General features: G+C 70.0%; 55 protein-coding genes (1 of these 55 only partly in view). 38 read left to right on the forward strand and 17 right to left on the reverse strand.

The window, feature by feature from the left end; translation table 11 throughout:
* Positions 1-40 precede the first annotated feature (40 nt).
* The gene (locus tag B2W79_RS10805) at positions 41-718 is read right to left on the reverse strand and encodes a hypothetical protein (RefSeq protein ID WP_292789470.1); all 678 of its coding nucleotides are present in this window, start codon (positions 716-718) and stop codon (positions 41-43) included.
* A gap of 28 nt (positions 719-746) precedes the next feature.
* Here B2W79_RS10805 and ftsY point away from each other — a divergent pair, with 28 nt between their 5' ends.
* On the forward strand, positions 747-1,619 hold the full coding sequence (ftsY, locus tag B2W79_RS10810; RefSeq protein ID WP_071328516.1) for a signal recognition particle-docking protein FtsY: 873 nt from the start codon (positions 747-749) through the stop codon (positions 1,617-1,619).
* A gap of 43 nt (positions 1,620-1,662) precedes the next feature.
* Positions 1,663-2,163: a DUF2004 domain-containing protein gene (locus tag B2W79_RS10815; protein ID WP_071328517.1), complete on the forward strand. Its 501-nt coding sequence runs from the start codon at positions 1,663-1,665 to the stop codon at positions 2,161-2,163.
* Between the two features lie 10 nt (positions 2,164-2,173).
* On the opposite strand, the gene lipA is transcribed toward B2W79_RS10815, so the two are convergent.
* Together lipA and lipB are read right to left on the reverse strand one after the other, a co-directional pair.
* Positions 2,174-3,163: a lipoyl synthase gene (gene lipA, locus B2W79_RS10820; protein WP_025103330.1), complete on the reverse strand. Its 990-nt coding sequence runs from the start codon at positions 3,161-3,163 to the stop codon at positions 2,174-2,176.
* Complete coding sequence (gene lipB, locus B2W79_RS10825) at positions 3,160-3,810, reverse strand: lipoyl(octanoyl) transferase LipB (protein WP_025103331.1); 651 nt, start codon at positions 3,808-3,810, stop codon at positions 3,160-3,162. The genes lipA and lipB overlap by 4 nt, the downstream gene beginning before the upstream one ends.
* Before the next feature lie 87 nt (positions 3,811-3,897).
* Here lipB and B2W79_RS10830 point away from each other — a divergent pair, with 87 nt between their 5' ends.
* Complete coding sequence (locus tag B2W79_RS10830; RefSeq protein ID WP_292789475.1) at positions 3,898-4,485, forward strand: TetR/AcrR family transcriptional regulator; 588 nt, start codon at positions 3,898-3,900, stop codon at positions 4,483-4,485.
* Between the two features lie 148 nt (positions 4,486-4,633).
* Positions 4,634-6,196, forward strand: a complete 1,563-nt coding sequence (ffh, locus tag B2W79_RS10835; RefSeq protein ID WP_292789477.1) for a signal recognition particle protein — start codon at positions 4,634-4,636, stop codon at positions 6,194-6,196.
* 12 nt (positions 6,197-6,208) lie between these two features.
* Here ffh and B2W79_RS10840 read toward each other — a convergent pair whose 3' ends face one another.
* Positions 6,209-7,117 (reverse strand): EamA family transporter, encoded by a 909-nt coding sequence (locus B2W79_RS10840; RefSeq protein WP_292789479.1) that lies wholly within the window; start codon positions 7,115-7,117, stop codon positions 6,209-6,211.
* Positions 7,118-7,195: 78 nt separating this feature from the next.
* Here B2W79_RS10840 and B2W79_RS10845 point away from each other — a divergent pair, with 78 nt between their 5' ends.
* Positions 7,196-8,071: a LysR family transcriptional regulator gene (locus B2W79_RS10845; RefSeq protein WP_292789481.1), complete on the forward strand. Its 876-nt coding sequence runs from the start codon at positions 7,196-7,198 to the stop codon at positions 8,069-8,071.
* A 161-nt stretch (positions 8,072-8,232) separates the two neighbouring features.
* Here B2W79_RS10845 and glpK read toward each other — a convergent pair whose 3' ends face one another.
* The 3 genes from glpK to B2W79_RS10860 all read right to left on the reverse strand — a co-directional run bounded on the left by glpK (position 8,233) and on the right by B2W79_RS10860 (position 12,341).
* A complete protein-coding gene (gene glpK / locus B2W79_RS10850; protein WP_292789483.1) occupies positions 8,233-9,747 on the reverse strand; it encodes a glycerol kinase GlpK in 1,515 nt (504 codons plus the stop codon).
* Positions 9,748-9,783: 36 nt separating this feature from the next.
* Complete coding sequence (locus tag B2W79_RS10855; RefSeq protein ID WP_071328522.1) at positions 9,784-10,539, reverse strand: MIP/aquaporin family protein; 756 nt, start codon at positions 10,537-10,539, stop codon at positions 9,784-9,786.
* A gap of 92 nt (positions 10,540-10,631) precedes the next feature.
* The gene (locus B2W79_RS10860; protein ID WP_292789485.1) at positions 10,632-12,341 is read right to left on the reverse strand and encodes a glycerol-3-phosphate dehydrogenase/oxidase; all 1,710 of its coding nucleotides are present in this window, start codon (positions 12,339-12,341) and stop codon (positions 10,632-10,634) included.
* Positions 12,342-12,443: 102 nt separating this feature from the next.
* Between B2W79_RS10860 and B2W79_RS10865 the strand changes: the two genes are divergently transcribed.
* Positions 12,444-13,415 carry a sugar-binding transcriptional regulator gene (locus tag B2W79_RS10865; protein WP_071328524.1) on the forward strand — a complete coding sequence of 324 codons (972 nt, stop codon included), beginning with the start codon at positions 12,444-12,446 and terminating at the stop codon, positions 13,413-13,415.
* Between the two features lie 12 nt (positions 13,416-13,427).
* Here B2W79_RS10865 and B2W79_RS10870 read toward each other — a convergent pair whose 3' ends face one another.
* Entirely contained in the window at positions 13,428-14,579 is a 1,152-nt protein-coding gene (locus tag B2W79_RS10870; protein ID WP_292789487.1) for a glutamate--cysteine ligase, read from the reverse strand.
* A gap of 207 nt (positions 14,580-14,786) precedes the next feature.
* Here B2W79_RS10870 and rpsP point away from each other — a divergent pair, with 207 nt between their 5' ends.
* From rpsP to B2W79_RS10900, 6 genes are read left to right on the forward strand one after another with little or no spacing between them, the layout of a single operon-like run.
* Positions 14,787-15,224 carry a 30S ribosomal protein S16 gene (gene rpsP, locus B2W79_RS10875; protein WP_071328526.1) on the forward strand — a complete coding sequence of 146 codons (438 nt, stop codon included), beginning with the start codon at positions 14,787-14,789 and terminating at the stop codon, positions 15,222-15,224.
* A 6-nt stretch (positions 15,225-15,230) separates the two neighbouring features.
* Positions 15,231-15,461 (forward strand): RNA-binding protein, encoded by a 231-nt coding sequence (locus B2W79_RS10880; protein WP_025103341.1) that lies wholly within the window; start codon positions 15,231-15,233, stop codon positions 15,459-15,461.
* Positions 15,445-16,062, forward strand: a complete 618-nt coding sequence (gene rimM, locus B2W79_RS10885) for a ribosome maturation factor RimM (protein WP_071328527.1) — start codon at positions 15,445-15,447, stop codon at positions 16,060-16,062. The genes B2W79_RS10880 and rimM overlap by 17 nt, the downstream gene beginning before the upstream one ends.
* 19 nt (positions 16,063-16,081) lie before the next feature.
* A complete protein-coding gene (trmD, locus tag B2W79_RS10890) occupies positions 16,082-16,786 on the forward strand; it encodes a tRNA (guanosine(37)-N1)-methyltransferase TrmD (protein ID WP_292789490.1) in 705 nt (234 codons plus the stop codon).
* 46 nt (positions 16,787-16,832) lie between these two features.
* On the forward strand, positions 16,833-17,567 hold the full coding sequence (locus B2W79_RS10895; RefSeq protein WP_292789492.1) for a class I SAM-dependent methyltransferase: 735 nt from the start codon (positions 16,833-16,835) through the stop codon (positions 17,565-17,567).
* Entirely contained in the window at positions 17,564-18,046 is a 483-nt protein-coding gene (locus B2W79_RS10900; RefSeq protein ID WP_292789494.1) for a pyrimidine dimer DNA glycosylase/endonuclease V, read from the forward strand. The genes B2W79_RS10895 and B2W79_RS10900 overlap by 4 nt, the downstream gene beginning before the upstream one ends.
* Here B2W79_RS10900 and map read toward each other — a convergent pair.
* Positions 18,009-18,791 (reverse strand): type I methionyl aminopeptidase, encoded by a 783-nt coding sequence (gene map / locus B2W79_RS10905; RefSeq protein ID WP_071328753.1) that lies wholly within the window; start codon positions 18,789-18,791, stop codon positions 18,009-18,011. The genes B2W79_RS10900 and map overlap by 38 nt on opposite strands.
* Positions 18,792-18,900: 109 nt before the next feature.
* Here map and B2W79_RS10910 point away from each other — a divergent pair, with 109 nt between their 5' ends.
* The 9 genes from B2W79_RS10910 to B2W79_RS10950 all read left to right on the forward strand — a co-directional run bounded on the left by B2W79_RS10910 (position 18,901) and on the right by B2W79_RS10950 (position 25,939).
* On the forward strand, positions 18,901-19,389 hold the full coding sequence (locus B2W79_RS10910; RefSeq protein WP_292789496.1) for an MFS transporter permease: 489 nt from the start codon (positions 18,901-18,903) through the stop codon (positions 19,387-19,389).
* A 169-nt stretch (positions 19,390-19,558) separates the two neighbouring features.
* Positions 19,559-19,909, forward strand: coding sequence for a 50S ribosomal protein L19 (gene rplS, locus B2W79_RS10915; protein WP_025103348.1), 351 nt, complete (start codon positions 19,559-19,561; stop codon positions 19,907-19,909).
* Between the two features lie 119 nt (positions 19,910-20,028).
* Positions 20,029-20,754: a signal peptidase I gene (lepB, locus tag B2W79_RS10920; RefSeq protein ID WP_071328532.1), complete on the forward strand. Its 726-nt coding sequence runs from the start codon at positions 20,029-20,031 to the stop codon at positions 20,752-20,754.
* Complete coding sequence (locus B2W79_RS10925) at positions 20,751-21,410, forward strand: ribonuclease HII (protein WP_292789499.1); 660 nt, start codon at positions 20,751-20,753, stop codon at positions 21,408-21,410. The genes lepB and B2W79_RS10925 overlap by 4 nt, the downstream gene beginning before the upstream one ends.
* A 56-nt stretch (positions 21,411-21,466) precedes the next feature.
* Positions 21,467-21,793, forward strand: a complete 327-nt coding sequence (locus B2W79_RS10930; protein ID WP_017204525.1) for a DUF2469 family protein — start codon at positions 21,467-21,469, stop codon at positions 21,791-21,793.
* Positions 21,794-21,904: 111 nt separating this feature from the next.
* On the forward strand, positions 21,905-22,267 hold the full coding sequence (locus B2W79_RS10935; RefSeq protein WP_071328534.1) for a YraN family protein: 363 nt from the start codon (positions 21,905-21,907) through the stop codon (positions 22,265-22,267).
* A complete protein-coding gene (locus B2W79_RS10940; RefSeq protein ID WP_292789506.1) occupies positions 22,264-23,793 on the forward strand; it encodes a YifB family Mg chelatase-like AAA ATPase in 1,530 nt (509 codons plus the stop codon). Before B2W79_RS10935 ends, B2W79_RS10940 begins: the two co-directional genes overlap by 4 nt.
* Entirely contained in the window at positions 23,790-24,980 is a 1,191-nt protein-coding gene (gene dprA / locus B2W79_RS10945) for a DNA-processing protein DprA (protein WP_292789508.1), read from the forward strand. Before B2W79_RS10940 ends, dprA begins: the two co-directional genes overlap by 4 nt.
* Positions 24,981-25,036: 56 nt before the next feature.
* Complete coding sequence (locus B2W79_RS10950; RefSeq protein ID WP_292789510.1) at positions 25,037-25,939, forward strand: tyrosine-type recombinase/integrase; 903 nt, start codon at positions 25,037-25,039, stop codon at positions 25,937-25,939.
* Positions 25,940-25,960: 21 nt separating this feature from the next.
* Here the strand turns inward: B2W79_RS10950 and B2W79_RS10955 are convergent, their stop codons facing one another.
* Entirely contained in the window at positions 25,961-26,506 is a 546-nt protein-coding gene (locus tag B2W79_RS10955; protein ID WP_071328754.1) for a peptidoglycan DD-metalloendopeptidase family protein, read from the reverse strand.
* A gap of 365 nt (positions 26,507-26,871) precedes the next feature.
* Between B2W79_RS10955 and rpsB the strand changes: the two genes are divergently transcribed.
* The 9 genes from rpsB (at position 26,872) to B2W79_RS11000 (ending at position 33,637) form a co-directional block, all read left to right on the forward strand.
* Positions 26,872-27,813, forward strand: coding sequence for a 30S ribosomal protein S2 (gene rpsB / locus B2W79_RS10960; protein WP_025103356.1), 942 nt, complete (start codon positions 26,872-26,874; stop codon positions 27,811-27,813).
* A gap of 41 nt (positions 27,814-27,854) precedes the next feature.
* Positions 27,855-28,682 carry a translation elongation factor Ts gene (gene tsf, locus B2W79_RS10965; protein ID WP_060922803.1) on the forward strand — a complete coding sequence of 276 codons (828 nt, stop codon included), beginning with the start codon at positions 27,855-27,857 and terminating at the stop codon, positions 28,680-28,682.
* A 90-nt stretch (positions 28,683-28,772) separates the two neighbouring features.
* Positions 28,773-29,489 carry a UMP kinase gene (gene pyrH, locus B2W79_RS10970; protein WP_060922802.1) on the forward strand — a complete coding sequence of 239 codons (717 nt, stop codon included), beginning with the start codon at positions 28,773-28,775 and terminating at the stop codon, positions 29,487-29,489.
* A gap of 67 nt (positions 29,490-29,556) precedes the next feature.
* Complete coding sequence (frr, locus tag B2W79_RS10975) at positions 29,557-30,111, forward strand: ribosome recycling factor (RefSeq protein ID WP_071328538.1); 555 nt, start codon at positions 29,557-29,559, stop codon at positions 30,109-30,111.
* A 5-nt stretch (positions 30,112-30,116) separates the two neighbouring features.
* Positions 30,117-31,262, forward strand: a complete 1,146-nt coding sequence (locus tag B2W79_RS10980; RefSeq protein ID WP_292789515.1) for a phosphatidate cytidylyltransferase — start codon at positions 30,117-30,119, stop codon at positions 31,260-31,262.
* A gap of 20 nt (positions 31,263-31,282) precedes the next feature.
* The gene (locus tag B2W79_RS10985; protein ID WP_071328540.1) at positions 31,283-31,864 is read left to right on the forward strand and encodes a DivIVA domain-containing protein; all 582 of its coding nucleotides are present in this window, start codon (positions 31,283-31,285) and stop codon (positions 31,862-31,864) included.
* Positions 31,865-31,913: 49 nt separating this feature from the next.
* Entirely contained in the window at positions 31,914-32,621 is a 708-nt protein-coding gene (locus B2W79_RS10990) for a transglycosylase SLT domain-containing protein (RefSeq protein WP_256209412.1), read from the forward strand.
* 9 nt (positions 32,622-32,630) lie between these two features.
* Complete coding sequence (locus tag B2W79_RS10995; protein ID WP_082750107.1) at positions 32,631-32,918, forward strand: hypothetical protein; 288 nt, start codon at positions 32,631-32,633, stop codon at positions 32,916-32,918.
* Positions 32,919-32,920: 2 nt separating this feature from the next.
* Positions 32,921-33,637, forward strand: coding sequence for an alpha/beta hydrolase (locus tag B2W79_RS11000; RefSeq protein WP_071328756.1), 717 nt, complete (start codon positions 32,921-32,923; stop codon positions 33,635-33,637).
* Between the two features lie 18 nt (positions 33,638-33,655).
* On the opposite strand, the gene B2W79_RS11005 is transcribed toward B2W79_RS11000, so the two are convergent.
* The gene (locus B2W79_RS11005) at positions 33,656-34,717 is read right to left on the reverse strand and encodes an AI-2E family transporter (protein ID WP_060922797.1); all 1,062 of its coding nucleotides are present in this window, start codon (positions 34,715-34,717) and stop codon (positions 33,656-33,658) included.
* 178 nt (positions 34,718-34,895) lie between these two features.
* Here B2W79_RS11005 and B2W79_RS11010 point away from each other — a divergent pair, with 178 nt between their 5' ends.
* Positions 34,896-36,839, forward strand: a complete 1,944-nt coding sequence (locus B2W79_RS11010; protein ID WP_143049260.1) for a glycosyl transferase — start codon at positions 34,896-34,898, stop codon at positions 36,837-36,839.
* 5 nt (positions 36,840-36,844) lie between these two features.
* Positions 36,845-37,771 carry a tetratricopeptide repeat protein gene (locus B2W79_RS11015; RefSeq protein WP_396654744.1) on the forward strand — a complete coding sequence of 309 codons (927 nt, stop codon included), beginning with the start codon at positions 36,845-36,847 and terminating at the stop codon, positions 37,769-37,771.
* Positions 37,772-37,819: 48 nt separating this feature from the next.
* Here B2W79_RS11015 and glgB read toward each other — a convergent pair whose 3' ends face one another.
* From glgB to glgX, 3 genes are all read right to left on the reverse strand, one after another.
* A complete protein-coding gene (gene glgB / locus B2W79_RS11020; RefSeq protein WP_292789521.1) occupies positions 37,820-40,021 on the reverse strand; it encodes a 1,4-alpha-glucan branching protein GlgB in 2,202 nt (733 codons plus the stop codon).
* On the reverse strand, positions 40,018-42,087 hold the full coding sequence (locus tag B2W79_RS11025; protein WP_292789523.1) for an alpha-1,4-glucan--maltose-1-phosphate maltosyltransferase: 2,070 nt from the start codon (positions 42,085-42,087) through the stop codon (positions 40,018-40,020). The genes glgB and B2W79_RS11025 overlap by 4 nt, the downstream gene beginning before the upstream one ends.
* A 64-nt stretch (positions 42,088-42,151) precedes the next feature.
* Positions 42,152-44,224, reverse strand: a complete 2,073-nt coding sequence (glgX, locus tag B2W79_RS11030; RefSeq protein ID WP_292789525.1) for a glycogen debranching protein GlgX — start codon at positions 44,222-44,224, stop codon at positions 42,152-42,154.
* Between the two features lie 101 nt (positions 44,225-44,325).
* Between glgX and B2W79_RS11035 the strand changes: the two genes are divergently transcribed.
* The 3 genes from B2W79_RS11035 to ligA are packed head-to-tail and all read left to right on the forward strand — an operon-like array spanning position 44,326 to position 48,962.
* The gene (locus B2W79_RS11035) at positions 44,326-45,501 is read left to right on the forward strand and encodes a cysteine desulfurase family protein (protein ID WP_292789527.1); all 1,176 of its coding nucleotides are present in this window, start codon (positions 44,326-44,328) and stop codon (positions 45,499-45,501) included.
* Positions 45,502-45,510: 9 nt separating this feature from the next.
* Entirely contained in the window at positions 45,511-46,608 is a 1,098-nt protein-coding gene (gene mnmA / locus B2W79_RS11040) for a tRNA 2-thiouridine(34) synthase MnmA (protein ID WP_083391694.1), read from the forward strand.
* A 38-nt stretch (positions 46,609-46,646) separates the two neighbouring features.
* A complete protein-coding gene (ligA, locus tag B2W79_RS11045; protein ID WP_071328548.1) occupies positions 46,647-48,962 on the forward strand; it encodes an NAD-dependent DNA ligase LigA in 2,316 nt (771 codons plus the stop codon).
* A gap of 3 nt (positions 48,963-48,965) precedes the next feature.
* Here the strand turns inward: ligA and B2W79_RS11050 are convergent, their stop codons facing one another.
* From B2W79_RS11050 to B2W79_RS11060, 3 genes are read right to left on the reverse strand one after another with little or no spacing between them, the layout of a single operon-like run.
* Positions 48,966-49,445 carry a GNAT family N-acetyltransferase gene (locus tag B2W79_RS11050; RefSeq protein WP_292789531.1) on the reverse strand — a complete coding sequence of 160 codons (480 nt, stop codon included), beginning with the start codon at positions 49,443-49,445 and terminating at the stop codon, positions 48,966-48,968.
* Between the two features lie 11 nt (positions 49,446-49,456).
* A complete protein-coding gene (locus tag B2W79_RS11055) occupies positions 49,457-51,304 on the reverse strand; it encodes a DEAD/DEAH box helicase (RefSeq protein WP_396654741.1) in 1,848 nt (615 codons plus the stop codon).
* 46 nt (positions 51,305-51,350) lie between these two features.
* A complete protein-coding gene (locus tag B2W79_RS11060) occupies positions 51,351-53,051 on the reverse strand; it encodes a long-chain-fatty-acid--CoA ligase (protein WP_292789533.1) in 1,701 nt (566 codons plus the stop codon).
* 64 nt (positions 53,052-53,115) lie between these two features.
* Between B2W79_RS11060 and gatC the strand changes: the two genes are divergently transcribed.
* The 3 genes in view from gatC to gatB are tightly spaced (each overlapping or abutting the next) and all read left to right on the forward strand, a layout consistent with a single transcriptional unit that may run on beyond the window.
* Positions 53,116-53,415: an Asp-tRNA(Asn)/Glu-tRNA(Gln) amidotransferase subunit GatC gene (gatC, locus tag B2W79_RS11065; protein WP_025103377.1), complete on the forward strand. Its 300-nt coding sequence runs from the start codon at positions 53,116-53,118 to the stop codon at positions 53,413-53,415.
* The gene (gene gatA / locus B2W79_RS11070; RefSeq protein ID WP_071328552.1) at positions 53,412-54,929 is read left to right on the forward strand and encodes an Asp-tRNA(Asn)/Glu-tRNA(Gln) amidotransferase subunit GatA; all 1,518 of its coding nucleotides are present in this window, start codon (positions 53,412-53,414) and stop codon (positions 54,927-54,929) included. The genes gatC and gatA overlap by 4 nt, the downstream gene beginning before the upstream one ends.
* Positions 54,929-55,829, forward strand: the 5' portion of a protein-coding gene (gatB, locus tag B2W79_RS11075; protein WP_071328553.1) for an Asp-tRNA(Asn)/Glu-tRNA(Gln) amidotransferase subunit GatB. Its footprint extends 614 nt past the window's final position; the window shows 901 of its 1,515 coding nt (coding positions 1-901); its start codon is at positions 54,929-54,931; the stop codon falls past the right edge of the window. Before gatA ends, gatB begins: the two co-directional genes overlap by 1 nt.

Here is a 55,829-nt window from a genome sequence, read left to right on the forward strand (position 1 = left end):
CTGCGGTCTCCGAAGCTGTGCTCGGACGGACCAGGGCGGGTCACATCAGGAGGGACTGTTCGAATGCAGTGACGGCGGCGGGGAAGTCGGGGTGGTCCTGGGGACGGTGAGTGAAACCGGAGAGGACGATCTGCTCGGCCCCGACATCGACGAGTCGTCGGGCGATGAGCTCGTACTCCTCGTTCCAGCCGCCGGTGACCACGAGGGCCGGCACGCCAGCGAGGGAATGCTCCCGGATGCCGTGTCCCCACGGGAGATTCGCGGTCGCCCAGTGCTCCGCGACCGCGCGCTCGTCCGGCCAGGACGCGCGGTCCAGCGGGCCGCCGAACATGAGCGGACGGAACAGCGCCCAGAAGCCGTAGAGGTCGTCCTCGGCCGCGCGTGCTCGCGCCTCCGTGACCACGGCGATATGTCGCTCGATCGGCGCGTCACCGCGGGCGACGTCGTACAGGGCGGGCTCGACGAGGACGAGTCCGGACACCCGCAGACCGTCGGCGACGGCGCGGACGGCGGCGACCGCCCCGATGGAGTGGGCGAACAGGAGCGGCGTCCGGTCACGTTCTCCGGCGACGAGAGCGCCCGCCTGCGCTTCGACGGACGACCCCGGCGGGAAGCTGAGGAAGGTCCCCGACTCCGGAGCCTGGGAGGGCCACGCAGCTGTGCCGCGTCTCCCGGCGCCGTGGAGGAACACCCGGTGCGGGAGCGGCGCGCGGTGCATCCCTGGATGCTACCCGTAGGCTGGACACATGGCAGAGAAGTCCTGGTCTCTCGGTCGCGCGCTGCGCGGCATGTTCGTGAAGCCCACCATCGACGAGACGACGTGGGAAGACCTGGAGACGGCGCTGATCACGGCGGACTTCGGCCCCGACATCAGCGAGCGCATCGTCGACGAGCTGCGCGACAAGGTCGCGAAGTACCGCACCACCGACCCCAAGGATCTCCAGCGCATGCTGCGGGAGACCCTGGAGGAGCACTTCGCGAAGTTCGACACCACTCTGAAGCTCACCGAGCGGCCCGCCGTGGTCCTCGTCGTCGGCGTGAACGGCGTGGGAAAGACGACGACGATCGGCAAGTTCACGAAGTTCCTCCGCGGTTACCAGCGGAGTGTGGTCGTGGGAGCCGCCGACACCTTCCGTGCCGCGGCCGTGGACCAGCTCGCCACCTGGGCGCAGCGCGGGGGAGCGGCCATCGTCCGACCGCAGCAGGAGGGCCAGGACCCGGCATCTGTCGCCTTCCAGACCGTGGAGTACGCGAAGCGCGAGGGCATCGAGATCGCGATCATCGACACGGCGGGACGGCTGCACACCAAGGGCGGTCTCATGGACGAGCTCGGCAAGATCCGCCGCGTCGTCGAGAAGCAGGCCCCGATCAGCGAGGTGCTCCTCGTCCTCGACGCCACGACGGGGCAGAACGGCGTCATGCAGGCGGAGACCTTCCTGCAGCACGCCGGCGTCACAGGTCTCGTGCTCACCAAGCTCGACGGCTCGGCCAAGGGCGGCTTCGTGCTCGCGGTGCAGGAGCGCACGGGCATCCCGGTGAAGCTCCTCGGGCAGGGCGAGGGCATCGATGATCTGACCGGTTTCACGCCGCACGTCTTCGTGCAGGCGCTGGTCGGCTGACACAGGGCTTCCGCCCCGAGCACCAGGCTGGTTTCATAGCGTTATGGCGATCGAACACGACTACTTCGGACTGCTGTCATCGGGCCCCGACGGCTCGATCTTCTGGTCGGAGACGGTCGAGCTCGGCGACCAGAGCGTGACCGTGGACCTGACGGCCCCGGACCAGGACGACGTCTCCGCCGACGCCCTCGACATCGCCGCCGGGCTCATCGCCGGCCTGGAGAACGTGGACGCGACCGCACGGCGCGGGATGCTCGCCGAGGTGGACGACCGCACGAGCGAGGTGACCGAGTACATCCTGCAGCAGCAGGAGGTGTTCGGCGACGACCTCCCCGACATCCTCATCGACGTGTCCGGAGACGCGGCCGTGGACATCATCCGATCGCTGCGCTTGATGAGCATGACGATCCTCGCGGACGAGCACGGCGGCTCCGAGCCGTTCGCGGTGCTGGAGTACGCGCTCGACGACAGCGCCACCGACGACGTGCTGCTCGTGAACCTGGGCTCCGACGGCAGCGTGCAGTCGGTCATGAGCGCCGACTGACCGCCGCTCGTCAGACCGCCTGTGCGAAGCCGAGGTCGGCGCTCTCCGCGATGTGCGCGAGGTGCGCGGGGATCTCCCGTCCCTTCGAGGTCATGGACTGCGCCCAGAGCCGCCCGGCGCGGTACGAGGAGCGCACCAGCGGACCGGCGAGCACCCCGAGGAAGCCGATCCGCTCCGCCTCCTCCTTGAACTCGACGAACTCGGCCGGCTTCACCCACCGCGAGACGGGAAGATGCCGTGGCGTCGGGCGGAGGTACTGAGTGATGGTGATGATGTCGCAGCCGGCGTCGTGGAGGTCCTGCAGCGCCTGGACGACCTCCTCCGGCTCCTCGCCCATGCCGAGGATGAGGTTCGACTTCGTGATAAGTCCGGCGTCGCGAGCCTGCGTGAGCACGTTCAGCGAGCGCTCGTAGCGGAACGCGGGGCGGATGCGCTTGAAGATGCGGGGCACGGTCTCCACGTTGTGCGCGAACACCTCGGGGCGCGCGTCGAAGATCTGGCCGAGGAAGGCCGGGTCGGCGTTGTGCTCGTTGGCCAGCAGCTCCACGCCGGTGTTCGGGTTGAGCTCGTGGATCTTGCGCACCGTCTCGGCGTTCAGCCAGGCCCCCGTATCGGGCAGGTCGTCGCGGGCCACACTCGTCACGGTCGCGTAGCGGAGATTCATCCGCTGCACGCTCTCGGCGACGCGTCGCGGCTCGTCGGTGTCGTAGTCGGCGGGCTTGCCGGTGTCGATCTGGCAGAAGTCGCAGCGACGCGTGCACTGCGATCCCCCGATGAGGAACGTCGCCTCGCGGTCCTCCCAGCATTCGTAGATGTTCGGGCAGCCGGCCTCCTGGCACACCGTGTGCAGATCCTCGCTCTTCACGAGCGAGTGCAACGCGGAGTACTCCGGCCCCATCTTGGCCTTGGTCTTGATCCACTCGGGCTTGCGCTCGATCGGGGTCTCGGCGTTGCGGATCTCGAGGCGGAGGAGCTTGCGCCCCTCGGGTGCGGCAGTCATGCCGGGACTCCTGTCAGGTCGGGTGCGTGCGCGGTGCGGAAGGCGTCCTGCACGGCGTCGACGAGGTCGAGCGGGCCGACCACGCGGCCGGACACCTCGCTCACCGTGGTCACGCCGGCGTCGGTGATGCCGCAGGGGATGATGTCGCGGAAGGGGGCGAGACTGTTGTCGCAGTTGATGGCGAAGCCGTGCATGGTCACGCCCTGCTGCACCCGCACGCCGATCGCGGCCACCTTGTCCTCCGAGAGCGGTCGGCGCACCCACACACCGCTGCGCCCCTCGACCTGGTGCCCGTCGACCCCGAACGGACGCAGCACCTCGATGAGGATCCGCTCCAGACGCCGGACGTGTGCGACCACGTCCATCGGCTCCGGCAGCCGGAAGATCGGATAGCCGACGAGCTGTCCCGGCCCGTGCCAGGTGATCTTCCCGCCGCGGTCGACGTCGATGACCGGGGTCCCGTCCTGGGGGCGTTCGTGGTCCTCCGTGCGCTTGCCCGCGGTGTAGACGGCCGCGTGCTCGAGCAGGATGAGCGTGTCAGGGCGGGCACCGGACACGACGTCCGCGTGCACGCGCCGCTGCAGGGCCCAGCCGTCGGGATAGGGGACAGGGGTCGGCATGAAGCCGGGGGTGAGGATGTCGAGCATGCGTCGTCGCTTCCCTCTAATACATGGATTGCGTCTAACAATACATCCCCGTCCGGAGTGTGGCGCGGCGCGCGGTACCGTGAAGTCATGAACCGGACTGGTCGCGCCGGCCGCCCGAAGGCCTCCTCGCGCGAGACCCTCGCCGAGGCCGCCTGCGAGCTCTTCCTGGAGCGCGGGTACGAGGCCACCTCCATCGCCGACATCACGCAGCGGGCGGGGGTCAGCCGTTCCAGCTTCTTCAACTACTTCACGTCCAAGAGCGATGTGCTGTGGTCCGGGATCGACGAGCGCATCGGCGTCGCGATCGCGGCGCTCGGCGATCTCGGCCGGGATGCCACGGGGGAGCGGGTGCGGCTGATCCTCCACGGCATCGTCCAGGACTTCGCGCCGGATCCCCTGGCTCTGGCCCTGCGGAATGCGGCGGCCATGGCGCTCGAGGATGAGCTGGTGCGCGAGAGGGGGTTGCGGCTCGCCCGCCTGTCCGCCGCCGTCTCGCGCGCCGCCTGCGCCGCGGGGATCGACGTCATGCGCGCCGACGTGCTCGGGGCCGCGCAGGCCGCCGCTGTCATGTCGGCGCTCCGGGTGTGGGCGGAGGAGGGCGCGGGCCGCGGCACTCCGGACTCCGTGCTGCACGAGGCGCTCGCCCGCGTCCACGATCTCCCCTGGGGGGACTGACCGGCCTCGCGAGACCCCGGTTTCGCGCCGAGGCCCCGGTGTGCAGGCGCGCGCCGGGCGGGGTCTCGACAGCGAGGCGGGGTTTCGGCGAGTCGCCTTCGTGCCGCGCTGAGCGTGGAGGCTCCGCTCGCGTAGAATCGTACGCACCATGGCTACCTTTGGCACGCTCTCCGATCGGCTCACCGACACCTTCCGCAACCTGCGCACGAAGGGAAAGCTCACCCCCGCCGACGTCGACGGCACGGTGCGCGAGATCCGTCGTGCGCTGCTCGACGCCGACGTCGCGCTCGCGGTCGTCAAGGACTTCACCGCCAAGGTGCGCGAGCGCGCGCTCGGCGACGAGGTCAACAAGGCGCTGAACCCCGCGCAGCAGGTGGTGCAGATCGTCAACGAGGAACTCGTCCAGATCCTCGGCGGTGAGCAGCGGCGCCTGCAGTTCGCCAAGACGGCGCCGACCGTGATCATGCTCGCCGGCCTCCAGGGTTCGGGGAAGACGACGTTCGCCGGAAAGCTCGCCAAGCAGCTCGAGAGCGAGGGCCACACGCCGCTCCTCGTGGCCGCCGACCTCCAGCGCCCGAACGCGGTGAACCAGCTCCAGGTCGTCGCCGAGCAGGCCGGTGCCACGGTGTACGCGCCCGAGCCCGGCAACGGCGTCGGCGATCCGGTCAGGGTCTCGCGCGACGGCGTCGAGCACGCCCGCCGGCAGCAGCACGACGTGGTCATCATCGACACCGCCGGCCGCCTCGGCGTCGACGCCGAGCTCATGAAGCAGGCCGCCGACATCCGCAAGGCGGTCAACCCGGACGAGGTGCTCTTCGTCATCGATGCGATGATCGGTCAGGACGCCGTCAACACCGCCAAGGCCTTCCAGGAGGGCGTGGACTTCACCGGCGTCGTGCTCTCCAAGCTCGACGGTGACGCGCGAGGCGGAGCAGCTCTGTCGGTCGCCTCGGTCACCGGTCGTCCGATCATCTTCGCCTCGACGGGCGAGCGGCTGGAAGACCTCGAGCCGTTCCACCCCGACCGGATGGCGAGCCGCATCCTCGACCTCGGCGACATCCTGACCCTCATCGAGCAGGCCCAGCAGGCCTTCGACGAGGAGGAGGCGCGAAAGGTCGCGGAGAAGCTCGCGAACGAGGCCTTCACCCTGGAGGACTTCCTCGAGCAGCTCCAGCAGATGAAGAAGATGGGCTCGATGAAGAAGATGCTCGGGATGCTCCCGGGCATGGGTCAGATGAAGCAGCAGCTCGAGGACTTCGACGAGCGCGAGATCGACCGCACCGAAGCCATCATCCGGTCCATGACGCCGGTAGAGCGTCGCAACCCCAAGATTCTCAACGGCTCGCGCCGCCTGCGCATCGCGCGCGGCTCCGGCATGACTGTCACGGACGTGAACCAGCTCGTTCAGCGCTTCGAGCAGGCCGCGAAGATGATGAAGACGGTCGCCCGTGGCGGCACGCCGAACATCCCCGGCATGGGTCCGGTGCCCGGCATGGGCAAGCCCGGCGCCTCGTCGAAGCGCGGCAAGAAGGGCAAGGGCGGCGGCGGCAACCGCTCCCGCTCCGGCAACCCGGCGAAGCGCGCGGCCGAGAACGCCGGCCTCGCGGCTTCCACGGCACCCACCGGCTCGGGCTTCGGCCTCGGCGGGGGAAGCGCAGCGCCCTCGGAGGCAGACCTCGCCGAGATCCAGAAGCTGTTCGGCAAGGGCTGAGCGGCCGGGAACTCAGCGCACGGCCACCGGCGCGGCGGAAGGATCGACCGTGGCCGCCGGCGTGCCTCGCGGTCGTGCCGCGAACTGCCCGCCGACGAGGGCGGCGAGCGTGATCACGATGCCCAGAAGCTGAACGAGGGTGAAGCTCTCGCCGGCGATGAGCACTCCGAGCACCGTCGCGACGATCGGCGAGAGCAGTGCGAGCAGGCCGGGCACGATCACGGGCAGCCGCTGGATACCGCGGAACCAGAGCGTGTAGGCGATGATCCCTCCCGCTGTCGCGAGCCAGAGGTAACCGAGGAGCGCCCCCGCGTCGAGGGCAGGAGGCGGGCCCTCGACCGTGAAGGTGAGGGGGAGGAGCAGCAGTCCGCCCGCACTCAGCTGCCAGCCCGCGTAGGCCACGGGGCCGACGCCGGCGGGGCGTCCCCAGCGCTTGGTGAGGATCATCCCGAGACCGGTGGCGGTCACGCCGCCCAGAGCCGCGATGAGGCCCCACAGGTCCAGCGCGGCGGCAGGGCCGAGGACGACGAGGGCGACGCCCCCTGCCCCGAGCACGGCGGCGGCGCCGGACACCGGGCGGATACGCTCCCCGAGCACGAGCGCTCCGATTCCCAGGACGATGAGCGGCTGCGCTCCGGCGACGGCCGCGGCGACCCCGCCGGGGAGGCGTTCGGCCGCGAGGAACAGTAGCGGGAAGAAGGCGCCGATGTTGAGGGCGCCGAGCACGAGGACCTTTCCCCACCAGGCGCCGTGCGGCAGGCGCCGGGCCAGCAGCACCGCGAGGAGACCCGCAGGAAGCGAGCGGAGGAGGCCGGCGAGGAGCGGATGCCCGGCGGGGAGCAGCTCCGTCGTGACCAGGTAGGTCGTACCCCACGCCGCGGGGGCGAGCGCCGTGACGAGGGTGAGGGTGAAGCGGTTCATGCTCCCAGCCTGCGCGCGACATCGCGATGAGTCCAACGCATTGTTGTCACACCATCCATGAAGGGCGATCATGGATACATGGAACTCCAGCACCTGCGATATGTCGTCGCCGTGGCGGATACCGGGTCCTTCACCCGCGCGGCGGACCGCTGTCACGTGACGCAGTCGGCGCTCAGTCATCAGGTCGCGTCACTCGAACGCGAGCTGGGGGTGCGGCTGTTCGCGCGCACCAGTCGCAGCGTCCGTGCGACCGAGTCCGGAGAGGCGTTCCTCCGCTCCGCGCGTCTCGCGGTGCGCGCCGCGGATCAGGCGCGGGAGGATGCCGCGGCCGCTGCGGGCGAAGTCGTCGGAACGCTCCGGCTCGGGATCATCCCCACGGTGACCGCCGTCGACGTCCCCGCGCTCCTCGTGGCCTATCGCACCGCGCATCCGGCCGCCCGCGTGGAACTCCGCGAGGGGAACAGTGACGGCCTCATGGCCGCGATCCGTCAGGGCGACCTCGACGTCTCCTTCCTCGGGCTTCGGGAGGGAGCGGAACCAGGAGGGGTGGCCTCCCGCCCGTTGTCCCACGAGCCGCTGGTAGCGGTACTGCCTCGCGGGCACCACCTCGCCGCGAAGCGGAGGGTACGGCTGAGCGATCTCGCGGACTCCGCGTTCGCCGACTTCCCCGCCGGAACATCGGGGCGCGCGCAGAGTGATGCGGCGTTCCTGGCCGCGCGGGTCGGGCGGGACGTGGCCTTCGAATCCGACACGGCCGCGGGGCTGATCGGCCTGGTCGCTGCGGGCCTCGCCGTCACGCTGCTCGCGCCCGGGGTGGTGCGAGGGTATCGGGACGTCGTCGACACGGTCGAGGTCCAGGACGGGCCGGTCCGTGTCGAGCACCTGGCCTGGGACGCCGCGGCACCGCGCAGCGCCGCGCGCGCCTTCCTCGACATCGTCGCGGCAGCCTCCTGAGACCCTGCTCCGGCTGCACGACCCGGGAGCAGATGCACGACGGAATCCTCGGAACGGGCGGGCCACCGTATCCGGATCGTGCAGGCGACTCCGCAGAAGCTCGAGCTGGAGACGACGAAGCGGGCCCGGGAAGAACCCGGACCCGCCTCGTCGTGTGGCGATCAGCGCACGTCGTCGTCGACCCAGTCCATCGACTTCGTGACGGCCTTGCGCCACAGGCGCAGCTGGCGGTCGCGCTCGGCCTCGTCGAGCGAGGGCTCCCAGCGGCGGTCCTCCTGCCAGTTCGCGGACAGGTCGTCGAGGCCGCTCCAGAAGCCGACCGCGAGGCCCGCGGCGTAGGCCGCACCGAGCGCGGTGGTCTCCGCCACGACCGGCCGCACGACCGGGACGCCGAGGATGTCGGCCTGGAACTGCATGAGCGCGTCGTTGGCGACCATGCCGCCGTCGACCTTGAGCTCGCTGAGGTCCACTCCGGCGTCCGCGTTGACCGCGTCGAGCACGTCGCGGGTCTGGAAGGCCACGGCCTCCAGCGCAGCGCGCGCGATGTGGTTCTTGTTCGCGTAGCGGGTGAGGCCGACGATCGCGCCACGGGCGTCCGGACGCCAGTAGGGGGCGAAGAGACCCGAGAACGCGGGGACGATGTACACGCCGCCGTTGTCCTCGACCTTCTCGGCCAGCTCCTCGACCTCGGGAGCGGAGGAGATGATGCCGAGCTGGTCGCGCAGCCACTGGATGAGCGATCCGGTGACGGCGATCGACCCCTCCAGCGCGTAGTGCGTGGGCTGGTCGCCGAGCTTGTAGCCGACGGTGGTGAGCAGCCCGTTCTTCGAGCGGACGATCTCCTCGCCCGTGTTGAAGATGAGGAAGCATCCCGTGCCGTAGGTGTTCTTGCTCTCGCCCTTCTGGAACGCGGCCTGTCCGAACGTCGCCGCCTGCTGGTCGCCGAGGATGCCGGCGATCGGCGTCTCGCGGAGCAGCGACGAGCTCTCGGCCGCGCCGTAGACCTCGGAGGAGGAGCGGATCTCCGGCATCATCGAGCGCGGCACGCCGAACGCCTCGAGGATGTCGTCGCGCCACTCCAGCGTCTCGAGGTCCATGAACATCGTGCGCGAGGCGTTGGTGACGTCTGTCGCGTGCACGCCGCCGTCGACGCCGCCCGTGAGGTTCCACAGGACCCAGGAGTCGGTCGTGCCGAAGAGCAGGTCTCCGGCCTCGGCCTTCTCGCGGGCACCTTCGACGTTCTCCAGGATCCAGGTGATCTTGGTGCCGGAGAAGTAGGTCGCCAGCGGGAGGCCGACGATCGACTTGAACCGGTCGACGCCTTCGTCGCCCGCGAGGCGGTTGACGATCTCCTGCGTACGGGTGTCCTGCCAGACGATGGCGTTGTAGACCGGCTTGCCCGTGGTCTTGTCCCACACGACGGCGGTCTCGCGCTGGTTCGTGATGCCCACGGCGGCGATGTCGTGGCGGGTGAGATCGGCGCGCCCGAGGGCCAGACCGATCACCTCCTGGACGTTGCGCCAGATCTCGGCGGCGTCGTGCTCCACCCAGCCGGCCTTGGGAAGGATCTGCTCGTGCTCCTTCTGGCCGGTGGCGACGATGCTGCCCTTCTTGTCGAAGATGATCGCGCGGCTCGACGTCGTTCCCTGGTCGATCGCGATGATGTAGTCAGCCATGTGTTCTCCTTTGAATTCCCGAGGGGTTGAGGGGGATCAGCCGGCGAGGCTGAGCAGGCCGGGGGCGGCGAGGGCGGCGATGACACCACCGATGAGCGGACCGACGACGGGCACCCACGAGTAGGACCAGTCGCTGGAACCCTTGCCCTGGATGGGGAGGATCGCGTGGGCGATGCGCGGACCGAGGTCACGAGCCGGGTTGATCGCGTAGCCGGTGGGGCCACCGAGCGACGCACCGATCGCGACCACCAGGAGGGCCACCGGAAGGGCGGTGAGCGGGCCGAGGCCACCGGGCGTGCCGACCTCGATGTCGCCGTAGTCCGCGAACGCGAAGATGACGAACACGAGGACGAACGTGCCGATGATCTCGGTGACGAGGTTCCAGCCGTACGAGCGGATGGCGGGGCCGGTGGAGAAGACGCCGAGCTTGTTGGCGGCCTCCGGCTCCTGGTCGAAGTGCTGCTTGTAGGCGAGCCAGACCACGATCGCACCGATGATCGCGCCGAGGAGCTCCGCGGCGGTCGCAGTGAGGAACATCGCGAAGGTGATCTTGCCGGCGACCAGTAGGCCGATGCCCACGGCCGGGTTCAGGATGGCACCGGAGTACGCCGAGACGAGCACACCCGCGAACACCGCGAGACCCCATCCCCAGTTGACCATCAGGAAGCCGCCGCCGAAGCCCTTGTTCTTCGCCAGGGCGACGTTCGCGACCACACCACAACCGAGCAGGACCAGCATGGCGGTGCCGACGAGCTCGGAGAGGAAGTAGAGACCGAGATTGACGTCAGTCATGTCTTCGTTGACCTTTCTTGCGGGTCGGGGCCCCTCTGCCCCGACCCCTTATGGGGTAGCACCGCGAGGAGGGCGCGGTGGTCGGCGTCCCGTCAGCCGCGGGCGCGGGACGGGATGTGGAGTCCGTGTCGCTCGTTGAGCAGCACCCGCGTCTGCTCCACCTCGGCGTCGTGACGCTCGCGGTCCCAGCCGAGGAGCGGAGCCAGGGCGTCGGCGATCTCGTCGAGCACCTCCGCTCGGGCGCCGCCGGTGAAGGCGATGCTCGTGCGGCGGAGGATGACGTCCTCGAGACGGGTGACCATCTCCTCGTTCACCATCCACTCCAGCTCGCGGGTCGAGAGGTCGCCGCCGGCGAGGGGCGCGTCGTCCCCCTGCTCGACGAAGGCCCACACGGCCGCTGCCCGGGTGCCGTAGCGCGCGAGGAGCTGGTCGGCGCGAGTGCCGGCGCCGGGGAGGTTCTCCTGGATCCAGATCCGCTTCGCCTTCTCGGTACGCGGGAACTCACGTCCGCCGCCGATCGCACGCCCCGCCGTGGACACCGTGCGCGTGCGGCCGAGGAGGCCGAGGACAGTGTCGGAGAGGGATTCGCCGAGCGCGCGGAACGTGGTCCACTTGCCGCCCACGAGGCTCACCAGCGGAACGGCGCCCTGGCGGTCGACCTCGACGCGGTAGTCGCGGGAGACGAAGCCGGGAGCGGTGTCCTCGTGGCGGGGGAGCGGACGGATGCCGGAGAAGTTGTAGACGATCTGCTCACGGGTCACCGAGATCGACGGGAACACGTGGTGGATGAGGTCGAAGAAGTAGTCGATCTCCTCCTCCGTGCACACCGGCACCTCGCGCGGGTCGGCGTCGATGTCCGTCGTGCCTACGAGGACGCGCCCCTTGAGCGGGTAGATCAGCACGATGCGACCGTCGGAGTGCTCGAAGAAGATCTCGCGTCCCCGCGTGGCCTCCAGCAGCTCGGGGTGGTCGAGCACGATGTGCGAGCCCTTGGTGCCGCCCATGAAGCGGGTGTCGGTGCCGAGGGCGTCGTTCGTGAGGTCGGTCCACGGGCCGGAGGCGTTCACGACGACATCCGCGGTCACGGTGAACTCGGTGCCGCTCTCCCGGTCGCGGAGGATGATCTGCTCGCCGTCGCGGCCGATCGCCTCGACGTAGTTCAGTGCGACGGCACCGGGGTGGCTCGCGCGGCCGTCCTGCAGCACATCGAGCGCGAGGCGCTCGGGGTCGTGCATCGACGCGTCGTAGTACGTCGCGGTGTACTTGATCTTCGGGTCCATCGACGGCAGTTCGGCCAGCGACTTCTTGCGGCCGAGGAAGCGGTGCCGGGGCACGGTGCCGCCGTCGCGCGAGAACGTGTCGTAGATGGTAAGGCCGACCTTGATGAGGAAGGCGCCGCGCTCCTTCGGCTTCCCGCTCTTGTGCGTGAGGAAGCGCAGGGGAGCGGAGAGGATGCCCGAGAACGTCGAGTAGATCGGGATCGTGGTCTGCAGCGGCTTGACGTAGTGCGGAGCGATCTTGAGCAGCCCGTTGCGCTCCTCCACCGACTCTCGGACGAGACGGAACTCGCCGTTCTCCAGGTAGCGGATGCCGCCGTGGATCATGTGGCTCGACGCCGCGGAGGCACCGGAGGCGAAGTCGCCGCGCTCGACGAGGACGACGTCGACGCCCTGCAGGGCCAGGTCGCGGAACGTGGAGATGCCATTGATGCCGCCGCCGATGACGAGGACACTGGTGCGCCCGGATTCGCGGAGCGCGCGGACCGCGTCCCGCTCCGGGGACGTGTGGGTGGAATCGATCATCGTCGACCCTCTCTTCCTTGCTTGCCACCAGCATCGACCTCTGTGACGCCGCGCGCAAGCTGGCTGCACATATGTGCAAGGATCGAGGGAGAGGAGGTCATCATGGCGGAATCCGGAGCGCCTTCGCGCGACGGGAAGCTGATCGCCGCGCTCACGGCTGCGCAGCTCTACTACATGCAGGACAAGACCATGGAGGTCATCGCGCAGGAGCTCGGAACCTCGCGATCGTCCGTGTCGCGGCTGCTCAGCTTCGCGCGCGAGAGTGGCCTCGTCGACATCCGGATCAACTCGCCGCTGGAACGCCTCGGGATGCTCGAGCAGCGCATCAGGGATCGCCACCGCGTCGTTGCGCACGTGGTTCCGATGGCCGAGATCGTGAGCGAGGTCGAGCGCCTGGAGCGGGTGGCGCTGACCGCCGGGCGACTGCTGTCCCAGTTCGTGGACTCGAACATGATCGTCGGCGTCGCCTGGGGGTCGACGATCAGCGCGGTCAGCCGCGGGCTCACCCAGAAGGAGACGCACAACACGACATTCGTGCAGCTCAACGGCGCCGGGAACACCCAGACCAGCGGTGTGGAGTACTCCAGTGACATCCTGCAGCGCTTCGGCAGTGCGTTCGGGGCGCAGGTGCAGCAGTTCCCGGTCCCGGCGTTCTTCGACGACCCCGCCACCCGCGAGGCGATGTGGCGCGAGCGCAGCACCCGGCGCGTCCTGGACCTGCAGGCGAAGATGGACATCGCCGTGTTCAGTCTCGGCTCTCCGGCGGCAGAGGTGCCCAGCCGGGTCTACGTCGGCGGCTATCTCGGTCGGGAGGACTACCGCAGTCTGCGGGAGGACCACGCGATCGGCGACGTGGCGACGGTCTTCTTCCGCGCCGACGGCTCCTGGCGCGACATCCGGCTCAATGCACGGGCGACCGGCCCTGGACTCGACCGGCTGCGCCGCGTTCCCCGACGCGTGTGCGTCGTCTCCGGCGTGCCCAAGCTCGCGAGCCTGCGTGCGGCGATCGCCGCCGAGCTCATCACCGACGTCGTGCTGGACGAGGGACTCGCACGCCGCCTCGTCGAGGACTGAGCGGCGCGGGGATCACTCGCCTTCGATGGACGACTGCGGCCCCGTCCGGAACTCGCGGATGAGGTGCTGGACGACAGCGCGGAGATCGCCGTCCGTGGCGTCGGCGACCGCGAGCTGACGGGCGTAGCTCGCGCCGCCGTCGAGGATCGTCCCGATGCTGCCGAACTCACGGACGCATCCGAGCTCGACCGCGACCGGGGTGAGTTCCTCGATCTTCTCGGCGAGATGCTCGCGCACGGGGCGCTGCGTGCCGATCGTGTCGACGATGACCCGGGCGTCCAGGCCGTATCGGGCCGCGCGCCACTTGTTCTCGCGGTGGAACCACGCGGGGAGGTCGGGGAGGGCGGCCCCTTCGTCCAGGAGCCGGGAGAAGTGCTCGACGAGGACCTGCACGAGCGCGGCCACCGCGGCCATCTCGGAGAGGGTGGACAGGCCGTCGCACGCCCGGACCTCGATCGTGCCCCAGCGCGGAGCGGGACGGATGTCCCACCGCACCTCCGTGGCGTCGGCCATGACTCCGGTACGGACCATGTCGTCCAGGTAGCGCTCGAACTCCGACCAGTCGCGCAGCGGCCAGGGAAGGCCGGCCGTGGGCAGCTGCTGGAAGACGAGAGCGCGGTTGGAGGCGTACCCCGTGCGTTCCCCGGCCCAGAACGGGCTGGACGCCGACAGCGCCTGCAGGTGGGGGAGATAGGCCGACAGTGCGTTGATGATGGGGAAGACCTTGCGCTGCTCGTCGACGCCCACGTGCACGTGGATGCCCCAGATCATCATGTTGCGCCCCCACCACTGGGTGCGCTCGATCAGGCTGTGGTACCGCGTCTTGTCGGTCACCGACTGGTCGTACCACTGGGCGAACGGGTGGCTTCCGGCGGAGAGCAGCTCGATCCCTGCCGGGTCGGTGGCCGACCGCACCGCCGCGATCGCGTTCGCGATGTCGTCGACGGCGTGGGCCACGGAGTCGCCGATCCCGCTGGTCACCTCGATGGTGTTGGTGAGGAGCTCGCCGGTGACGGTGTGGCGTTCGTCTTCGCTCTCCGCCTCCAGCGCGGCGAGGAGCTCCGGCGCGCGACCGACGAGATCACCGGTCTCGGGATCGGCGAGCATGATCTCCCACTCGAGACCGACGGTGGAGCGGGCCGAAGCGGCGAAGTCGAGCTGCACGGGGACAGTCTGACACGGGGCCGGGCCTGCTCCGCAACGCCGTGTCGCCGGGTTCGCACCCGGCGCGCGCATCTGGCAGAATAGAGGGTCGGACGACGTGCTCGACCCTCTATCCAGCGCTCGTCCTCCTCATTTGAGCTTCCGCCGGGTGTGCACCCCACGCTCCAGGCGACCGGTTCGTTTCCTTCCACACCATTCAGGAGAATCGTGGCTGTCAAGATTCGTCTCAAGCGCATGGGCAAGATCCGCGCGCCGTACTACCGCATCGTCGTCGCCGACTCGCGCACCAAGCGCGACGGTCGTGTGATCGAGGAGATCGGCAAGTACCACCCCACCGAGGAGCCCTCGTTCATCGAGGTCGACTCCGAGCGTGCGCAGTACTGGCTCTCTGTCGGCGCGCAGCCGACCGAGCAGGTCACCGCGATCCTCAAGATCACGGGCGACTGGGGCACCTTCAAGGGCGACAAGGACGCCAAGTCCACCCTCAAGGTCGCCGGCGAGAAGGTCGCATTCGAGGCCGACGCCTCGAAGAAGTCGGTCATCAAGCCCAAGGCGGAGAAGAAGGAGGAGGCCCCCGCTGCGGAGGCCCCCGCCGCCGACGCCGACGCGGAGGCCTCCGAGGCTTCCGCCGCCGACGCCGAGTAATCCATCGTGCTCGCCGCCGCGCTCGAACACATCGTCAAGGGGATCGTCGATCACCCCGAAGACGTGCGCATCCACGAATCGTCGTCGCCGCGAGGCGACCTGCTCGAGGTGCGTGTGCACCCGGACGACCGTGGTCGCGTGATCGGGCGCGGCGGCCGCACGGCCAAGGCCCTCCGTACCCTCGTCAGCGCTCTCGCCGACGGGCGTCGTGTCCGCGTCGATGTCGCGGACGACTGACGTGGTGTCGCAGGACCGCACCCAGGGCCGTAATCAGCTGCGCGTCGGGCGCCTGGTCAAGGCCCACGGGCTCAAGGGCGCCCTGAAGCTCGAGCTCTACACCGACAACCCGGAGCGGCGCTTCGTCCCCGGGGCCGCGTTCACGTTGCAGGTGCCCGAGGCATCTCCGTGGCACGGCAAGGAGATCGTCGTCCGCGAGTACCGCGTGATGAACGGGAACCCCGTCGTCTTCTTCGAGGACGTGGACGACCGGAATGCCGCCGAGAGCCTCGTCCGCGCCATCCTCTGGATGGATCAGGACGAGGACGAGACCGAGGACAACGCCTGGTTCGACCACCAGCTCGTCGGTCTCGACGTCGTCCGCGACGAGGTGGTCATCGGCCGCGTGGTCCGGGTCGAGCACCTGCCCGCGCAGGACCTCCTGATCGTCAAGCCCACGTCGACCGGCAGCACGGACGAGGTGATGGTCCCGTTCGTCGAGGCCATCGTCCCCGCCGTCGAGGTCGCCGCCGGGCGCATCATCGTCACCCCGCCGGCCGGGCTCTTCGAGGAGCTTCCCGAGTCGGAGGATGAGACCACTCCCTCCGACACCGCCGAGTGACCGCTGATACGGTTCCCCCGTGCGCATCGACGTCGTCTCCATCTTCCCGTCGTACTTCGACGGACTGACGCTCTCCCTGCTCGGCAAGGCCCGGGGCTCGGGCCTGCTCGACCTCCGGGTGCACGATCTCCGCGACTGGACCCACGACCGGCATCGCACCGTCGACGACACCCCCTACGGCGGGGGAGCGGGCATGGTCATGAAGCCGGAGCCGTGGGGTCTCGCGCTCGATGAGCTCACGGCGGATGCCACCCCCGCGCCGACCATCATCTTCCCGTCGCCGGCCGGGGAGGTCTTCACCCAGGCGACCGCGCGCGAGCTCGCGGGGCGCGACCATCTCGTGTTTGGCTGCGGCCGCTACGAGGGCATCGACGAGCGCGTCTTCGAGTACGCCGCCGAGCGTGGCGAGGTGCGACTGCTGAGCCTCGGCGACTACGTCCTCAACGGCGGGGAGGTGGCGACGATGGCGATGATCGAGGCCATCGGCCGTCTGATCCCGGGTGTCGTCGGCAATCCGGAGAGCCTGGTCGAGGAGTCGCACGAGGACGGCCTCCTCGAGTACCCGTCGTACACGAAGCCGTCGGTGTGGCGGGAGCGCGCGGTCCCCGATGTCCTCCTCAGCGGCAACCACGGTGCGATCGCGGCATGGCGTCGCGAGCAGCAGTTCGTCCGCACCCGCCTGCGACGGCCTGACCTGCTTCCGGACGCGCCGACCGACGACTGACCCGGCCGCACCCATCCGCCGCGACGACTGCTGTTAGCGTCGAGGCATGGTGGATGTGACACGCGCGCGATCGTTCGAGGGCATCGGTGAGGAGTATGACCGCTACCGACCGGGGTTCCCGGAGCGTGCGGCCGACATCATCGTTCCGGACCGGGTGGCCACGGCGCTCGACCTCGGTGCCGGCACCGGGAAGTTCACGGGCTTGCTCGTCGCGCGCGCGGCGCGGGTGATCGCGGTCGAGCCCTCCGCGCCGATGCTCGCCGTGCTCGCGCGGACGTTGCCGACGGTCGATGCGCGGCCGGGGACCGCGGAGAGCATCCCCGTGCCGGACGGCTGCGTCGATGCCGTCAGCGTCGCGCAGGCGTTCCACTGGTTCGATCGGGACGCGGCGGCGGCCGAGATCGCCCGCACGCTCGTCCCTCACGGCACGCTCGGGCTGCTGTGGAATCGTGCCGACCCCGCCTGTGCCTGGGATCTCGCGTGTCACCGGGTGGCCCATCCTGCGGTCGGCGCAGACGACGACACCTCCGCGTCGGCCGCGGATCTCCCCGGTTTCGTCCTGGATGTCCACGAGGAGGTGCGCTGGACGGAGCGGATCTCCCGCGAGGACTACCTCCGACGGTGGGGCACGGTGAGCAGCTTCCTCGTGGCGGACGATGCGGAGCGTGCGGCGATGGTGGCAGACCTGGAGGCGGTGCTGGACGGCGCGGACGAGACGCGGGGAGAGGCGGAGTTCGATCTGCCCCACCTCACCGACGTGTTCCGCTACCGCCGGGCATGAGGATCTGGTCGCTGCATCCGGAGTACCTCGACCGTCAGGGGCTCGTCGCCTGTTGGCGGGAGACCCTCCTCGCCCAGGCGGTGCTCGCCGACGCCACGAAGGGGTATCAGCGGCATCCGCAGCTCGAGCGCTTCCGGGCGACGGCCGATCCCGTGGCCGCGGTGGGCGCGTACCTGGCAGGTATCGCCGACGAGGCGGACGTCCGCGGCTATCGTTTCGACCGCGCGCGGATCCGGCGGGCGGAGTCGGCGGTGTCGACGCTCCCGGTCACCACTGGTCAGCTCGAGCGGGAGTGGGAGCATCTGCGGGCGAAGCTCGCCGAGCGCAGTCCGGAGGTGCTCACCCGACACGGGGCTGCGGAGCTCCCGAGAGCGCACCCGCTGTTCGTCGTCGTGCCCGGGCCGGTCGCGTCCTGGGAGCGCGCCGACCCCGTGACCGGAGTCAGTCGACGCCGAGGAACGAGCGATCCGTCAGGATGATCGGACCGTCCTCGGTGATGGCGATGGTGTGCTCGGAGTGCGCGCCGCGGGAGCCGTCCGCGCTGCGCAGCGTCCACCCGTCGGGGTCGGTGATCAGCTCGTCCGTCGTCGCGAGGAACCACGGCTCCAGGGCGAGCACGAGGCCGGCTCGGAGCGGGAAACCGCGTCCTGCGCGGCCGTCGTTCGCCACATGAGGGTCGCCGTGCATCGTGCGGCCCACGCCGTGCCCGCCGAAGTCGGTGTTGATGGAGTACCCCTCGCCGTGGGCGACGTCCGCGATCGCGGCGGAGATGTCGCCGATGCGGTTGCCGACCACCGAGGTCTCGATCGCGGCGGCCAGCGCGCGCTCCGTGGTGTCGATGAGGCGCAGGTCCTCCTCCTTCGGCGTGCCGACCACGAAGGAGACGGCGGAGTCCGCGACCCAGCCATCGACCGAGACGGCGAAGTCGAGGGTGACGAGGTCGCCGTCCCGGAGCGTGTAGTCGTGCGGGAGGCCGTGCAGCACGGCGTCGTTCACCGAGGTGCAGATGACCTTGCCGAAGGGGCTCGCCCCGAAGGAGGGGTGGTAGTCGATGTAGCAGGACTCGGCGCCGGCCTTGCGGATCATGTCGTGGGCCCGGCGGTCGATCGCCAGGAGGTTGGTGCCGACCTTCGTCTCGTCGCGCAGGGTCGCCAGCGTCTCGGCGACGAACCGGCCTGCCGCGCGCATCTCATCGATCTCGGCAGGGGTGCGCAGTTCGATCATCAGTGTCCTCTCGTCGTCCTCCATTCTCCCTGATCGCACAGGTGCCAGGCGCCTGCCGCTCTCAGCGAACACCCGTGACGCGCCGCCGCGGTCGCCGTAGCATCGGAGCATGTGGATCCGACAGGCCTTCTTCCGCTGGCTGCTGCCGTCGGCGTTCCTCCTGCCGCTGTGGCTTCTCATCGGCTGGGCCGTCTTCCAGGGCGGCTGGTCGATCCTCTGGGTACTGCTCATCGCGATGCCCTCGGTGTTCGTAGGACAGCTCCTGCTCACGCTGCTGACGCGCTCCCGCCCGTCCGTCCGCGCCGAGCGCGCCGTGTCGTGGTGGGACGTCGCCGGGTTCGGGCTCTGGCACGCGCTCACGATCGCGGTCGGCTTCTTCATCGACGGGGCTTTCGGCTGGCTGCTCGCGGCCGCCATCGTCGTGGGCATCGCTCTGGTCTGGCTGCAGCTGTGGCAGCTCTGGAACGAGGTGCGGGGGAGCGGGTCGCGGATCCGCGAGACCATCTCCTGGTCGACGATGACGCCGCCGCGCGCCGAGAGCCCGCAGACGAGCGTGCATGAGGTCATCGTGGTGCGGGAGACCGACGATCGGCTCTGACCTGACGTTTTGGCTGGGCCTGCCATCCGTGGCAGAATGGTTGTTTGTGCCGTGACCGGCTCTGCCCCAGGGGAGCCCGCGGACGCGTCAGCGCCGTTCGGCACACTCCCATTCTTGTTCCTTCCTAATCCGTGCATCCGACCTGAGGCGAGTGCAGAGAGAGACGATCATGCAGATCCTCGACGCCGTCGACGCGGCTTCGCTCCGTTCCGACATCCCCGAGTTCTTCCCCGGTGACACCGTCAAGGTGCACGTCAACATCACCGAGGGCAACCGCTCCCGTATCCAGGTCTTCCAGGGCGTCGTCATCGGCCGCCAGGGTGACAGCGTCCGCGAGACCTTCACCGTCCGGAAGATCAGCTTCCAGGTGGGTGTCGAGCGTACCTTCCCCGTGCACTCCCCGGTGATCGACCACATCGAGGTCGTCACCCGCGGTGACGTGCGTCGCGCCAAGCTCTACTACCTGCGTGAGCTCCGCGGCAAGAAGGCGAAGATCAAGGAGAAGCGCGTCAACAACTGACGCGAAGCTTCTTCACAGCACCCCGGGACACGATGTCCCGGGGTGCTTTCGTTCCGCCCCCGGTGTGCGAACCTTGTTACTGCCGTGCGCTCGCGGTGCACTCTTCGAGAAGGAACCAGATGACTGACTCTCCGTCCGCACGCCCGACACGACGGCGGCGCGGGTTCCTGGTCTTCCTCCGCGACGTTCTGGTCATCGTGGTCATCGCCGCGCTGGTGTCCTTCGTCATCAAGACGTTCGTCGTGCGCTCGTTCTACATCCCGTCGGCCTCCATGGAGCGGACGCTGCTGATCGACGACCGCATCCTCGTCGACGAGCTGACGCCGCGCTGGACCGGCTACGAGCGCGGCGACATCGTCGTCTTCAAGGACCCGGGGGGCTGGCTCGACCCGATGCCGCAGACCCCGGCACAGCCGCCGCTGGTCCAGGCCGTCGACTGGGTGCTCACTTTCGTGGGCATCTCGGCCACCGACACGCAGGACCATCTCGTCAAGCGGGTGATCGGGGTCGAAGGCGATCACGTGGTGTGCTGCAACGCGTTGGGGCAGATCACCATCAACGGGGCGCCGATCGACGAGTTGAGTTACCTGAATCTCCCCGAGGGCGACACCGCGGCCTCGAACGAGCCGTTCGATGTCGTCGTCCCCGAGGACTCCGTGTGGCTGCTGGGTGACAACCGCGACCGGTCCCGTGACGCGCGCGCACATCAGGAGTTGCCCAGCGGCGGATTCGTCCCCGTGTCGAACATCGTGGGCAAGGCGTTCCTGACGACGTGGCCGCTCGACCGATTCGGACCGATCGACGGCCATCACGAGATCTTCAACGGGGTCCCGGATCCCGAATGACCGTCATCACGCCCCGACTGACCCTGGAGCGGAAGCTCCTGGGGGAGTGCGACCTGATCATCGCCCTCGATGAGGTCGGCCGCGGCGCATTGGCGGGACCGGTGGCCGTCGGGGCAGCCGTGATGGACGCCAAAGGCGCCCGCCGTCGGGTTCCGGAGGGCCTGCGCGACTCGAAGCTGGTCCCCGAGCGTCGGCGCCCCGACGTCGCCGCCCGGGCGGCCTCCTGGGTGCAGGCCTCGGCCGTCGGCTGGGCGACCGCGGCGGAGGTCGACGAGGTCGGGATCATGCGGGCCCTGGGCCTTGCCGCCTCGCGGGCCGTGGAGGCGGTCGTCGCGCAGGGGGCGACGGTCGAGAACGCCCTGGTCCTGCTCGACGGCAACCACGACTACGTCTCGCGGGTGCATCCGGTGCCGCTGCGGGTGCGCCCCGTCATCAAGGCCGACCGCGACTGCGCCTCGGTGTCCGCGGCCTCGGTGATCGCGAAGGTCGCGAGAGACGGTCTCATGGCGGAGCTGCACGAGGACCATCGCGACTATCAGTGGGACCGCAACAAGGGGTACGCGAGTCCCGAGCACCGGGAGGCGATCCGCTCGTTCGGCCTCTCGCCGTTCCACCGGTCCTCCTGGGCGATCGCCGACGCACCGACGCTCTTCTGAGCGGTCGCGGCCGGGATGCCGCGCCCAGCGTCCGGCGACCATAGGATGGACTCATCATGGATGAGGAAGCCTTCGACGACTACGACCGCGAGCTCGAGCTCGCGCTGTTCCGCGAGTACCGCGACGTCGTCTCTCAGTTCCAGTACGTCGTGGAGACCGAGCGTCGCTTCTACCTGGCCAACGAGGTCAACGTCGTGCGACGGGACACCGAGCACGACTTCTACTTCGAAATCTCCATGAGCGACGTGTGGGTGTGGGACATCTACCGGGCCGACCGCTTCGTCAAGGCCGTCCGGGTGCTCACGTTCAAGGACGTGAACGTCGAGGAGCTGCAGCGCCGCGAGTTCGAACTGCCGCAGGAGCTCTCCCTCGACGGAGAGTGACGCGGCACGCTGTTCCTGCACAGCGGCGGCATTTTTCGTCGTTTCCACAACCTCTGAACTGTTCGCGTGGGACCACGACGGTGACGGAGTGCTGACGTCCATCCTGTCGGGATGGCAGCGAAAGACGACCTCGGGCGAGCCGGGGAGCAGCAGGCAGCGGATTATCTGACGAAGCGCGGGTATCGGATCGTCGACCGCAACTGGCGGTGTCCCCAGGGGGAGCTGGACATCGTCGCGATCATCGGCCCCCATGTCGCGGTGGTCGAGGTCAAGACGCGGCGGTCAGCGGCGTTCGGGCACCCGTTCGATGCAATCGACGACCGCAAGCGGCGCCGGCTGTGGCGACTCGCCTATGCCTGGCGTGCGGCACACCCCGAGCTGGCGCGCGGACGGACCCTCCGGGTGGAAGCGGTCGGCATCATCGGCGCGTCCTCGGCGACGGCCTCGATCGAGCACCTCGAGGACATCGCATGAGCACGGCGCGAACCTGGTCCGTGGCGCTCACCGGGGCCGAGGGGCATGTCGTCGAGGTCGAGGCCGACCTCTCCGCGCAGACGCCGGAGTTCCGGATCATCGGCCTCCCGGACAAGTCCCTCGGCGAGGCCGTGCAACGCGTGCACAACGCCTGCGAGAACTCCGGCCTCCCGCTGCCGCGGCGACGGCTGACCGTCAACCTCTCGCCGGCGAGTCTGCCGAAGCACGGGGCCGCCTTCGACCTGGCGATCGCGGTGGCCTGCCTCGCCGCTGGCGACGCGATCGCCCATCGCGCGGTCCGGCAGACCGTGCATCTGGGAGAACTCGGGCTGGACGGGAGGCTGCGTCCCGTGCCGGGCGTGCTGCCGGCCGTCTTCGCCGCCGCTCGCGCTGGCTTCCACCGCGTGATCGTGCCGCACGGCAATGCGGCCGAGGCGATTCTCGTCGCCGGCGTGGAGGTGCGTGCCGCCGCGTCGCTCGCGGAGGTCGCCGCCTGGCACGGCGCGGACGTCGAGGTGCCCGATGTCGAGCCGGTTCCGGGGCCACAGCCGCCGGAGGAGAAGGCGGACGAGCGCGACCTGAGTGACGTCCTCGGGCAGGAGGAAGCCGTCGAGGCGCTCATCGTCGCTGCCGCCGGTGGCCACAACATGCTCCTGAGCGGTCCGCCGGGAGCAGGGAAGACCATGCTCGCGGGGCGCCTGCCCGGCATCATGCCGCCGCTGACCGAGGAGGAGGCGATCGAGGTGGCCTCGGTCCGCTCCCTCTGCGGCGAGGCCGTGACCGGACTCGACCACCAGCCCCCGCTGGTCGCTCCGCACCACAGCGCCTCGGTGGCGGCGATGGTGGGAGGCGGATCGCGGACGGCACGTCCCGGCGCGGTCGCCCGGGCGCATCGGGGCGTCCTCTTCCTGGACGAGGCGGCGGAGTTCCCGCGGGTGGCCCTGGACGCGCTCCGTCAGCCCCTCGAGACGGGGTTCGTCGATGTGCATCGCTCCGGCTTCGTCGTGCGATTTCCGGCGCGTTTCCAGCTGCTCCTGGCGATGAATCCGTGTCCCTGCGGCAACCGGGGCGTCCGTGATGGCGACTGCATCTGCCCGCCTCAGGCGCTACGACGGTATGCCACGCGGCTCTCCGGACCGTTGCGCGATCGGCTCGACATCGACCTTCCGGTCACCCGCGTCGCGGCTTCGCGCTCGGTGACAGAGGAGCGGTCCGGTGTGACGACGGTCGAGGCCCGGAACCGCGTCGGCACGGCGCGCGCACGGGCGGAGCATCGATGGCGCGGCACGCCGTGGCGTCGGAATGCGGAGATCCCCGGCACTGTGCTCCGGCATGGCGGCTACCGTCTCCCGTCGGACGTGCGGGCCGGGCTCGATCGGGCCTTGGAACGCGGGGCGTTGACACTGCGTGGTTACGACCGCGTCCTCCGGGTGGCATGGACCATGGCTGATCTGGCCGGACGCGACCGCCCCGGCACGGACGAGGTCGGGCGGGCGCTGCTCCTGCGGACGGGGGTGGCACGATGATTGACGGACTCCTCTCCCAAAAGGACGCTCTCGACGCGGCGCGAGGCGTGCGCGGAGCAGAGGAGGTGACGGAGGCGCTGGCGCGAGTCGCCTGGTCCGTCATCGCTGACCCCGGGGACGCCGTCGCCGCGACGCTCGTGCGAGAGTTCGGACCGGCCGACGGGCTGCGCTTCGCGCTGGACGGGGCGGGACGGCCGTGGCCGGTGGTCCGGGCCGTGGGGGCACGACGGGCCCTCGACGACGCGCGCGCTCGGTGGCGGCAGCGCGCCGATCCGGCGGCGGTGATCGGCGCCCTCCGTGGCGCGCGGAAGACGGGTGCGAAGCTGCTGCTCCCCGGAGACGCCGACTGGCCGCTGTCTGTCGACGATCTCGATGCGGAGGCGCCGATGGTGCTGTGGGTGCGCGGGCGCAGCGACCTCCTGACGAGCGCTGCGCGCGTTGCGATCGTAGGGGCCAGGGCGGCCACCGCCTACGGGGAACGTGTTGCCGCCGACATTGCCGGAGACCTGGCTGTCGGGGAGACGGCGGTGGTGTCCGGCGGCGCGTACGGCATCGACGGCGCAGCACATCGCGCCGCGTTGACCGTCGGCGGAGGCACGATCGCGGTGCTCGCCGGGGGAGTCGATCGTCCGTACCCCGCCGGTCATCGGAACCTTCTGTCGCGCATCGCCGTCGACGGGGTCGTCGTCAGCGAGGTGCCGTGCGGGACGGCCCCGACGCGCTGGCGCTTCCTCGCGCGCAACCGGCTGATCGCGGCGCTGGGGCAGGCAACCGTCGTCGTCGAGGCGGGATGGCGCAGCGGCTCCCTCAACACGGCGGGGCATGCGGCGACGCTCGGCAGGCCGCTCGGCGCGGTGCCCGGTCCCGTCACCTCCGCCTCGTCGGCCGGCTGTCACCGGCTGCTGCGCGAATACGACGCGGTGTGCGTCACCTCCGCGGCGGAGGTGGCCGAGATGCTCCCGGCCGGCGCGCGGTCGCAACGGGGACACGATGCGACGGACGACGCGCGGGTCGTGCTCCTCCGTGCGCTCAGCACCCGAGCCACTCGCACGGAGGCGGAGCTCGCCCAGCGCGCGGATCTCACCGTCGAGCGGACGAGGGCCCTGCTCGGACTGCTCGACCTCGACGGACTCGCGCGGCGCGACGGGGACGGCTGGCGCGGCGTGGGCGCGGCACGCACGTCGTAGACAGGCTCTCGGCGGGGCGCGTCGCTCTGCAGGCGGGGGAGCGGCAGGCTGGGGATATGGACTTCGCGGTCGCTGTCGAGGCGTTCGCCGACCACCTCGAGAAGGTGTGCCGGCTCTCGTCGGCGACCGTGAAGGCGTACCGCTCCGATCTGCGAGACCTCGGGGCGAGCGTGGGGGGCGGCCCGGTCGACCGGATCGACCTGGAGATGCTGCGCGAATGGCTGTGGCAGGCCACCCAGCGCGGCGACGCCCGTGCGACGCTGGCCCGACGCGCGGCCACGGCGCGAGCGTTCTTCGGGTGGGCGCGCGAGCAGGAACTCATCCCTGTCGACCCCAGCCTGCGGCTCGTGGCGCCGAAGCGCGCGAAGACGCTGCCGACGGTGGCGTCGAAGGACGCGATGTCGGAGCTGTTGGAACGACATCGGCAGGCGGCGGTCTCGGGTGACCCCACCGCCCTTCGGGACCACGCGGTGCTGGAGCTCCTCTACGGAGCCGCGGTCCGCGTGTCCGAGCTCTGCGGCCTCGACATCGACGACCTGGATCTCGATCGGGGGACGGCCCTCGTGCGGGGCAAGGGCGACAAAGAGCGCGTCGTCCCGTTCGGCGCGCCGGCGCGGGATGCGCTCACCGCCTATCTGCGTCGCGCTCGACCGGCTCTGCTCGCGCGGTCCGGCGCCGCTTCGCCCGCCGTCTTCCTCGGCAGTCGCGGGGGACGTGTCGGTCCGCGGACGGTCTACGAGGTGGTCGCCCGTGCGCTCGCGCCCGTCGTCGGCGCCGAGACCGTCGGGCCGCACGCCCTCCGCCACACCGCCGCGACCCACTTGCTGGACGGCGGTGCCGACCTCCGCGCGGTGCAGGAGATCCTCGGTCACGCGAGCCTGGGGACCACGCAGATCTACACGCACGTGTCGGCGGAGCGACTGACGGCGACGTATCGCCTGGCGCACCCCCGGGCCTGAACGCGGAGCCCGCCCGTCGGATCATCCGTCGCAGCAGGGCAGGAGGCGCGCCCGCAGGAGACCGCCGAACAGGAGCATCGGGTTGATGTACTCGCCGTCCCGTCGCACGCCGACGTGCACCGAGTCGGGGGGAGTGTGGCCGCCCATGGCGATCCGGCCGATGTCCTGGCCTCGGTGGACCGCATCCCCCGGGCGCAGGGGCGACTCCACGGGTTCGACCGTGCTCACGAGGCCATCCGCGTGGCGGATCGTGAGCAGCGGACGATCAACGACGACGCCCTGGAACGCGACGACTCCCTCCGCCGGGGCGACGACGGTGCCGCCCGCAGCCGCGGCGACATCCATCCCGCGGTGGCCGGGGCCATAGGCATGCGCCGGCGCACGGTAGGCGACGCTCACGCGGCGCGTCCCGTCGACGGGCCACTGCCACGGAACGTCGGAGACGAACTCCTCGGGCACGAGCGCGGGGCCGTGTGCCGCCGACGCCGCTCGCGCGACGGGAGACGGCGCGAACGGAGCGCCGCCGCACAGCAGGACCACTGCGGCGAGCACGGCGGTGATCGTCACCCGGAAGGCGGGAGCGGAGTGCCGACGAGAGCGAGGCCGAGAAGGAGGGGACGGAGGTGTCATCACGCGAGTGTGCGCCAGGGTGGCGGCGGGGTGCAGTATCCGCCCGCCGCGCCCCGGTGCCAGGGGAGAAGGTCGAGGATCGCGCGGCTGTGGAGGACGAGCTGGCGCCGCATGATCCTGTATGCTGGACGAGCACCTCGATCTCGGGGTGACTACGCGTGCCCAGAGCGACTCCGTCGTGGCTTCCACTCCCGCAGGTCCCGTTTCCGAACGGGTGGGTGTGAGCCGGGCACCAGGATGTCCGACCGTCCGGTCGGCACGACAACCTCAACGGCGCCCCGCGCCAGAATCAGGAGACGACCATGGCTGTGGTCACCATCCGCCAGCTGCTCGACAGCGGCGTGCACTTCGGACACCAGACCCGTCGGTGGAACCCGAAGGTGAAGCGCTTCATCCTCACGGAGCGCAGCGGCATCCACATCATCGACCTCCAGCAGTCGCTTGGCTACATCGACAAGGCGTACGACTTCGTCAAGGAGACCGTCGCCCACGGCGGCACCATCCTCTTCGTCGGCACGAAGAAGCAGGCGCAGGAGATCCTCGCGGAGCAGGCCACGCGCGTCGGCCAGCCCTACGTGAACCAGCGCTGGCTCGGCGGCCTCCTCACCAACTTCTCCACCATCGCGAAGCGTCTCGCCCGCATGAAGGAGCTCGAGGAGCTCGACTACGAGAACCCGTCCGCCTCCGGCTTCACGAAGAAGGAGCTGCTGCTCAAGAAGCGCGAGCTGGACAAGCTCCACAAGTCGCTCGGTGGTATTCGCAACCTCACCAAGACGCCGTCCGCCCTCTGGGTCGTCGACGCCAAGCGCGAGCACCTCGCCATCGACGAGGCCAAGAAGCTCGGCATCCCGGTGATCGGCATCCTCGACACCAACGCCGACCCGGACGACTTCCAGTACCCGATCCCCGGCAACGACGACGCCATCCGTTCGGTGTCGCTGCTGACGCGCATCATCGCCGACGCCGCCGCCGAGGGCCTGCAGCAGAAGCACAACCCGGAGTCGGGCGACGCGGAGCCGCTGGCCGAGTGGGAGAAGGAGCTTCTCGAGGCTCCCGTGCAGGAGTCCGCTGACGCTGCCGAGGTCGTGACCGCGGACGACGAGGCCGCTGTCGTCGAGACCCCGGCCGCCGACGCCACCGCCGCCGACGAGGCCGGTGCCCAGGCGCACGACGAGGCGATCGCCGCCGCTTCCGGTGAGGAGACCGCCGAGGTCGCCGCCGCCGAGGCCGCAGACGCCAAGTAATCCCTCGTACACCCACACAACGAAGCAAGGAGCCACCACACATGGCCAACTTCACCATCGCCGACCTGAAGGCGCTGCGTGAGCAGCTCGGCACGGGAATGGTCGACACCAAGAAGGCGCTCGAGGAGGCTGACGGCGACGTCGAGAAGGCCACCGAGATCCTGCGTCTGAAGGGTGCGAAGGGCAACGCCAAGCGCGCCGACCGTTCGACCAGCGAGGGCCTCGTCGTCGCTCGCGAGCAGGACGGCGCCGTGACGCTCGTCGAGCTCGCCTGCGAGACCGACTTCGTCGCGAAGAACGAGCGCTTCATCGCGCTGGCCGACAAGGTCGCCGACGCCGTCGCCGCCGTGAAGGCCGACTCGGTCGAGGCCGCCCTCGCCGCTCCGGCGGGCGACAAGACCGTCGAGCAGCTCATCTCGGAAGAGGCCGCCATCATCGGTGAGAAGGTCGAGCTCCGTCGCGTGCGCACCGTCTCCGGTGACAGCGTCGAGGTCTACCTCCACCGCACGAGCAAGGACCTGCCGCCGCAGATCGGTGTCGTCGTCGCCTACACGGGTGACGACGCCGAGACCGCGCGCAGCATCGCCCAGCACATCTCGTTCGCGAACCCGTCGTACCTGTCCCGCGAGGACGTGCCGGCGGATGCGGTCGAGAAGGAGCGCGAGATCGTCACCGAGATCTCCCGCAACGAGGGCAAGCCCGAGGCCGCCCTGCCGAAGATCGTCGAAGGCCGCGTCTCCGCGTTCATCAAGCAGGTCGCCCTGCTGGAGCAGGACTACGCCAAGGACAACAAGCTCTCTGTCGCCCAGGTGGCGAAGGACGCCGGTATCACCGTGACGGACTTCGCGCGCTTCAAGGTCGGCGCGTAGCACTGTCGAAGGGGTTCGGATCGCTCGATCCGAACCCCTTCTTCATGCCCACCAGGCACTATCTTGAATCGGGACGAGAGGACATCCCCCATGACTGAACGCACCGGACGCCGTCGCGTCCTCCTCAAGCTCTCCGGAGAGGCGTTCGGCGCCGGTCAGCTCGGCGTCAACCCCGACGTGGTCAGCCAGATGGCGCGGGAGATCGCCGCCGCGGTCGACCGGGTCGAAGTGGCGGTCGTCGTCGGCGGCGGCAACTTCTTCCGCGGCGCAGAGCTCAGCCAGCGGGGTATGGACCGCGGGCGCGCCGACTACATGGGCATGCTCGGCACCGTGATGAACGCCCTGGCCCTGCAGGACTTCCTCGAGCAGGCGGGTGCCGCGACGCGTGTGCAGTCCGCGATCTCGATGACCCAGGTCGCCGAGCCCTACATCCCGCGTCGGGCGGAGCGGCACATGGAGAAGGGCCGCGTCGTCATCTTCGGCGCCGGCGCAGGCCTGCCGTACTTCTCCACCGACACGGTCGCCGCGCAGCGCGCACTGGAGATCGGCGCGCAGGAGGTCCTCGTGGCCAAGAACGGCGTCGACGCGATCTACACCGCGGACCCGAACAAGCACGCCGACGCGGAGCGCATCGACCGCGTGACCTATCGCGATGCGCTGCAGCAGGGGCTCAAGGTCGTCGACTCGACGGCGTTCAGCCTGTGCATGGACAACAACATGGACATGCGCGTCTTCGGCATGGAGCCGGCGGGCAACGTCACCCGGGCGCTCCTGGGCGAGCCCATCGGCACGCTCGTCACCGCCTGAGCGCCTGCACGGGACGGGAGCCCGCTCCCGATAGAATTTCCAGAACACCCCGACGATAGGAGCCACCGTGATCGCGGACGTCCTCGCTGAAACCACCACCCGCATGTCCCGGGCCGTCGAGGCTGCCAAGGAGGACTTCTCCACGGTGCGCACCGGTCGTGCGAACCCGCAGCTGTTCCAGAAGGTGCTGGTCGACTACTACGGCACGCCGACGCCGCTCGCGCAGCTCGCCTCGCTGGCGAACCAGGAAGCGCGCACGCTCATCATCACGCCGTACGACAAGTCCGCGCTCAAGGCGATCGAGCAGGCCATCCGCGACATGCCGAACCTCGGGGCGAACCCCACGAACGACGGCAACCTCGTGCGCGTCACGATGCCGGAGCTCACGGCGGAGCGCCGCAAAGAGTACGTGAAGCTCGTGAAGTCGAAGGGCGAGGACGCGAAGGTCCACGTCCGCGGCATCCGCCGGAAGGCGAAGGACGAGCTGGACGGCCTGAAGAGCGAGCTCGGCGAGGACGAGATCGCCCGCGGCGAGAAGGAGCTCGACGCGCTGACCCGTCAGCACGTCGATCTCATCGACGACGCGCTCAAGCGCAAAGAGGCCGAACTCCTCGAGGTGTAGCTCGTATGTCCGATGAATCGCGCGGCGCTGAGGAGGGCACTCCGGTGACGCGCCGGGAGGAGCGGCCGGAGGCTGCTCCCGACGGCGGCGTGCCGCTCGGCGACGCCGCCTTCCCGGCGTTCGACGCGGATCGGGTGCCACCGCGGCCACCGCTCCCGGCGCCGCCGGGGGCAGCTCCCGTCACCGCAGACCGCCTCGACACCGCCGACCACAACGCGATCCGCGAGCAGTGGCGTCAGGCGCGCCATGAGTTCGGCACGCATGTCTCTCATGCGCGCGATCAGCTCGATCAGGCGAACGAGCGCATCAAGCAGCGCACCGGTCGCGATCTGATCCTCGCGATCCTCATCGGACTCGCTTTCGGCGCGGCACTGCTTGGTTCGCTGCTGTTCATCAAGGCGCTGTTCGTGCCGTTCGCGTTGGCTGCGGCACTCCTCGGCGTGTACGAGCTCTCCCGCGCCCTGCGAGCGGCCGGACGTCGGGTCGACGTCGTCCCGCAGCTGATCGCCGCGACGTTCCTGGTCCTGTCCGCGTACTTCGCCGAGCCGTGGCTGAGCTGGGTCATGCTGTTCGTCTCCGTGGCCTTCGTCATCGTTTGGCGCCTGCTCGCCCAGATGGTCGCCAAGGATGGCCGAACGTACGGAGATGTGCTCACCGACGCCGTGATCGGCGGGTTCGTCCAGGTGTACGTCCCGTTCCTCGCCGGCGTGGCCCTCATCCTGCTCGAGCAGGAGGGCGGGCAATGGTGGGTGCTCAGCTTCATCGCGATCGCCGTCGCCGCGGACACCGGTGCGTATGCGGCCGGACTCGCCTTCGGGCGGCACCCGATGGCACCGCGGATCAGTCCCAAGAAGACCTGGGAGGGCTTCGCCGGCGCCGTGGTCGCGTCGCTCGTGGCGGGCGTGCTGCTCGCGATCTTCCTGCTCGACCTGCCCTGGTGGGGCGGCGTGATCTTCGGGGCCGCGATCCTGCTGTCCGCGACGCTCGGGGACCTCGGCGAGTCGATGTTGAAGCGCGACCTCGGGATCAAGGACATGAGCTCGTGGCTCCCGGGGCACGGAGGGCTCCTCGACCGGCTGGACAGCATCCTGCCGTCGACGATCCCCGCCCTCTGCCTGTACTTCCTCCTCTCTCCCTGGTTGGTGCTGTGATGAACGACAGTGGTGCTGTGATGGATGACGACCGCCGCGAGGCTACCGTGCAGAACACGGCCAAGCCGGCGTTCGCGCTCACGACCGGGCGCGCGAAGGGGTATCACCGCGCCGCGGTGGACGAGTTCCTCGCGTCGGCGCGACAGGCGTTCGAGAGCGGTGCGGACGACCTCACGGCCGAGGACGTGCGCACCGTCTCCTTCCCGCTCGTCAAGGAGGGCTACATGGTGGCAGACGTCGACGCGGCCCTCGGACGCGTCGAGGATGCCTTCGCCGCGCGCGAGAGGGAGCGCGCCGTGCGCGCCCTCGGAGCGGGCGCATGGGTGGAGCAGGCGAGGGCTGACGCGCAGGTGATCCTGGACCACCTGGCGCGTCCGCGTCGCCACCGGTTCGCCCGCACCGGATTCCTCACCTTCGGCTATCGCGTCGACGAGGTCGATCACGTCACCTCCCGCATCGTCCGCTACCTGCGGGACGGCGATGCGCTGTCGGCCGAGCAGTTGCGGTCCGCCGCGTTCCGCATGCAGCGCGGCGGCTACCGCGAAGAGCAGGTCGACGCGCTCCTGGACGCCACCATCGACGTGATCCTGGCGGTCCGCTGAGCACGTCTGATGGCCTCTTCAGGCAGGTATGCGTAAACTGTCCTCCATCGTGAACTCCCGAAACGACATGATGCCCGAACGTAACGACGCCCCGCTGGTACCCGCAGCGACGTCCGCGTCGGCCTCCCGCGGTACCCGCCGCTGGTCTCGCCGTCGCGGTGTCGTCGGAGTCTTCAGCTCTCTCGCGGTCGTCGGATTCGCCGCCGCGATGGTCGCGCCCACCGGGGTCGCCCTGGCGCAGCCCATGGCCACGGAGGCGCCGGACTCCGTGTATGCGGTGGCACTGGCGGACACGCAGAACCTCACCGTCACGGTGGAAGGGGCGGCGATCACCCCGGTCGAGCGCGGGTCGTTCGACATCTACGTCAAGCCCAAGCCCAAGCCGAAGCCCAAGCCGGCCCCGGCGACCACGTCCTCGTCGTCCGACGACTCGCAGGGCGGATCCTCCGGTGGCGGTGGGCTCCCGCCGTACAGCGGCGGCGGCGCTCCCGCGGAGTGGATGGCTGCCGCCGGGATCGCGCAGGGCGACTGGCAGTACGTCGACTACATCGTCTCGCGGGAGAGTGGCTGGAACCCCAACGCGACCAACTCGTCCTCCGGCGCCTGCGGCCTCGTCCAAGCGCTGCCCTGCAGCAAGGTGCCGGGCAACGGCTACAACCCGGTGGACAATCTCCGTTGGGCCACCGGATACGCCACCGGTCGCTACGGCAGCTGGGCAGGCGCGTACAACTTCTGGGTCACGAACCACTGGTGGTGAGGCGGCACCATGCCCCGCTCACGCCGACGTCCTTCCGCGCGCCCTGAGGGCGATGACTCGTTCGAGCGCCTCCTCGCCGGCTGGAAGCGCACTGAGGTCCGCCGAGGCGTGGAGTGGACGGTGCAGCCCGTCTCCGCGCTCCAGGCGCAGAAAGCGTATGTCTGCCCGGGCTGCGGACGGTCCGTCGAACCCGGGACCGCCCACCTCGTCGCCTGGCGCGCGGACGGTGTTCTCGGCGACGCCGCAGCTCTCGCCGACCGCAGGCACTGGCACAACCACTGTTGGAGGATCGCATGACCATGGAGATCCGGGGACCGCTGGAGCTTCCGGCGCGTCGCGAGGACATCGAGCTGCACACCGCGGACGGACTGACGCTCGTCGGCGAGCTCGCAATGCCGGAGGCCGCCGCCCCGGTCGCGACCCTGGTCACGCTGCACCCGCTGCCGACTGCCGGCGGCTTCATGGACTCGCACATCATCCGGAAGGCATCCGCGCGGCTGCCGGCACTGGCCGACCTCGCGGTACTGCGGTTCAACACCCGTGGCACCACATCGCCGCGCGGCACCAGCGAGGGAACGTTCGACGGCGGCGCGGCGGAGCAGTTCGATGTCGCGGCCGCCATGGGCTTCGTCCGTGACCGCGCGTTGCCGCGTCCGTGGCTCGTCGGGTGGTCGTTCGGGACGGAACTCGCCCTCAAGTACGGTGCCGACCACGACATCGAGGGCATCATCCTCCTCTCGCCGCCGTTGCATCGCACGACGGCGGAGGAGGTCGCCGCCTGGGGGAAGACGGGCCACCGCGTGGTCATCCTGGTACCCGAGTTCGACGACTACCTGCGCCCAGCGGAAGCACGGGAGCGCTTCGCGACGATCCCGCAGGCGCAGCTGATCGCCGTCGAAGGAGGCAAGCATCTGTGGGTGGGGGAGACGCAGACGCGCCGGGTGCTCACAGAGATCGTCGCCGCGGTCAATCCGTCGGCCTTGCCGCTGCCGACCCACTGGTCGACCGAGGACTGACGCCGCGGGCGGCCCTGGTCATCGTTCGTTCATACGCGGGATGAGCACCTGGCGGTAGAGGATCAGGATGCTGGCGGCCACCGGGATCGCGATGAGCGCCCCGAGCAGGCCCAGCAGGCTGCCTCCCGCGAGGGCAGCCACCACCACGACGGCGCCGGGCACGGAGACCGCGCGGCTCATGATGCGCGGAGAGATCACGTACGCCTCGATCTGCATGTAGATCAGGTAGTAGATCGCCGCCGCGAGGGCCGTGCCGGGGGAGCCGAGGCCGGGGATGAGGCAGACGAGGACGATGATCGTCGAGCCGGTCAGGGTGCCCACCAGCGGGATGAGCGAGAAGAAGAACGCGACGACCGCGAGAACGGCGGGGAACGGCGCGTCGATGATCGTCAGGTAGATCGCGCTGAGGACGCCGTTGATCACGCCCTGGCTGACCTGGCCCATGACGTAGTACCCGACCGAGTCGGTGATCTGCTCCGAGAGATCGATGAAGCGATCCCGCTTGGACGCCGGGACGAGCTGGTACACCGCGCGCTTGAGCGAGGGCGTCGAGGCCGTGAGATAGATGGTCAGGATGAGGACGATGAACGCGCCGAACACACCGCTGAGCACGGCGCCGCTGGCGATCAGCACGCCCTGACCGATCGACCCGCCGATCTCTGCGAGGTTGGTCGTCAGCCAGTCCTCCACGTACGCGAAGACGTCGTCGACGAGGAGGTTGGGGAACGTCTCCTGGATCCAGCTCCGCAGGTCCTCGATGGCCGTTCCGCGCTGCACGATCGCCGTGATCTGGGCGATGAGCTGCGAGATCTGGTCGACCAGCACCGGCAGCACGATGAGGATGATCCCGACGAAGACGGCCAGCACGGCGACGATCGTCACGAGGACCGCGAGCCAACGGGGCAGGCGTCGACGCTCGAGGAACGTGACCAGGGGATCGAGTCCGAGGCTGAGGAAGAGCGCGGTGCCGATGTACAGCAGCACGGTCGACAGCGTCTGCACGCTGCTGATCAGGACGATCCCGAGGCCCACGCCCAGTGTCGCCACGAGGGCGGTGCGGAACGGGTTGTGGATCTTCATGCGGGCTCCTCGGTACGGCTGCAGCAAGGCTACCCATGCCGCGGCTCCACGCGCCGCCGACGTGCCGCGCGACGGAGGAGGGAGAGCCCTCGTGGTCAACACACAGGTGACTTCGCTAGTCTGAAATGTCGAGTATGGCGTCGCGGGCGGGAAGCCGCGATGCGTGAGGAGACTATTCGTGCGTTTCGTATGGGCCGTGGTGGCCTTCGTGCTGGCTGCCGTGCTGATCGGTGCGGGGATCGCCCAACGCACCATCTTCGTCGGCCCTTCGTCTGAGGAAGCCCGCGTCGACATCGAGGAGCCTGCGCCCTTCGTGCTCCTGGACGGCGATGTCCTGCGGATCAACGCCGGCGCGCAGAAGCTGCTCATCCGCGGCGAGGGCGAGATCTTCACCAGCTACGGACGCACGGCCGACATGGAGGCCTGGCTCTCCGACTCGGAGTACAACCATGTGACCGTCGGGGACGACGACGAACTCGTCGTCGACCACGTCGCCCCCGCGGACGACGAGGGGTCGACCGAGACACCGGCGCCCGAGGCCACGGCGACTGCGTCGCCGGAAGCCGACGCCGATGCACCCGCGGGTCGCAACCCCGCCGGCTCCGATCTGTGGCTCGACTCCTTCACCGATGAGAACTTCCTTTCCACCGACAACATGCAGCTCCCGGAAGGGACCAGCGTGCTGATCGCCTACGACGGCACCAAGGACGCGCCGGACGACATCGTCGTCTCCTGGCCGCTGGACACCCGGACGCCGTTGGCGGGACCGCTCATGGCGGCCGGCGGCCTCGTGCTCCTCGTGGGGCTTGTCCTCTACGTGCTCGCGATCCGCCACCAGCGCCGTGGTCGGGGTCCGCGCCGGAAGGGTCCGGGACCGCTTCCCTCGACGCAGCCGATCGACGTGGCGGCCCTTCCGCCGTCCGAACGGGATGCCCTGGAGGCAGCGGACGAGGCGCAGTCGCCGACACCGGCGGGGAAGGACGACGTGGAGGACGCGGAGATCGTCGACGAGAAGGAGCAGGACGGGAAGAGCACGATGCGAGCCGAGCGCCCGAGGCGTCGTCGGCGCCTGCTCGCCCTCCCCGCCATCGGTCTGACCGCGCTGCTGGCCTCGGGCTGCACAGCCGACTCCTGGCCGGAGTTCGGGGACGCCTCCGCATCGCCGTCTCCGACGCCGACCGTGATCGCCCCCGAGAACCAGAAGCCGCCGGCGGTCACCGAGACACAGGCCGAGCGGATCCTCCGCGAGGTCTCCGAGACTCTGGTGCAGGCCGACGAGGCGAAGGACCTCGACCTCGCGGCGACCCGTCTCGACGGCGCTCCGCTGACGACGAGGACCACCGACTACGCCCTGCGCGCCAAGCTCCCGGATCGTGCCGCGCCCGCCGCGATCCCCACCGACGACGTCGAAGTTGTGCTCCCCGAGGCGACGGACCGCTGGCCGCGCACCGTCCTCATGCTCTCGAAGAGCACGGGTGACGACACCGTGCCGCCGGTGGTGCTCACCATGACGCAGGCCGACCCCTGGTCCAACTACAAGGTGACCACCATGGCGGAGATGTCGGCGGATGCGGTGTTCCCTGAGGTGGCCGCGAGCTGGCTCGGGACCTCGCTGGTCCCGGCAGACTCGGCCTTCCTGTCCGTGCCGCCGAACGAGGTCGCGGCGGCGTTCGCCGATGTCGTCGACAAGGGCGAGAAGAGTGCCTCGTACGGGCAGTTCGACGACTTGGCGCTCAATCTTGCCACGTCGATCAGGGACAGCAGGCAGAACCTGGTGCAGGGACTCGCTGATGCCGGCGCCGCGAAAACGTCCAAGGCGGCGTTCGACATGAAGCCGACGACGGCGGAACCGGTCTCGATGACGACGCTGGACAGCGGCGCCATCGTCGCGGTCTCCGTCCTCGACGTCGAGACGATCACCCCCACGTCCTCCGACGTCGTCATCCGTTTCGGTGACAACAAGGAGGCCAAGGCGCTCACCGGGGCCAATGAGTCCGCGAAGGGCGCCCAGACCACCTATGAGTTCCAGCTGTTCTTCGCCGTCCCGTCCCAGGGGTCGAGCGAACCGATCCGTCTCCTGGCCTCTCGTCAGGATCTCGTGTCCGTGAAGGTGATCAAGTGAGTGAGATGTCTCCCGCGGCCCTGCGTGGTGCCGTCGATCTGTCCAGCCTGCGCAACCGTCCGTCCGCGCCGGCGAGCGGTACGGCTGCCCCCTCGAGTTCCCCGGTGGCCGATGTCGTGATGGATGCGACAGACGAGAACTTCGGCCAGGTGCTCGAGCTGTCCCGCACCGTCCCCGTGGTCGTCGATCTCTGGGCCGAGTGGTGCGGGCCGTGCAAGCAGCTGAGCCCGATCATCGAGAAGGTGACCAGGGAGCTCGGCGGTCGTGTGCTCCTGGCCAAGGTCGACGTCGATGCGAATCCGCAGCTCGCGCAGAGCTTCCGCGCGCAGTCGATCCCGATGGTCGTCGCCCTCATCGCAGGCCAGCCGGTGCCGATGTTCACGGGCGCCGTCCCCGAGCAGCAGGTGCGTGAGGTCTTCGCGCAGCTGCTGCAGGTGGCCGCGCAGAACGGCGTCGCGGGGATGCTCCCGGTCGGCGACGCCGAGGCAGGGGAGGCTGAACCTCCCGCCGAGCCCGAGCTGCCGCCGCTGCACGCGGAGGCGTTCTCCGCTATCGAGCGCGGTGACTACCGCGCGGCCATCTCCGCCTATGAGAAGGCGCTCGCGGAGAACCCGCGTGACGAAGACGCCATCGCCGGCCTGGGCCAGGTCCGCCTGCTGGACCGTGTGCAGGGACTCGACCTGCAGACGGCTCGGGCCGCGGCCGCAGCGGCTCCGCTGGACGTGCAGGCCCAGTTCGACGTCGCGGACCTCGACCTCGCCGGCGGGCATGTGGACGACGCCTTCGGCCGGCTCCTGGACCTGTTCGCGCAGCTGCCGTCCGACCAGCGCACTCCCGTGCGTGAGCGTATCGTCGAGCTCTTCGGCCTCATCGGCGCGAGCGATCCGCGCGTGATCGCGGCTCGCAACCGACTCTCCTCGCTGCTGTTCTGATCGATCTGCGCGGACTCACGCGCGCAGATCGATCGTTCCGGTCGCTCGTCAGCCGTTGTTCACGGTGGGGACGTGCGGCTCCGGCTGATGACGGAGCCAGAGCGTGGACAGCGCGGGCAGCGTGATCGAGGCCGTCGGAGCGCCTCCGTCCCCGGGCTCCGCGATCACCATCCCGAGGTTGCCGGAACCGCGTCCGCCGTAGACGGCGGCGTCGGAGTTAAGGATCTCCTGCCAGACGCCTTCGCGCGGGAGCCCGAGACGGTACTCGGTGCGCTCCACGCCGGCGAAGTTGCTGACGACGACGAGACGGCCGCCGTGCGCGTCCCGCCGTTCGAAGGCGATCACGGACGGGTCCCAGCTGGGAGCCCCGAGGCGCGTGAACCCCGAGCCGTCGCTGTCGCGCTCCCAGAGCGGCGCCTGCGCCCGGTACACCCCGTTCATCGCGGCGACGAAGTCCTGCAGCTGGGCGTGGGAGGGCTGCTCGCGGAGCCACCAGTCCAGTTCACGCCCTTCGGACCACTCCGCAAGCTGTCCGAACTCCTGTCCCATGAACAGCAGCTTCTTGCCCGGGTGTCCCCACATGTAGGCGAGGTAGGCGCGGACGTTCGCGAGCTTGTGCCAGTGGTCGCCCGGCATCTTCGACAGCAAGCTGCCCTTGCCGTGCACGACCTCGTCGTGGCTGATCGGCAGCACGTAGTTCTCGCCGAATGCGTAGACGAACGAGAACGTCATCTCGCCCTCGTGGTGCGCTCGGTACATCGGGTCTCTGCCGATGTACTGCAGCGAGTCGTTCATCCACCCCATGTTCCACTTGAACCCGAACCCGAGTCCGGCATGATCCGTCGGCGCTGTGACGCCGGGGAAGCTCGTGGACTCCTCGGCGATCATGAGGATCCCGGGGTGGAGCCGGTAGGCCGTGGCGTTGACCTCTTGAAGGAAGCGGATCGCCTCCAGATTCTCGCGTCCGCCGTGGATGTTCGGCTCCCACTCGCCCTCGCGGCGCGAGTAGTCGAGGTAGAGCATCGACGCCACGGCATCGACCCGGAGGCCGTCGACGTGGAACTCCTCGAGCCAGTACAGTGCGTTCGCGACGAGGAAGCCGCGGACCTCGGGCCGGCCGTAGTCGAAGATGAGCGTGCCCCAGTCCTGATGCTCGCCACGGCGAGGGTCGGGGTGCTCGTACAGAGGCTGGCCGTCGAAGCGCGCCAGGGCGAAGGCGTCCTTGGGAAAGTGCCCGGGGACCCAGTCCATGATCACGCCGATGCCGGCCTGGTGCAGGCGGTCGATGAGGTACCGCAGGTCGTCGGGGGAGCCGTACCGGCTCGTCGGCGCGTAGTAGCCGCTGACCTGATAGCCCCACGATCCGCCGAACGGATGCTCGGCGAGCGGCATGAACTCGACGTGCGTGAAGCCCGTCTCCTGCACGTGCGCGATCAGCGGATCGGCCAGCTCACGGTACCCCAGGCCCCCGCGCCAGGAGCCGACGTGCACCTCGTACACGGACAGCGGCTGCGCGACGGCATGGGTCGCGGCACGTCGGGTCATCCACGCGCCGTCCGCCCAGACGTAGGACGACGCGGTGACGACAGACGCGGTCTCCGGGGGTACCTGTGCCGCCAGAGCCATCGGGTCCGCTTTGAGGATCCAGGCGCCGCTCCGCGTACGGATCTGGTACTTGTACCGGGTGCCGACGGGGAGGTCAGGGATGAAGAGCTCCCAGACGCCGCTGGCCCCGAGCGAGCGCATGGCGTGGCTCTCGCCGTTCCAACCGTTGTGGTCGCCCACGACCCGGACGGCCGATGCATCGGGAGCCCATACCGCGAAGGAGACGCCGTGCTCGTCGCCCTGGGTGCGGGGATGGGCACCCAGCGCCTCCCAGAGCCGCTCGTGCCGGCCCTCGGCGATGAGGTGCAGGTCGAGATCGCCCAGCGTCGGGGCATGCCGGTACGGGTCACCGGAGACCGTCTCCTCCTCGCCGCGGTAGCGCGTCGCGATGCGATACGGGAGGGGCGGTCCGGGGTGCGTGCCCTCCCAGACGCCGTGCGCGACGTGGGACAGGGCGAGCCTGCTCCCGTCGCCGAACACGGCCTCGACGGTCTCGGCGAGCGGCCGGCGGGCGCGGACGGCGGTGACCGTACGGCCGGCAGCGTCCTTGGCGGGGTGCGCCCCGAGCACGGAGTGCGGGTCGTGATGCTGAGCGGCAGCGACCGCGTCCCACTCGGCGTCGGCGGTGTCCTCGATGCGGCTCATGCGCGCTCCCTCACCTTCAGGATGTGGACGGGCTCGTCGAAGGCGTCGAGCCGGACGTAGTTGTGGTCGCTCCAGGTCCAGACACTGCCGGTCAGGAGATCCTCCACCTCGAAGGTCTCGCCGAGCGGGATGCCCCAACGCGTGGTGTCGAGGTGGACGGTGGTCTCGCGCACCGAGTGCGGGTCGACGTTCGCCACGACGATGAGGGTGTCCGGCCTGCCGGTGCCGGTGAAGGCAGCGTCGAGGTGCTTGCTGAACACGAGGACGGCGTCGTCGTCGCTCCAGTGCAGTTCGAGGTTGCGGAGCTGCCGCAGCGCCGGATGTGCCGCACGGATCTCGTTCAGTCGCCGGAGCAGCGGAGCCAGGGACTCCCCGCGTTCCTCGGCCCCCGCCCAGTCCCGGAACTTGTACTCGTACTTCTCGTTGTCGATGTTCTCCTCGGAACCAGGGCGGGCCACGTTCTCGATGAGCTCGTAGCCGGCGTACACGCCGTACACGGGCCCGGCCATCGCGGCGATGCAGGCACGGATGCGATACGCCGCGCGACCGCCGAACTGGAGGTACTCGGTGAGGATGTCGTGCGTGTTCACGAAGAGGTTCGGACGCATGTAGTCGGCCGTCTCGTGGGAGATCGAGGTGAGGAACTCCTCCAGCTCGGGCTTGGTGTTGCGCCAGGTGAAGTAGCTGTAGCTCTGCTGGAAGCCCACCGCGGCCAACGCACGCATCACGGCGGGTCGGGTGAACGCCTCGGCGAGGAAGATGACGTCAGGATCCGTCTCATTGACCGTCGCGATCAGCCACTCCCAGAACTGCAGCGGCTTGGTGTGCGGGTTGTCCACGCGGAAGATCCGGACGCCCTCGCCCACCCAGTGCCGGACGATCCGGAGCATCTCGGCCGCGATGCCTTCCGGATCGTTGTCGAAGTTCAGCGGGTAGATGTCCTGGTACTTCTTGGGCGGGTTCTCCGCGTAGGCGATGCTCCCGTCCGGCAGGGTCGTGAACCACTCCGGGTGGTCGCGGACCCACGGGTGGTCGGGGGAGGCCTGCAGGGCGAGATCGAGGGCGACTTCCAGCCCTTCCTTCCGGGCGGCGCGCACGAAGGCGCGGAAGTCCTGCGGGGTTCCGAGGTCGGGATGGATCGCGTCGTGTCCGCCCTCCGCCGCTCCGATCGCGTATGGCGAGCCCGGATCGCCCGGTTCGGCGACGAGGGTGTTGTTGCGACCCTTGCGGTTGGTGGTGCCGATGGGGTGGACCGGGACGAGGTAGATCACCTCGAATCCCATCCGGGCGACCTCGGGCAGGCGCTTCGCGGCGGTGCGGAACGTGCCGCTGCGCACCGTGCCGTCCGTGAGGCGACGGGCACCCTCGGAGCGGGGGAAGAACTCATACCAGGAGCCGACGCCCGCGCGGGTGCGCTCGACGCGGAGGACCTGCTCCGTGGAGGCGGAGCGCAGGGTCGTGACGGGACGGTCGCGGAAGATCGCCGCGAGTTCGGGGTCGACCGCCGACGCAGCGGTCGTGGCGGCGTCACCTCTCCGGAGCTCCTCGGCTCGGGCGCGCAGCCGCGTGCGCTGAGCCGCGGGGCGGTCCTTCTCGGCGGCGGCGCGCTGCAGGAGCTCGGCGCCCAGGGCGGCCATCACCTCGACATCGACTCCCGCGGCGATCTTGAGGTGCGCAGCATGAGCCCAAGTGGCGAAGTCGTCCGAGAATCCCTCGAAGCGGTACCGCCAGACGCCCTCCGCGTCGAGCGCGATCGCGGCTTCCCAGCGATCGGTGCCGTCCGCGAGGGCGGTCAGCCGGTGCAGGCTCTCCTCGCCGGTCGGAGACGTCAGTCGCACGTGCACGCCGATGAGATCGTGCCCTTCCCGGAATGCCACAACGCGGAAGGGGACGACCTCGCCTGCGAAGGCCTTGGCCGGGAACCCGCCGGGGACCGCAGGGGTACCGTCGAGCAAGGGGATCCGGGTCGTCCGCAGGGCTCCGGGGAGATCCGCGTCGGCGGCGCGCGTCGGGATCTGAACGGGGCTCCGGAGAGCCGTGGGTCGGGTTCCAGCACGTGCAGTCACATGCCGAATCTACCGCTCGGGCCTGTCGGAACCTACCGCTCGACCCCGGCGCCGAACCGTGCTATCACTCGACCCGGAACAGGCGCATGGACGTGCCGGGGATCGGCAGGACATCGCCCGGCGCGAACGTGTCCTCCACCTCCGACGGGCGCTCGTCGGCGCTCGACCAGAGGGAGACGAAGCGCGTGGCGTCATCGATCTCCTCCGGAAGCCGCACGTCGATCGGCGCCTCCGTCCCGTGCACGATCAGCAGGATGCGGTTGGCGGGTTCCTTGTCCGGCGTGGACGCGGCGACGTACTGCAGGGTGCGGTTGCCGGGATCCGTCCACTGGTTCGGTTCCATCGTCGCGCCGTCCTGGTCGTACCAGTCCATGACCGACGCGTTCGGGATGTGCTCGCCCAGGCGCGCGTACCGGCTCGGACGCAGTGCCGGGTTCTCCTGACGCAGCCGCACCAGGCGCGCGACGTGCGCCCGGAGGTCTTCCTGCCAGGGCTCGAACTCCCAGGACAGCCACGACAGCGGCGAGTCCTGTGCGTAGGCGTTGTTGTTGCCGCGCTGGCTGCGCCCCACCTCGTCCCCGGCGGTGAGCATCGGGATGCCGGCCGAGAGCAGCAGGGTGCCGAGCAGGTTGCGCATGGCCTTCCGCCGGGCGGCGAGGATGGCCGGATCGTCCGTGGGGCCCTCCACGCCGTGATTGAAGGATCGGTTGAGGTCGGCGCCGTCGCGGTTGTGCTCGCCGTTGGCCTCATTGTGCTTGACGTCGTACGAGACGAGGTCGTGCAGCGTGAACCCGTCGTGCGCCGTGACGAAGTTGATGCTCGCGAGGGGTCCGCGCTCCTCGCTAAAGGTGTTCGACGATCCGGCGAGGCGGGTGGCAAAGCCCCCGATCCCGACCGGTGCCGAGGCCCGCCGCGCGTAGTCGATGTCGCTCAGCCAGAAGTTACGCACCCGGTCGCGGTACCGGTCGTTCCACTCATGCCACCCCGCGGGGAAGTTGCCCGTCTGCCAGCCCCCCAGACCGACGTCCCAGGGTTCCGCGATGAGCTTGGTCTCCGCGAGGACGGGATCGGCGGCGATCGCCTGCAGAAGCGGATGGTCTGGGGTATAGGTGTGTGCGCCGTCGCGGGCGATCGCCGTCGCCAGGTCGAAGCGGAACCCGTCGATCTGCATCTCCTCCGCCCAGTACCGGAGCGAGTCCAGCACCAGCCGGGCTCCGGCATCGGTCGCGGTGTTGAGGGTGTTGCCGCATCCGGTGGTGTCGACGTACACGCCCGCGTCGTCCTGCCGGTAGTACCGGGCGTTGTCGATCCCGCGGAGGCTGGAGCGCGGTCCGCCGATCCCCTCCTCCGACGTGTGGTTGTAGACCACGTCGAGGATCACCTCGAGGCCGGCCTCGTGCAGCAGCCTGACCATGCCCTTGAACTCGGCGATGATCGCCTCTGGTCCCCGCTTCCGGGCGTCCTCCGTCGCGTAGGCGGCGTGCGGGGTGAAGAAGTTGAGCGTGTTGTAGCCCCAGTAGTTCGTCAGCCCCCGCTCCAGCAGTCGCGGTTCCGGGACGAAGGCGTGGACGGGGAGCAGCTCCACCGACGTCACCCCGAGGGTGTGGAGGTGCTCGATCATGGCCGGATGCGCGAGCCCCGCGTAGGTGCCGTGCAGCGCGGGCGGGATGTCGGGGTGCCGCTTGGTCAGTCCCTTCAGGTGACCCTCGTAGATGACGGTGCGGTCCGTCGGGACGCGCGGTTTCGTCGAATCGCCCCAGTCGAAGCCGTCCTCGATGACCACGGCCCGCCACTCCTGGTAGCCGTGTCCCTGGGCGAGGCCCCGCGCATACGGGTCGAGAAGCAGCGTCTCCGGGTTGAACGTGTTGCCGGGCCCGTGCGGGCCCTCGACGCGGAGCGCGTAGCGGACTCCGGGCTGCAGCAACGGCGTCGTGACCTCCCAGACGCCCCCGGGCCGCCGTTCGAGCGGAGCCTGGTCGACGACCCAGTCGAGGTCCGTCGCGTCGAAGACGACGAGCTCGACGGCGGAGGCGTTCTGTGACCAGACCCGCAGCGTGCCGATGCCGTCGTGCAGCCGGACGCCGAGGTTGTCGAGGATCGCCCCACCGGGCACGACGGAGTCGAGGGACGAAGACATGGATACACCCTAAACGTGTTGCATTTCAGTCTCATGACAGGACGCACCCGGTCTCACGCGCAGACGGACCGTTCGGGGCACGGATCGGGGAGAATCGAAGCATGCGGCACTATCTCGACCACGCGGCGACCACCCCGCTGCGCCCGGAGGCCAGGGACGCGTGGCTGGAGGCATCGGTTATCGTCGGCAACGCCTCGTCGACGCACGGCGCCGGGCAGGACGCGCGCCGGGTGCTGGAGGAGTCGCGGGAGCGCGTGGCGGCGGTCCTCGGGGCCGACCCGATCGAAGTGGTGCTGACCTCCGGCGGTACCGAGTCAATCAACCTCGCCCTCCAGGGACTGTGGCACTCGCGTCGTCCGGGGACGACCGCTGTCGTGGTGCCGGACGGCGAGCATCACGCGACGATGGACACGGTCGCAGCCCTGGTGGCGGATGGCGCCGAGGTGCGCGCGGTTCCGCTGTCTCCGCAGGCGCGGATCGACGAGGGCCGCTTCGCAGCGGCCCTTCCCGGGGCAGCACTCGCGACGGCGCTCGTAGCGAACAACGAGACCGGAACCATCAACGACGCGTCCGCCGTCGCTGCTGCGGCCGCGCACGCCGAAGTCCCGCTGCACCTCGACGCGGTCGCCGCGCTCGGACACCTGCCGCTGTCCTTCCGGGATCTCCGCGGCCATGCGGACGACGGCGTGGGCCTCGTGGCGCTCAGCATCGCCGGACACAAGGTCGGAGCGCCGGTCGGCGTCGGGGCGCTGGTGGTGGCGCGGTCGGCCCGGCTGACACCACTTCTGAGGGGTGGCGGCCAGCAGCGGGGTCTGCGCGCGGGCACCCAGGACGTGCCGGGAGCGGCGGCGCTGGCGACAGCGCTCGAACTCGCCGAGCGTGAGCGGGCCGCCGAGGGCGTCCGGGTGGGCGACCTGCGTGACCGCCTGGTCGAGGGCATCCGTGCGCGGGTGCCGGCGGCCGAGCTCCTCGGCGACCCCGATCACCGCCTCCCCGGCACGGCTCATCTGCTCTTCCCCGGCGCGGTGGGGGAGAGTCTGTTGTTCCTGCTGGACGTCGCCGGGGTGTCCGCCTCGACGGGTTCCGCCTGTCAGGCGGGGGTCGCCGAGCCCTCACACGTCGTGATGGCGATGGGGCGCAGCGAGACGGACGCCCGGAGCGTGCTGCGTTTCTCCCTGGGGCGCACCTCCACTACCGAGGATGTGGATGCGGTGCTCGCCGCGATCGGCGAGGCCTACGCGCGCGCATCCGGGTCCCGCGCAGCCAGGCGCTCGTAGACTGGACCCATGCGAATCCTTGCGGCCATGAGCGGTGGTGTGGACTCCGCCGTCGCGGCCGCGCGTGCCGTCGAGGCGGGGCACGACGTCGTCGGCGTGCACCTGGCGCTCTCCCGCGCCGGGGGGACGCTGCGCACAGGGAGCCGGGGCTGCTGCACGATCGAGGACGCCCTCGACGCGCGCCGGGCCGCCGACCTCCTGGGGATCCCCTTCTACGTGTGGGACTTCTCCGAGCGCTTCCGCGATGACGTGATCGACGACTTCGTCGCGGAGTACCGCGCCGGCCGCACCCCGAACCCGTGCATGCGGTGCAACGAGAAGATCAAGTTCGCCGCCCTGCTGGAGCGAGCTCTGGAGCTCGGCTTCGACGCCGTCTGCACCGGGCACTACGCGACCCTCCTCGATGGCCCGGACGGGCTCGAACTGCACCGCGCCTCGGACAACGCGAAGGACCAGTCGTACGTGCTCGGCGTCCTCACGGCCGATCAGCTCGCGCACACCTATTTCCCGCTGGGCACCACGCCGTCGAAGGCGCTCGTGCGGGCGGAGGCCGAGCAGCGCGGTCTCAGCGTCGCCCAGAAGCCGGACAGCCACGACATCTGCTTCATCCCGGACGGCGACACCCGGGGCTGGCTGGCCGAGAAGGTCGGCACGGCCACCGGCGAGATCGTCGACCGCACCGGTGCCGTCGTCGGTGCGCACGAGGGCGCCCACGCCTTCACGGTCGGTCAGCGGCGCGGACTCAAGCTCGGCGTCCCGGCGGCGGACGGCAAGCCGCGCTTCGTGCTCGAGGTGCGCCCCGTGTCGAACACGGTGGTCGTCGGCCCGAAGGAGGCTCTGGCGATCGCCGAGATCGCGGGGGAGCGGCTCAGCTGGGCCGGCGCCGCGCCGACCGCGTCGGTGTTCGCGTGCGACGTGCAGATCCGTGCGCATGCCGAGCCGGTACCCGCCACCGCCACCGTCACGACGGAGGGCGTCCGCGTCGTGCCCGATTCTCCGCTTGACGGTGTCGCCCCCGGGCAGACCGCCGTGCTGTACATCGGCACGCGCGTGCTCGGGCAGTTCACCATCGATTCCACCGTCTCCGCGGTCCCGGTCGGCGTCTGATCCGGGCGGATGTCGGTCGCCGCTCCTAGACTGACGGAGTGCCGGAGAACATCTCACTGGAAGACGCCCGCCGCGAGGCCGAGGAGCTGACCACCCGCATCCTCGAGGCGAAGGACGCGTACTACGGCCGCGATACCTCACTCGTCGACGATGCCACGTACGACGGCTGGATGCGGCGCCTGGAAGAGCTCGAGCGCCTGCACCCCGAGTTGCAGGGGCAGGACTCGCCGACGCAGATGGTCGGCGCCGCGGAGGCGACCGGGCTCGCGACGATCGAGCACGCCGAGCGGATGCTCAGCCTCGACAACGTCTTCTCCATCGAGGAGCTGCGCGAATGGGCGCAGAAGACGCGGGCCGCCGCCGGGCGGGACGTCGACTGGTTGACCGAACTGAAGATCGACGGCCTCGCGATCAACCTGCGGTATGAGAACGGCGTGCTGACATCGGCCGCGACCCGTGGCGACGGCCGGGTGGGCGAGATCGTCACCGAGAACGCGCTCCGGCTCCCGGAGATCCCCGAACGGCTCGCCGGGGAGGGGCACCCGCCGATCGTCGAGGTCCGCGGAGAGGTCTTCATCCCGGTCGCCGCGTTCGAGCGGCTGAACGCGGCGCAGGCGGCGTTCCGAGACCGCGCGTATGCGGACGCCCTCGCGCGCTGGGAGGCCAGGGGTGGCGCGAAGAAGCCGTTCGACGAGGAGAAGGCGCGCACCGCGGCGGCACGGCGTTTCCCAGCCTTCGCGAATCCCCGCAACGCGGCCAGTGGCGGCCTGCGGCAGCAGATCGACAAGAAGGACGGCTTGGAGCTGGAAGCGGGGCTGCTGCGCATCGAGTCGCTCGCGCTGTACGTGCACGGCATCGGTGCCTGGACGAACCCGCCGGTCGCGGCCCAGAGCCAGGTGTACGAGCTGCTATCGGCCTGGGGCCTGCCGACCAGCCCGCACACGAAGGTGTGCCGGAGCATCGACGACGTCGTCACCTTCGTCGAGTACTACGGCGAGCATCGGCACGACATCGAGCATGAGCTCGACGGCATCGTGGTCAAGGTCGACGAGCTCGACCTGCATGACGAGCTGGGAGCGACGAGTCGGGCGCCCCGCTGGGCGATCGCGTACAAGTACCCGCCGGAGGAGGTGCAGACGAAGCTCCTCGACATCGTCGTCTCCGTCGGTCGCACCGGTCGTGCGACGCCCTTCGCGGTGATGGCGCCGGCGCACGTCGCCGGATCCGTGGTCCGTCAGGCGACGCTCCACAACAAGGACGTGGTCAAGGCCAAGGGCGTCCTCATCGGCGACACCGTGGTGCTGCGCAAGGCAGGCGACGTGATCCCCGAGGTGCTCGGCCCCGTGGTCGAGAAGCGGGACGGGACCGAGCGGGAGTTCGTCATGCCCGTCGATTGCCCCGAGTGCGGCACACCGCTGCGCGCCATGAAGGAGGGGGACATCGATCTCCGGTGCCCGAACGCCCGCTCGTGCCCCGCCCAGGTGCGCGGACGCGTCGAGCACATCGGCTCGCGAGGAGCCCTCGATGTCGAGGCCCTTGGCGAGGTGACGGCGGCGGCCCTGACCCAGCCCACATCCCCGGCGGAGCCTCCCCTGATCACGGAAGCGGGGCTGTTCGCCCTGACCCTGGAGCAGCTCGTGCCGATCGAGGTCGTCGTGCGCGATGCGGAGACGGGTCTGCCGCGCGAGGACGAGGACGGCCTCGTGAAGACCCGCGCGCCGTTCCGACGGAACCCGACCGCGGCCGAGAAGAAGTCGGGTCTGGAGGGTCCGCAGCCGTCTTCCCAGGCGCTGACCCTGCTGGCGGAGCTGGAGAAGGCGAAGACCAAAGACCTCTGGCGGCTCCTCGTCGCGCTCAACATCCGGCACGTCGGACCGGTCGCCGCGCGGGCGCTCGCGCAGTGGTTCGGGTCGCTGGATGCGATCCGTGCCGCGTCGCGCGAGGAGCTGGCGGCGGTCGAGGGCGTGGGCGGCATCATCGCCGACTCCCTGCGCGCCTGGTTCGAGGTCGACTGGCACCAGGAGATCGTCCAGCAGTGGGCGGAGGCGGGCGTGCAGTGGGCGACACCGGGCCACCCGGGACCGGGAGCGGCGGTCGCGGCCGGGGGAGTGCTGGAGGGACTCACCGTGGTGGCCACGGGCTCTCTCGACGGGTACACCCGCGAGGGGGCGCAGGAGGCGATCATCAAGGCCGGCGGAAAGGCGGCCTCGAGCGTGTCGAAGAAGACGGACTTCGTGGCCGCGGGGCCGGGAGCCGGCTCCAAGCTTGCGAAGGCGGAGGAGCTCGGTGTCCGCATCCTCGACGCCGCGCAGTTCCACGTCCTGGTCACCGAGGGGCCCGCGGCGCTGGACTGAGGATCAGGCGCTCTCCGGCGCCGCCGTGGTGGGAGCGAGGAACTGCCGCAGCCGTGGGGAGTCCGCGAACCCCAGCTCCTGATAGAGCCCGACGGCTGCTTCGCTCGAGTGCACCGTGATCCGTTCGGCGCCCACGGAGACCGCGTGAGCGCAGGCCGCGGCGATGAGACCGCGCCCCGCTCCTCGTCCCCGATGCTCGGGAAGGACGAAGACGCTCTGGATGTCCGCGGAGAGGCGGTGCGGAGCACCCGGCCGCGGCACGCGAGGCACGAGGGCGACCCACGCCGCGCCGACGATGCGGTCGTCGTCATCGCGACGCGCGACGAAGGCCACGTGGGTGCGGTCGTGGGCCCGCCACCAGTCGCCCAGCTCGGCGGTGAAGGCGTCGAGCGACCGACCGGCCGTCAGGTCCGCGGGCACGTCCTCCCACTTGAGCTGGGCGAGCGCGGCCAGATCCTCCCTGCCGGCGCGGTCGATGCGCATCGTCGGTCCGCTCAAGCCTTGTGGCGGGGCTTGCGGAAGGGCTTCTCCTCGCGGTCGCGGGGCGCCGGGCGATCGTCGCGGTCGCGCCGATCGGTCCGGTCGTAGCGGGGCGGTCGGCCACGGCCGTCGCCGTCGCGCGAGGACGACCCGCGGCGCGCCCCGGGCCCACGGTCGGGGGCGATCTCGATCAGGCGTCCCGAGATGCGCGTGTCGCGGAGCTTGTCGAGGACGGCGGGGTCGAGGTTCGCCGGGAGCTCGACGATCGAGAAGTCGGGACGGATGTTGATCGCGCCGAAGTCGTCGCGGCCCAGGCCGCCTTCGTTCGCCAGCGCGCCGACGATCTGCCGCGGTTCGACGCGGTGCCGCCGTCCCACCTCGATCCGGTAGGGGGTGTAGTCGCCGCGCCCGCGACGCTCCCGGGGCTCCCGCGGCTCCCGCGTCTGCCGCTCGCGCGGCGGACGGTTGTCGGCGGCCACCGCCTGCGCCAGGGCGTCCTGCGCGGGGTCGAGCAGCAGCGGGGTGGAGCCCTGGGCGACCACGGCGAGAGCGGCCGCGACGTCACCCTCCGGCACGTCGTGGTGCCGGACGTAGTGGGCGATGATGTCGCGGAACGCGTCGATGCGCGACGTCTCCGACAGTGCGGTCGTGATGGCGTCGTCGAAGCGGGCGAGCCGCGTCGTGTTCACGTCCTCGGTGCTCGGCAGCTGCATCTGCGTGGGCTGCTGACGCGTCGCCTTCTCGATGTGCTTGAGCAGGTAGCGCTCGCGCGGGGTGATGAAGCTGATCGCGTCGCCCGTCCTTCCGGCCCGTCCGGTCCGTCCGATGCGGTGCACGTACGACTCGGTGTCGGTGGGGATGTCGAAGTTGACGACGTGGCTGATGCGCTCGACGTCGAGGCCGCGGGCGGCGACGTCCGTGGCGACGAGGATGTCGAGCTTGCCGTCCTTGAGCTGGTTGACGCTCCGCTCGCGCTGCACCTGCGGCACGTCACCGTTGATCGCGGCGGCGGAGTACCCGCGGGCGCGGAGCTTCTCGGCCAGGGTCTCGGTCTCGTTCTTCGTGCGGACGAAGACGATCATCCCGTCGAAGTTCTCCACCTCGAGGATGCGGGTCAGCGCGTCCACCTTCTGCGCATACGAGACGACGAGGTAGCGCTGGGTGATGTTCGTGTTGGTCGCGGTCTTGGACTTGACCGTGATCTCCTCCGGGTCGCGGAGGTACTGCTGCGCGAGGCGGCGGATCTGCGCAGGCATCGTGGCCGAGAAAAGGGCGACCTGCTTCTCCTCCGGCGTCTGAGCGAGGATCTGCTCCACGTCCTCCGCGAAGCCCATCTTCAGCATCTCGTCGGCCTCGTCCAGCACGAGGTACTGGAGCTCGGAGAGGTCGAGGGTGCCCTTGGCCAGGTGGTCCATGATGCGGCCGGGGGTGCCGACCACGACGTGCACGCCGCGGCGGAGGGCGGACAGCTGCACACCGTATCCCTGACCGCCGTAGACGGGCAGCACGTGCACGCCCTTCATGCGGGAGGCGTAGGACTCGAACGCCTCGCAGACCTGCAGCGCGAGCTCACGGGTCGGTGCGAGGACGAGGGCCTGCGGCGTCTTCTGCGCGACGTCGAGCCGCTCCAGCACGGGCAGGGCGAAGGCGGCGGTCTTGCCGGTTCCGGTCTGCGCCATGCCGACGACATCGCGGCCGGCGAGGAGGGTGGGGATGGTCGCGGCCTGGATGGGCGACGGGGTCTCGTAGCCGAGATCCTTGATGGCCTTGAGGACCGGCCCAGTGATGCCGAGGTCCTCGAATCCGGGGGTTGCAGGGGACTCGTCGGGGGCGTCGGCGGGGGTCACTTCTTCAGGGGTCACTTCCCAAGGGTAGCGCGCCCGGCCCCCCGCTTCCTGTGGGGCCGGCTCAGGCCCCCGACGTGAGGGCGAGCAGCTTCTCCTTCACCTGCCGGCGCAGCACCTTGCCGATCAGCGACTTCGGCAGCTCCTCGACGATGAACACGCGGCGCGGCACCTTGTACGGCGTGAGGATGCTGCGCGCATACTCGCGGATCGCCTCCATGTCGACGTCGGCACCGGGATCGACGACGATGGCCGCGACGACCTCTTCGCCCGAGTGGTCGCTGGGCAGCCCGACGACCGCCGCGTCGGCGACCGACGGATGCTGGCGCAGCGCGTTCTCCACCTCGGTCGGGGCGACGTTGAAGCCGCCGGTGATGATGAGCTCCTTGATGCGGTCGACGATGCGCACGAAGCCGCCGTCGTCGATCGTGACGATGTCGCCCGTCCGGTACCAGCCATCGACGAACACAGCCTCGGTCTCCTCGGGCTTGCCGTAGTAGCCGGAGAACACCTGCGGGCCTCGCACGATGAGTTCGCCGGCGGAACCGGCCGGGACGTCCTCGGTGGGATTCTCCGGATCGACGACGCGGCACTCCGTGCCCGGGAGAGGGAGTCCTACGGTGCCGGGAACCCGGTTGTCGGCGACCGGGTTCGCCATGAGGACGGGCGAGCACTCGCTCAGCCCGTAGCCCTCGACGAGGTAGCCGTGCGTGGCGGCCTCGAACGGGACGACGAGCTCGTGCGGCAGCGCCATCGCGCCGGAGATCGCGACCTCGATGCCCTCGAGGGAGACGCCCTTGGCGTTCGCGGCGGCGAGAAGCCGGTCGGCGATGGGTGGGACGAGCGGGAGGAACGTCGCCGGATGCTTCTTGACGACGTCGAGCACGAGGTCCGGGTCGAACTTCGGGAACAGCACCAGACGCGCGCCCATCGACATCGCGAAGGTGAGGCAGAGCGTCAGTCCGTAGGCGTGGAACATGGGCAGCACGGCGTACACGACGCAGCCCTTGCCGCGCTGGATCGACGGCACCCAGGCCTGGGACTGTGCGGCGTTGGCGAGGAGGTTGCGGTGCGTGAGGGCGGCGCCCTTCGGCGTGCCGGTGGTCCCGGACGTGTACTGGATGATCGCCAGGTCGTCCGTGCCCGGCTGGGGATGCGAGGCGGGGATCGGGTCACCGGCGAGCACCGACTCCCAGAGCACGGTGCCGCGGACGCGCTCGGTCAGCGCAGCCCGCGACTCCCTCGCCTTCGCGACCGGCAGCCGGAGGGCGAAGCGGGTGAGGGCCGGCATCGCGCGCGTGACGTCCACGGACACGAGGGTCGAGACGGCCAAGTCGCTCGGGAACTCCTGGACTGTCGCGACGACCTTGTTCCAGACGATCGCGTGCTTGGCCCCGTGGTCCTCGAACTGCTTGCGCAGTTCGCGAGGGGTGTAGAGCGGGTTGTGCTCGACCACGACCGCACCGAGCCGCAGCACCGCGTAGAACGCGATGATGTGCTGCGGGCAGTTCGGCAGGACGATGGCGACCGGGTCACCGGCGCGGACGCCGAGATCACGGAGCCCCGCCGCGGCGCGATCGATCGCCTCCTGCAGCTGCGCGTAGGTGGTCTCCCGGCCGAAGAACTGCAGGGCCGGGGCATCCGGGTAGTCCCTGGCTGATGCGGCGACGATGTCCACGAGGGAGCCGCTGACGGGGGCGAGGTCCTCCGGAACGCCGTCGGCGTAGCTGGCGATCCACGGGCGAGGGGGCTGGAACGTGCTCACGCGCCCAGCTTAGGCGGGCCGCGCCGCGCCGAGCGGCGGGCGGCTCGCCAACTAGACTGGGGGCGTGTCTGAAATCACCCCTGATCTTGTGCGCCATCTCGGCGTGCTCGCGCGCATCCAGCTGAACGACGACGAGGTGACGCGGCTCACGGGCCAGCTCGACGCCATCGTCGACAACATCGCCAAGGTGTCCGAGGTCGCGACCGCCGATGTCGCCGCGACCAGCCACCCGATCCCGCTGAGCAACGTGTTCCGTCCCGACGTGGTCGGCGAGACGCTCACGCACGAGCAGGTGCTGCAGAACGCCCCGGACCAGGCCGACGGCCGGTTCCGCGTCACCGCGATCCTGGGAGAAGAGCAGTGAGCGACATCATCCGGCTGACCGCGGCGGAACTCGCCGACAAGCTCGCGACGCGGGAGGTCTCCAGCGTCGAGGCCACGCAGGCGCACCTCGACCGCATCGCCCAGGTCGACGACGACGTCCATGCGTTCCTGCACGTCAACGAGCATGCCCTCGGCGCGGCGGCAGACATCGACGCTCGTCGCGCCGCGGGGGAGGACCTCGGGCCGATCGCCGGTGTCCCGCTCGCGATCAAGGACGTGCTCGTCACAACGGATCAGCCGACCACGAGCGGCTCGCGGATCCTCGAGGGGTACCGCTCGCCGTACGACGCGACAGTCGTGGCCCGCTCCCGAGCTGCCGGCCTCATCGCGCTCGGCAAGACGAACATGGATGAGTTCGCGATGGGCTCCTCGACGGAGCACTCCGCCTACGGCCCGACCCGCAACCCCTGGGACCTCGACCGGATCCCCGGCGGCTCGGGTGGGGGCTCTGCCGCCGCCGTCGCCGCCTTCGAGGCACCGCTCGCCCTCGGCTCCGACACCGGCGGATCGATCCGCCAGCCTGCGCACGTGACCGGCACGGTCGGCGTGAAGCCGACCTACGGCGGCGTCAGCCGCTACGGTGCCATCGCGTTGGCGTCGAGCCTCGACCAGGTCGGCCCGGTCACCCGCACGGTGCTCGATGCGGGTCTGCTGCACGACGCGATCGGCGGCCACGACCCGAAGGACTCCACGTCGCTCGACGAGCAGTGGCCGTCCTTCGCGGCGGCTGCACGCGAGGGTGCGCGCGGGGACGGCCTCAAGGGTCTCCGCGTCGGCGTCATCCGCGAGCTTCCCGACAGCGGTTTCCAGCCGGGCGTCGCGGCCTCGTTCCGCAGCGCGCTGGCGCTGCTCGAGGCGCAGGGCGCCGAGATCGTCGAGATCGGTGCACCGCACTTCGAGTACGGCGTCGCGGCCTACTATCTGATCCTGCCGGCCGAGGCCTCGAGCAACCTGGCCAAGTTCGACTCGGTCCGCTTCGGCCTCCGGGTCACACCGGCGGGCAACCCGACGGTGGAGGACGTGATGTCCGCGACCCGCGACGCCGGTTTCGGCGACGAGGTCAAGCGCCGCATCATCCTCGGCACCTACGCTCTGTCGGCCGGATACTACGACGCGTACTACGGCAGCGCGCAGAAGGTCCGCACGCTCATCCAGCAGGACTTCGCCGCGGCCTTCGCCGATGTCGACGTCATCGCCACGCCGTCGGCCCCGACCACGGCCTTCAAGCTCGGCGAGAAGATCGACGACCCGCTGCAGATGTACCTGAACGACATCACCACGATCCCGGCGAACCTCGCCGGTGTCCCCGGCATCTCGATCCCGAGCGGTCTCTCGGATGACGACGGGCTGCCCGTCGGCATCCAGTTCCTCGCTCCCGCGCGGGAGGACGCCCGCCTCTACCGGGTGGGTGCCGCCCTCGAGACGCTGCTCGTGGATTCCTGGGGCGCGCCGCTGCTGTCCCGTGCCCCCCAGCTGGAAGGAGGCGCGCGCTGATGGCCGCCGCCAAGCTCATGGACTTCGACAAGGCGCTCGAGCTGTTCGAGCCGGTCCTCGGATTCGAGGTGCACGTCGAGCTCAACACGAACACGAAGATGTTCTCCGACGCTCCCAACCCCGCGAACGAGGCGTACCACGCGGCGGAGCCGAACACGCTGATCGCCCCCGTCGACCTGGGACTGCCCGGTGCGCTGCCGGTCGTCAACGAGACGGCCATCCGCTCGTCGATCAGCCTCGGCCTCGCGCTCGGCTGCTCGATCGCGGAGTCCAGCCGGTTCGCCCGGAAGAACTACTTCTACCCGGACCTCGGCAAGAACTACCAGATCTCCCAGTACGACGAGCCGATCGCCTTCGAGGGGTCGGTCGAGGTGGAGCTCGAGGACGGCACCATGGTGACGATCCCGATCGAGCGCGCGCACATGGAGGAGGACGCCGGCAAGCTCACGCACATGGGCGGCTCGACCGGCCGGATCCAGGGCGCCGAGTACTCGCTCGTCGACTACAACCGCGCCGGCGTCCCGCTCGTCGAGATCGTGACGAAGACGATCTTCGGCACCGATCACCGGGCTCCCGAGGTCGCCAAGGCGTACGTCGCCGCGATCCGCGACATCGTCCGCGGACTCGGCATCTCCGAGGCTCGGCTGGAGCGCGGCAACCTGCGGTGCGACGCCAACGTCTCGCTCCGTCGTCGGGGTGAGGAGAAGCTCGGCACGCGCACGGAGACGAAGAACGTCAACTCCATGCGATCCGTGGAGCGCGCGGTGCGGTACGAGATCCAGCGTCAGGCGCAGATCCTCGCCGACGGCGGCACCATCATCCAGGAGACCCGGCACTGGCACGAGGACACCGGGACCACCTCTCCCGGACGTCCGAAGTCGGACGCCGACGACTACCGGT

The sequence above is a fragment of the Microbacterium sp. UBA7513 genome, assembly GCF_002478345.1.
Taxonomy (GTDB): domain Bacteria; phylum Actinomycetota; class Actinomycetes; order Actinomycetales; family Microbacteriaceae; genus Microbacterium.

What these genes read in the sequence shown, in the direction of transcription:
- B2W79_RS10805 (WP_292789470.1), bottom strand. Translation starts at nt 718, where the DNA reads ATGCACCGCGCGCCGCTCCCGCACCGGGTGTTCCTCCACGGCGCCGGG.
- ftsY (WP_071328516.1), top strand. Translation starts at nt 747, where the DNA reads ATGGCAGAGAAGTCCTGGTCTCTCGGTCGCGCGCTGCGCGGCATGTTC.
- B2W79_RS10815 (WP_071328517.1), top strand. Translation starts at nt 1,663, where the DNA reads ATGGCGATCGAACACGACTACTTCGGACTGCTGTCATCGGGCCCCGAC.
- lipA (WP_025103330.1), bottom strand. Translation starts at nt 3,163, where the DNA reads ATGACTGCCGCACCCGAGGGGCGCAAGCTCCTCCGCCTCGAGATCCGC.
- lipB (WP_025103331.1), bottom strand. Translation starts at nt 3,810, where the DNA reads ATGCTCGACATCCTCACCCCCGGCTTCATGCCGACCCCTGTCCCCTAT.
- B2W79_RS10830 (WP_292789475.1), top strand. Translation starts at nt 3,898, where the DNA reads ATGAACCGGACTGGTCGCGCCGGCCGCCCGAAGGCCTCCTCGCGCGAG.
- ffh (WP_292789477.1), top strand. Translation starts at nt 4,634, where the DNA reads ATGGCTACCTTTGGCACGCTCTCCGATCGGCTCACCGACACCTTCCGC.
- B2W79_RS10840 (WP_292789479.1), bottom strand. Translation starts at nt 7,117, where the DNA reads ATGAACCGCTTCACCCTCACCCTCGTCACGGCGCTCGCCCCCGCGGCG.
- B2W79_RS10845 (WP_292789481.1), top strand. Translation starts at nt 7,196, where the DNA reads ATGGAACTCCAGCACCTGCGATATGTCGTCGCCGTGGCGGATACCGGG.
- glpK (WP_292789483.1), bottom strand. Translation starts at nt 9,747, where the DNA reads ATGGCTGACTACATCATCGCGATCGACCAGGGAACGACGTCGAGCCGC.
- B2W79_RS10855 (WP_071328522.1), bottom strand. Translation starts at nt 10,539, where the DNA reads ATGACTGACGTCAATCTCGGTCTCTACTTCCTCTCCGAGCTCGTCGGC.
- B2W79_RS10860 (WP_292789485.1), bottom strand. Translation starts at nt 12,341, where the DNA reads ATGATCGATTCCACCCACACGTCCCCGGAGCGGGACGCGGTCCGCGCG.
- B2W79_RS10865 (WP_071328524.1), top strand. Translation starts at nt 12,444, where the DNA reads ATGGCGGAATCCGGAGCGCCTTCGCGCGACGGGAAGCTGATCGCCGCG.
- rimM (WP_071328527.1), top strand. Translation starts at nt 15,445, where the DNA reads ATGTCGCGGACGACTGACGTGGTGTCGCAGGACCGCACCCAGGGCCGT.
- B2W79_RS10895 (WP_292789492.1), top strand. Translation starts at nt 16,833, where the DNA reads ATGGTGGATGTGACACGCGCGCGATCGTTCGAGGGCATCGGTGAGGAG.
- B2W79_RS10900 (WP_292789494.1), top strand. Translation starts at nt 17,564, where the DNA reads ATGAGGATCTGGTCGCTGCATCCGGAGTACCTCGACCGTCAGGGGCTC.
- map (WP_071328753.1), bottom strand. Translation starts at nt 18,791, where the DNA reads ATGATCGAACTGCGCACCCCTGCCGAGATCGATGAGATGCGCGCGGCA.
- B2W79_RS10910 (WP_292789496.1), top strand. Translation starts at nt 18,901, where the DNA reads ATGTGGATCCGACAGGCCTTCTTCCGCTGGCTGCTGCCGTCGGCGTTC.
- rplS (WP_025103348.1), top strand. Translation starts at nt 19,559, where the DNA reads ATGCAGATCCTCGACGCCGTCGACGCGGCTTCGCTCCGTTCCGACATC.
- lepB (WP_071328532.1), top strand. Translation starts at nt 20,029, where the DNA reads ATGACTGACTCTCCGTCCGCACGCCCGACACGACGGCGGCGCGGGTTC.
- B2W79_RS10925 (WP_292789499.1), top strand. Translation starts at nt 20,751, where the DNA reads ATGACCGTCATCACGCCCCGACTGACCCTGGAGCGGAAGCTCCTGGGG.
- B2W79_RS10930 (WP_017204525.1), top strand. Translation starts at nt 21,467, where the DNA reads ATGGATGAGGAAGCCTTCGACGACTACGACCGCGAGCTCGAGCTCGCG.
- B2W79_RS10935 (WP_071328534.1), top strand. Translation starts at nt 21,905, where the DNA reads ATGGCAGCGAAAGACGACCTCGGGCGAGCCGGGGAGCAGCAGGCAGCG.
- B2W79_RS10940 (WP_292789506.1), top strand. Translation starts at nt 22,264, where the DNA reads ATGAGCACGGCGCGAACCTGGTCCGTGGCGCTCACCGGGGCCGAGGGG.
- dprA (WP_292789508.1), top strand. Translation starts at nt 23,790, where the DNA reads ATGATTGACGGACTCCTCTCCCAAAAGGACGCTCTCGACGCGGCGCGA.
- B2W79_RS10950 (WP_292789510.1), top strand. Translation starts at nt 25,037, where the DNA reads ATGGACTTCGCGGTCGCTGTCGAGGCGTTCGCCGACCACCTCGAGAAG.
- rpsB (WP_025103356.1), top strand. Translation starts at nt 26,872, where the DNA reads ATGGCTGTGGTCACCATCCGCCAGCTGCTCGACAGCGGCGTGCACTTC.
- tsf (WP_060922803.1), top strand. Translation starts at nt 27,855, where the DNA reads ATGGCCAACTTCACCATCGCCGACCTGAAGGCGCTGCGTGAGCAGCTC.
- pyrH (WP_060922802.1), top strand. Translation starts at nt 28,773, where the DNA reads ATGACTGAACGCACCGGACGCCGTCGCGTCCTCCTCAAGCTCTCCGGA.
- B2W79_RS10980 (WP_292789515.1), top strand. Translation starts at nt 30,117, where the DNA reads ATGTCCGATGAATCGCGCGGCGCTGAGGAGGGCACTCCGGTGACGCGC.
- B2W79_RS10985 (WP_071328540.1), top strand. Translation starts at nt 31,283, where the DNA reads ATGGATGACGACCGCCGCGAGGCTACCGTGCAGAACACGGCCAAGCCG.
- B2W79_RS10995 (WP_082750107.1), top strand. Translation starts at nt 32,631, where the DNA reads ATGCCCCGCTCACGCCGACGTCCTTCCGCGCGCCCTGAGGGCGATGAC.
- B2W79_RS11000 (WP_071328756.1), top strand. Translation starts at nt 32,921, where the DNA reads ATGGAGATCCGGGGACCGCTGGAGCTTCCGGCGCGTCGCGAGGACATC.
- B2W79_RS11005 (WP_060922797.1), bottom strand. Translation starts at nt 34,717, where the DNA reads ATGAAGATCCACAACCCGTTCCGCACCGCCCTCGTGGCGACACTGGGC.
- B2W79_RS11015 (WP_396654744.1), top strand. Translation starts at nt 36,845, where the DNA reads ATGTCTCCCGCGGCCCTGCGTGGTGCCGTCGATCTGTCCAGCCTGCGC.
- glgB (WP_292789521.1), bottom strand. Translation starts at nt 40,021, where the DNA reads ATGAGCCGCATCGAGGACACCGCCGACGCCGAGTGGGACGCGGTCGCT.
- glgX (WP_292789525.1), bottom strand. Translation starts at nt 44,224, where the DNA reads ATGTCTTCGTCCCTCGACTCCGTCGTGCCCGGTGGGGCGATCCTCGAC.
- B2W79_RS11035 (WP_292789527.1), top strand. Translation starts at nt 44,326, where the DNA reads ATGCGGCACTATCTCGACCACGCGGCGACCACCCCGCTGCGCCCGGAG.
- mnmA (WP_083391694.1), top strand. Translation starts at nt 45,511, where the DNA reads ATGCGAATCCTTGCGGCCATGAGCGGTGGTGTGGACTCCGCCGTCGCG.
- B2W79_RS11050 (WP_292789531.1), bottom strand. Translation starts at nt 49,445, where the DNA reads ATGCGCATCGACCGCGCCGGCAGGGAGGATCTGGCCGCGCTCGCCCAG.